Below are 44261 nucleotides of genomic sequence, written 5' to 3'. Positions count from 1 at the left end.
CTTCACATGCCGCTTGAGGGCCACGGTCCGGTAGCTCTCCTCCACCCACTCGCACAGCACCTCGGCGCTCGGCGACCCCTTCTCCCCCAGCGGTAGCCCGTCGTAGCCCGGCCGCACGCGCCGCCCGACCGGCCGTGGACGCGTGAGGACCCGGTGGCCGCCGGGCCACCGGGTCCTCACCGCTCATCGGGTCGGGTCACGCCGACCCCCGGGTCAGCAGGCGCCCTGGTCCTTCCAGACGCCCCAGTCACCGGTGGTGCCGGGCTCCTCGTTCTGCGTCCACCACTGGGCCTTCCAGTTGTGGCCCTTGTGCGAGACGACCGTGCCGCCGGTGTACGTCTGGCCCGCCACGTACGCCGGGTTGGCGCAGGTCCCGCCCGGAGGCGTGGTGGGCGGAGTGGTCGGAGGCGTCGTCGGCGGCGTGGTGGGCGGCGTGGTGGGCGGGGTCGTCGGGGGAGTCGTCGGCGGAGTGGTCGGGCCCCCCGGCTCGACCACCGTGGTGCCGCGCGCCAGGTCCCCGGCGATGCCGTAGGTCTTGCCGCCGAAGGTCACCGTCCAGTTGGACGGGGTGGAGGTCGGCAGGTAGTAGACGAAGTCCAGCTCCACCGAGGCCCCCGGGGCCAGCGTCTGCCAGGCCGGCAGCTTCAGCGAGACCCGGTTGTAGTCCCCCTTCAGCCCGCCCACGTTGCTCCCCGTGTGGTCGCTGCGGATGACCGTGGTGCCCCAGCCGGACTGGTCCTTGGCGTTGTTCGGCGCGGAGGAGGAGTAGTCGAACTGGAACTCCGTGCCGCCGGGCAGGGTGGCCGTGGTGTTGTTGGTGATCTTCAGCTTGGGGCTGATCGGGTAGTTCGAGTCGCCCAGGGGGAACTGGCCGAACTCGGTGTCCACCTTGATGGCCTCGGTCGGCATGGCGATGGTGGCGCGCTTGGCGCCGTACGGGGCGGCCGACTTGAACTTGTCGTACATCGCCGTGGTGAGCGTGCTGCCCATCTCGTACTGGCCCTTGGCGGAGTTGTAGGCGTAGTCGCCCGCCAGCTCCCAGACCATCGTGCCGCCGATGCCCTTGTTGACCACGTAGTCGGCCTTGGCGTTCACCGACTGCTCGTCCTCGGTGGAGAGGAACACCTTCTTCTGGTCGTTCCACAGCCACGGCGCGACCAGCGTCGCGTCGTACTTGCGGACGTAGGTGCCGGTCAGGGTGGTGTTCGCCGGGAAGCCGTACTTCGTGACGTAGTCGCCGACGACCCCCTTCTCCAGGTTCTTGGCGTGCCACATCGGGTTGGAGCCGGCCGGGGCCTCGACCCCGTTGGTGTCCAGGTCGTGCCAGAGGTTGTCGATGCCGACCGCGCCGTCACCGCACTTGGTCAGCCCCGCGCCCGCCGGGCAGTTGGTGGCCGGGGCCTTGCCCCAGAGGCCGTCCGTGCCGCCCTGGACGTTCTTGAACCCGCGGGTGTAGTACGGCAGGCCCATGTTGATCCGGCCGGCCGGCATCGAGCCGCGGAAGTAGTGGTAGGCCCAGTCGGAGTTCAGGTAGCCGATGCCGCCGTACTGGGAGGTCGAGTAGACGCCCGCGGAGGCCAGCTCGGCGTCCTTGCCGTCGTCGAAGAGCGAGGCGTTGGGGCCGACGTACTCGTTCCAGGCGCCGTGCAGGTCGTAGGACATGATGTTGACGTAGTCCAGGTACTTCTGCATCTGGAACGTCTCCATGCCCCGCAGCAGGTAGCCGGAGGAGGGGGCGGCGACGGAGAGCAGGTAGTGCTTGCCGTCTGCGGCGCCCGCGCGGTCGAGCTTCTCGCGCAGCGACTTCATGAGGGCGGCGTAGCCCTTGACCATGCCCGCGCGGCGGGCGTTGGAGAGCTGCCAGTCGAGCGGGTTGCCCGCGTCCTTCATGGTGGTCGGGTACTCGTAGTCGATGTCGACGCCGTTGAACCCGTACTTCCGGATGAAGTCGACGGAGGAGTTCGCGAAGGTGTCGATGCCGGCCTGGTTGACCGAGCCGTCGGCGTTGGTGGCCATGGAGTAGAAGCCGCCGGAGTTCACCCGGTTGCCGTCGTCGCCGAAGTAGCCGCCGGTCTCCGCCCAGCCGCCGACCGAGATCAGCGTCTTGACGTTCGGGTACTGCTTCTTGAACTTGGTCAGCTGGTTGAAGTGGCCCTTGTAGGGGAGCGCGGGGTCCATCTCCGCGCCCGCGACGCCCGGCCAGGTCATCCCGGTGGCGGCGTTGTTCGGGCTGTCCGCGCCGACCGACAGCTTGTTGTCGGAGCCGACGTGGCCGAAGGCGTAGTTGAGGTGGGTGACCTTGTCCCACGGGATGTTGCTGGCCAGGTAGGCCGGGGTGCCGTCCTTGCCGGTGCGCCAGCCGGTGAAGTAGCCGATCACCCGTCGCTGGTGGTCGGCGCCCATCTTCTCGCGGCCCGCGGCGTCGTAGACCGAGCAGTAGGGGACGTCCACGCCCGGAGTCTTGTAGAGCCCGTCGGGCCGACAGCTCTCGTTGTCGGCGGCATGTGAGACGCCTGCGGAGAGGCCGCCGACGAGCAGACCTGCGAGGGCGGCACCGGACGCGAGCAGCATGGTTCTGGTGCGCGTGGGGGACAGCATCGTGCCTCCTGGGGAGGGGAGGTAATCGGACACAACGTGCGTAAAAATGGCGCTGGTTGGCCCGTGACGTGCGCACATCTGCGGGCTGTCTCCCGGGGAAGATGAAGGGAACGTTAAGAGGACTAGACCACCCCGTCAATAGGTCTGGACCAAAGCTGAACCCTCGGGATGGTGCACCGATCGTTGGGCCGGACGGCGGCGCGAGAATGCGCCGAACGTGTGAGCCAGGCCACAACGACGTGCGCGCATGCCGTCGGATCACCCGTGGCACACTGGCCCTAGTACCAGTAGCAGCGCACTCCGGGGTCGGTGTAATTCCGAACCGGCGGTTATAGTCCGCGACCCGTCCGCATCCAGCGGCCGGTTGACCAGGTGAAATTCCTGGACCGACGGTTAAAGTCCGGATGGGAGGCAGTGCGCGGCGGGCCAGTCACCGGTACGCCGCCGTCGGCGGTTCGTCGGCGTAACCCCCAGGGGATACGTCTCGGGCGGACCGGAATCCCGGCCTCGGCGTCCCCGCGTGTACTGCCCGCTTCATCTGTCGTATCCCGACAGGCCCCGGAGTCCGTGCCCGATGAGGCAGGAGGACCCGGTGGCGGCACACGCCCACGCGAACGACGCGCATGACACGCACGCCATGCGGCGGGCCATCGAGCTGGCCGCCCGCGGCCTCGGTTTCACCAGCCCCAACCCCGTCGTCGGCTGCGTCATCGCCGACGCGTCGGGCCGGATCGTCGGCGAGGGCCTGCACGAGCGGGCCGGCGGCCCGCACGCCGAGGTGCACGCCCTGCGCGCCGCCGGGGACGCCGCCCGCGGCGCCACCGCGTACGTCACCCTCGAACCCTGCAACCACACCGGCCGTACGGGCCCCTGCGCCCGCGCGCTCATCGAGGCCGGGATCACCCGCGTCGTATACGCGGTCCCCGACCCGAACCCGCAGGCCAGCGGCGGCGCCGCCACCCTGCGGGGCGCCGGGATCGAGGTCCTGTCCGGGCTGCTGCGGGCCGAGGCCGAGGCCGGGAACCAGGCCTGGCTGACGTCCGTACGCCTGGGCCGCCCGTACGTCCTGTGGAAGTACGCCGCCACCCTGGACGGCCGCGTCGCCGCCGCCGACGGCACCAGCCGCTGGATCAGCGGCCCGGAGTCCCGCGCCGACGTCCACCGGCTGCGCGCCGAGGCCGACGCGGTCGTCGTCGGATCGGGCACCCTGCGCGCCGACGACCCGCACCTCGCGGTCCGCGGCGTCGAGGGCGCCCGCCAGCCCCTGCGCGTCGTCCTCGACACCCACGCCACCATCCGGCCCACCGCCCGGATCCTCGACGATGCCGCCCCCACCCTGGTGGCCGTCGCCGACGACGCCGACACCCGCCACCTCGCGGGCGTCGAGGTGGCCCGGCTGCCCCGCGACACGTCCGGCATCTCCGTGCGGGCGCTCCTCGCCGAGCTGTCCTCGCGCGGGGTGCGCTCCGTCCTCGTCGAAGGGGGTCCGACCCTGGCCGGCGCCTTCGTCGCCGCGGGAGCCGTCGACCGGGTCGTCGGCTACCTCGCCCCGGTCCTCCTCGGCGCGGGCCCCACCGCCCTCGCCGACGCCGGGATCACCACTCTCACCCAGGCCCTGCGCCTGGAGATCACCGAGGTGCTCCGCCTCGGTCCCGATCTGCGCGTCACCGCCGTCCCCACCGCTCACACCGCCCCCAAGGAGCACTGAGTGTTCACCGGAATCGTCGAAGAACTGGGCGAGGTCACCGCCGTCGAGCAGCTCGAGGAAGCCTCCCGCTTCCGGCTGCGCGGCCCCGTCGTCACCGAAGGCGCCAAGCACGGGGACTCGATCGCCGTCAACGGCGTCTGTCTGACGGTCGTGGAGACCGGGGAGGGCGAGTTCACCGCCGACGTCATGCAGGAGACCCTGAACCGTTCCAGCCTGGGCGCCCTGACCAAGGGCTCCCGGGTCAACCTGGAACGCCCGATGGCCCTCGGCGGCCGCCTCGGCGGACACCTGGTCCAGGGCCACGTGGACGGCACCGGCCGGATCGTCTCCCGCACCCCCTCCGAGCACTGGGAGATCGTCAAGGTCTCGCTGCCGCCCCGGCTGGCCCGGTACGTCGTCGAGAAGGGCTCGATCACGGTCGACGGCGTCAGCCTCACCGTGGTCGAGGCCGCGGCCGACTACTTCACCCTCAGCCTCATCCCCACCACGCTCAACCTGACCACGCTCGGCATCAAGGAGCCCGGCGACCCGGTCAACCTGGAGGTCGACGTCCTCGCAAAGTACGTCGAGCGCCTCCTGGCGGCGGGCGTCGACCCGCTGACCGCCACCACCCCCGACACGACGCACGGCACGGACGAGAAGGAGACGGACCGGTGAGCGCGCTCTCCTGGCTCAACACCGAGGCCTTCGCGGTCTTCGGCCAGAAGGTCATCTGGTCCGACATGATCGGCAACCTGATCGGCCTGGCGGCCCTCGCCCTCGGCTGGCGCCGCTCCATATGGAGCTGGCCCGCCCAGCTGCTCTCCGGCCTGATCCTGGTCGGCGCCTACGCCACCGCCCACCTCGCGGGCGGCGTCGGCAAGCAGCTCCTGGTCATCGCCGTGGCCGTCTGGGGCTGGCGCGCCTGGCAGAGCGGGAAGCGGCAGGCCCAGGACGGCTCGATCGCCGTCCGCATGGCCACCTGGACCGAGCGCGGGCTGCTCCTGGGCGGCGCGGCCCTCGGCACCGCCGCGGTCGGCGGCCTCTTCACCCTCGTCCCCTCGCTCTCCTGGAGCCCGTGGGCGGACGCCTACATCTTCGTCGGCACGATCGTGGCGATGGTCGCCCAGGCCCGCGGTCTGGTCGAGTTCTGGTTCGCCTGGCTCCTCGTCGACGTCGTCGGCGTTCCGCTCGCATTCCAGAGCGGTCTGGTCTTCTCGGGCCTCGTCTACGTCGTGTACTTCGCCCTCGTCGTCTGGGGCGCCACCGACTGGTACCAGCGCTCGCGCACCACCACCGACAGCCCGGCCCTGGAAGGAGCAACGGCATGACACTCAAGCCCGTGCCCAACGAGAGCGACGGCGAGACCGAGACCTTCCGGCTCGACCCCGTCGAACAGGCCGTCCGCGACATCGCGGCGGGCCGCCCGGTCGTCGTGGTGGACGACGAGAACCGCGAGAACGAGGGCGACCTCGTCATCGCCGCCGAGATGGCCACCCCCGAGATCGTCGCGTTCATGATGAGCGAGTGCCGCGGCCTGATCTGCGCGCCCATGGAGGGTCCCGAGCTGGACCGCCTGGAACTGCCGCAGATGGTCACGCACAACACCGAGTCGATGCAGACCGCCTTCACCGTCTCCGTCGACGCGAGCGCCGCCCACGGCGTCTCCACCGGCATCTCCGCCGCCGACCGCGCCACCACCCTGCGGCTGCTGGCGAGCGGCGCGAGCACCCCGGGCGACTTCGTCCGCCCGGGCCACGTCTTCCCCCTGCGCGCCAAGCCCGGCGGCGTCCTGGTCCGCAACGGCCACACCGAGGCCGCGGTCGACCTCGCCCGCCTCGCGGGGCTGCGCCCGGCGGGCGCGATCGTCGAGATCGCCGGTGAGGACGGGGTCATGCTCCGGCTGCCGGAGCTGATCCCCTTCGCCCGCAAGCACGGCCTGACGATCATCTCCATCGAGGACCTGGTCGCCTACCGCCGCTCCGCCGAGCCCACCGTGCGCCGCGAGGCCGAGGTCAACCTGCCGACCTCGTTCGGTCACTTCACGGCGTACGGCTACCGCTCCACCGTCGACGGGGTCGAGCACATCGCCCTGGTCCACGGGGACATCGGGGACGGCCGCGACGTCCTGGCCCGGATGCACTCCGAGTGCCTGACCGGCGACATCTTCCAGTCCCAGCGCTGCGACTGCGGCCCCCAGCTGCACGCCTCCATGGAGCGGATCAAGGCCGAGGGCCGCGGGGTCGTCGTCTACCTGCGCGGCCACGAGGGCCGCGGCATCGGCCTGCTGGCCAAGCTGCGGGCGTACGAACTCCAGGAGCGCGGCCGCGACACCCTGGACGCCAACCTGGAACTCGGCCTGCCCGCCGACGCCCGCGACTACGGGGCGGGCGCGCAGATCCTCGCCGACCTGGGGGTCCGCAGCACCCGCCTGATGACCAACAACCCGCAGAAGGCCGACGCCCTGGTCAGCCACGGCATCGAGGTCGTCAGCCGGGAGGGCATGCCGACCGAGACCGGCGAACACAACCTGCGGTACCTGCGCACCAAGCGGGACCGGATGGGCCACGACCTGCCCTGGCTGGACGGCGTGTCGACCGTCTCGGCCTGCGGCAACCAGTAACACCTGTACCTGACCTGTGAACCACCCGTAACAAGAACCAACGCACCGAGGAGAGCTGTGAGCGGCAAGGGCGCACCCGAACTGAGCGTGAAGAACTGCGGAGACCTCCGGGTGGCCGTGATCGCGGCCCAGTGGCACGAGAAGGTCATGGACGGCCTCGTCGACGGCGCCCTGCGCGCCCTGCACGAGCTGGGCATCGACGAGCCCACCCTGCTGCGCGTCCCGGGCAGCTTCGAGCTGCCGGTCGTGGCGAAGGTGCTCGCCGGACGCGGCTACGATGCCATCGTCGCCCTCGGAGTGGTCATCCGCGGCGGCACCCCGCACTTCGAGTACGTGTGCCAGGGCGTCACCCAGGGCCTGGTGCAGGTATCGCTCGACACCGGAGTCCCCGTCGGCTTCGGCGTACTGACCTGCGACACGGACGAGCAGGCGCTCGACCGCGCCGGACTCGAAGGGTCGAACGAGGACAAGGGGCACGAAGCGGTCACCGCCGCCGTCGCCACCGCCATGACCCTGCGCACCGTCAGCGAACCCTGGCGCTGATCAGCGGCGGCAGACCCCTTATTCTGAGGACCATCATGGCGAACACACCCTCCAAGAGCTTCGAAGAGCTTTTCACCGAGCTCCAGCTCAAGGCCGCCAACGGCGACCCCAGCACCTCCCGTACCGCCGAGCTGGTCGCCAAGGGCGTCCATGCCATCGGCAAGAAGGTCGTCGAGGAGGCCGCCGAAGTCTGGATGGCCGCCGAGTACGAGGGCAAGGAAGCCGCCGCCGAGGAGATCTCCCAGCTGCTCTACCACGTCCAGGTGATGATGGTGGCGCGCGGGATCTCCCTCGACGACGTCTACTCCCACCTCTGAGCCGCCGAGCCGCCGGTCCCTGAGCACACCGCACGCACCCACCCTTTTCGCACCTACGCACCAAAGGAAGACCCATGCTGCGCATCGCCGTCCCCAACAAGGGTTCCCTCTCCGGACCGGCGTCGGCGATGCTCCATGAGGCCGGCTACCGGATGCGCAAGGAGTCCAAGGAGCTCGTGGTCGTCGACCCCGAGAACGAGGTGGAGTTCTTCTACCTCCGCCCCAAGGACATCGCGATCTACGTGTCGTCCGGCAAGCTCGACATCGGCATCACCGGCCGCGACCTGCTGCTCGACTCCGGCGCCAGCGCCGAGGAGATCCTGCCGCTGAACTTCGGCCGGTCCACCTTCCGCTACGCCACCATCCCCGGCACGGCGAAGGGCCCCGAGGACTTCACCGGGATGACGATCGCCACCTCGTACGAGGGAATCGTCGCCAAGCACCTCGCCGAGCAGGGCATCGACGCCTCCGTCGTGCACCTCGACGGCGCGGTCGAGACCGCCATCCAGCTCGGCGTCGCCCAGATCATCGCGGACGTCGTCGAGACCGGCACCAGCCTGCGCAACGCGGGCCTGGAGGTCATCGGAGAGCCGATCATGACCTCCGAGGCCGTGGTCATCCGGGGCAGTGCCACCAGCGCCGACGACCCGCGGGCCCAGCAGTTCCTGCGCCGCCTCCAGGGCGTCCTGGTGGCCCGCAGCTACGTGATGATGGACTACGACTGCCGCGCCGAGCACCTCGAGCGCGCGGTGGCCCTCACCCCGGGCCTGGAGTCGCCGACGGTCTCCCCGCTGCACAACGAGGGCTGGGTCGCCGTCCGCGCCATGGTCCCGGCCAAGGAGGCCCAGCGGATCATGGACGACCTGTACGAGCTGGGCGCGCGCGCGATCCTCACCACCTCGATCCACGCCTGCCGCCTCTGACGGGCCGGTCAGCCTCCGGCACGTCTCTCCGTACGTCCTTTCGTAGAACCGAGCACCCCATGAGCGAGTCCGCCGCCCCGCCCGCACTGCCCGCCCTGCCGGTCACCTTCCGGCCGACCCGCACCCGGGTGGTCCTGCTGGGCGTCGGGCTCGTCATGTTCCTCACCATCTCGGCGATCGGCCTGCTCCTGGAGGACCTCGGGGGCGGCGAGCGGCTCAGCTTCGTCGTCACCGCCGCCCTGTTCGCCTCCGTCCTCGTGCTGCTCAGCCGCCCCAAGGTGGTCGCGGACGAGAGCGGCGTCACCGTCGTCAACCTCACCACCACCCGGCGGCTGGAATGGGCGCAGATCCTGCGCGTGAACCTCCGGCCGGGCGACCCGTGGGTGTTCCTCGACCTGAACGACGGAACCAGCCTGCCCGCCCTCGGGATCCAGCCCGGAGTGGCCAAGCAGCAGGCGATCGGCGACGCCCGGGCGCTGCGCGCGCTGGCCGAGAACCACGGAAGCGGCCCGCGCGAGAGCTGAGTGCCATTGCGGCCAGGATCTCAATGACTACCCTGGTGGTCGGGCGCACGCACGCGCCCTCCCACCGGCCCCGGGACAACGCGGCCCGTGGGTACCTGCGACTTGAGGAGTGACTCCCTCCAGCAATGGACGGATCGTCCGGTAGTACACGCGCCGCCCTCCCCCCGGAGGCGGCGGCATGACCACCCCGCTACTTCTGCTCGTGGCGGCTTTCGCCCTGATCCTCGCCAACGGTTTCTTCGTGGCGGCCGAATTCGGCCTCGTCACGGTGGAGAGACCCGAGGCCGAACGCGCCGCCGCCGACGGCGACAAACGCGCCCGTACGGTCGTCAAGGCCCTGCGGGAGCTGTCGTTCCAGCTTTCCGGAACCCAGCTCGGCATCACCCTCACCTCCCTCGTGGTCGGCATGCTCGCCGAACCCGCCCTCGCCGGGCTGCTGACCGGGCCGCTCACCGCGACCGGACTGCCCCGCGGGGCCGTGACCGGGATCGCCGTCGTCACCGGCATGCTGCTCGCCTCCGCCGTCCAGATGGTCGTCGGCGAGCTGGTCCCGAAGAACTGGGCGGTCTCCCGGCCGCTCCAGGTGGCCCGCATCGTGGCCGGTCCCCAGGACGTCTTCTCCCGCGCCTTCCGGCCGGTCATCGCCGGCCTCAACGCCGTCGCCAACCGGCTCGTGCGGGCGCTGGGCGTGGAACCCACCGACGAGATGGCCTCCGCCCGCACCCCGGGCGAACTGGTCTCCCTGGTCCGCCATTCGGCCCAGGCGGGCGCCCTGGAACAGGACACCGCCGACCTGTTCGTACGGACCCTCTCGCTCGGCGACCTGACCGCCCAGCACGTCATGACCCCCCGGGTGAAGGTCAGTGCCCTCCAGCACACCGCCACCGCGGCCGACGTGCTCAACCTGACCCGCGCCACCGGCCTGTCCCGCTTCCCGGTCTACCGCGAGCGCATCGACGAGGTCACCGGCGTGGTCCACCTCAAGGACGCCCTCGCCGTGCCCGAGTCCGAGCGCGCCCGCACCACCGTGGGCCGGATCTGTGTCGCCCCGCTGCTGGTGCCCGGCTCCCTGCCGGTGCAGCCGCTGCTGGAGCGGCTGCGCAGCGAACAGCCGATGGCCGTCGTCGTCGACGAGTACGGCGGCACCGCCGGAGTCGTCACCCTGGAGGACATCGTGGAGGAACTCGTCGGCGAGGTCCGCGACGAGCACGACCTCGCCGAGGACGACGGTCCGGAGCTGGCCGCCGTACCCGCCGAGGACGGCCGTCCCTCCTGGGAGGCCGACGGCAGCTGCCGCGTCCACACCCTGCGGCGGATAGGCCTCGAGGTGCCCGAAGGGCCCTACGAGACCGTCGCCGGACTGGTCGCCGACCTGCTCGGCCGGATCCCCGCCCCCGGGGACCGGGCCGAACTGCCCGGCTGGAAGCTCTCCGTCCGCCAGGTCGGCCGCTACCGCGCCGAACGGGTCCGTCTCGTCCGTACGTCCGACAGCGCCACCGGGGCGGACTCCGCCGCCGGATCCTCCGGCCAAGGCGGCAGCGGCGGCAGCAGCGGCGGCGGCGGTTCCGACGCCGACGGCCGCCGTGAGATGGCGGTCCTGCGGTGAACGCGCTCCAACTGCTCTTCGCCCTGCTCCTCGTCCTGGCCAACGGGTTCTTCGTCGGCGCCGAGTTCGCGCTCGTCTCCGTCCGCCGCAGCCAGATCGAACCCCTGGCGGCCTCCTCCAAGCGGGCCCGCCAGGTGCTGCACGGGCTGGAGAACCTGCCCCGGATGATGGCCGCGGCCCAGTTCGGCATCACCGTCTGCTCCCTCACCCTCGGAGCGGTCGCCGAACCCACCGTGGCCCGGCTCCTGGAGCCGCTCTTCGCGGCCGCGCGGGTCCCGCACGGCCTGGTCCACCCCCTCGGGTACGCCTTCGCGCTGGCCGCGGTGGTCTTCCTGCACCTGGTCATCGGCGAGATGGTCCCCAAGAACCTCGCCATGGCCGCCCCGGAGAAGACCGCCCTGTGGTTCAGCCCCGGCCTGGTGGCCTTCGCCCGTCTGTGCGGGCCGGTCACCACGGCGCTGGGCGCCTGCGCGACCCTGGTGCTGCGCCTGTTCAAGGTGGAGCCCAAGGACGAGGTGGAGGCCGTCTACACCAGGGCCCAGCTCGGCCGGCTCGTCGAGGACTCCCGGCAGGCCGGACTCCTGGCACCGGGTGAGCAGGAGCGCCTGGAGGACGCGCTGGAGCTGGGCAGCCGCCCGGTCACCGACGTCCTGCTCGGCCGCGACGGCCTGGTGACGGTCACCCCCGCGGTGACCCCCCGCCAGATCGAGCAGCTGACCGTGCGCACCGGTTACTCGCGCTTCCCGGTCCGCTCGGACAGCGGCACCTTCATGGGCTACGTCCACGTCAAGGACGTGCTCGACCTGGAACACCGGGAAGGGGCCGTCCCCCAGCGGGTCTGGCGGCGGATGACCACGCTGTGCTCGACCCTCCCGCTGGACGACGCGCTGAGCGTCATGCGCCGGGACGCCACCCATCTGGCGCAGGTCGCGGACCCCGCGGGGCGCGTGCTCGGTCTGGTCGCCCTGGAGGACGTACTGGAGAAACTGGTCGGCGAGGTGCGCGATCCCGCGCACCGCACGACCGCCCCGCCGGTCCGGCGCCCCGAACAGGCGCTCGCCCGCTAGCGCGGTGTCCCGGCCCGCCGTCCCCGCTACATGGGGGGCGGCGGGTCCGGGCGGCCCCGGTCCTGCGGACCGCGGCCCGACAGGACCTCGCCGTACGCCTGCATCAGGTCCGCCAGGCGCAGCGTCGACAGGTCCTCCCGGGACGGGGTCAGCGCGTACCCGGCCAGGCGCAGGTCCCGGTAGGCGCAGCTCTTCTCGTACAGGGTGCGCAGGAAGCGGCCGTTGCCCAGCTCGTCGATCCAGCCCTGCTCCACCACGTGCCCGCTGATGCTGCGCAGCTCCTCCAGGGCCTCCTCGTCCCAGCGGTCCCCGTTCGCGTCCGCCAGCACCCCGCCGATCGCCGTCAGTTCCAGGGGGCGGTAGCTGGGGAAGTCCACCCGGGTGGTGAACCGCGAGGACAGCCCCGGATTGGTCGCCAGCAGCCGGTCCATGCCCGCCGGATAGCCCGCGAGGATCACCACCAGGTGGTCCCGGTTGTCCTCGGCCCGCTTGAGCAGCACCTGGAGCGCCTCGTCGCCATAGGCGTCGCCCTTGCTGTACCCGGAGTTGGAGAGGCTGTAGGCCTCGTCCACGAAGAGCACCCCGCCGATCGCCGAATCGATCAGCTCGTTGGCCTTGACGGCGGTCTGCCCGAGGAACTCGCCCACCAGGTCCGCCCGCTGGGCCTCCACCAGGTGATCGCCGCCGAGCAGCCCGAGGGCGTAGAACACCCGGCCCAGGATCCGGGCCACGGTCGTCTTGCCCGTGCCGGAGGGCCCGGAGAAGACGAAGTGCCGTTTCGGCGGCTGCACCGGCAGCCCCTGCCCGGCCCGCAGCCGGGCCATGTGCAGCTGCGCCGAGAGGGCCTTGACCTGGCGCTTGACCGGCTCCAGCCCCACCATCCGCTCCAGTTCGGCGAGCGCCTCGGCGAGCAGCGCCGGATCGGCCGGCCCGGCCGGCAGCTCCGGCGGCGCGGCCTGCGGCGGTACGCCCGCCCGGTGCCGTACGCCGTCCATGCGTCCGGTGGCGCCGGGCCCCGGCCCCGCCGGGCCGTCCGGCACACCGGCGCCCGCAGCGAAGCGGGTCTCCGGCGGCTCGGACGAGAGCAGTGCGTCCGCCTCGGCCTGCCCGTCCGCCGCGATGTCCTGCCCGAGGCCGCCGCCCAGCGCCACGGCGGCGAAGTCCCCGCCCGCCGCGGCGAATCCGTACGCCTCCGCGCCGCCCAGCCCGTCCAGACCGTCGTTCTCGGAGATCGCGGTCAGCCGGGCCGCGGTGTCCATGAAGGCCGGGTCCACCCGGTGCACGGCCCGGTACAGCGGCAGCGCCGCCGCGCTGCGCCCGGTGCCCTCGTGCGCCCGGGCCAGCCAGTACCGCAGCTCCTTGCGCTGCGGCTGCTCGCTGCGGCAGCGCATCAGGGCCGCCGACAGCATCGGCTCCGCCTGCCCGTACATCTCGAGGCGGACCCGCGCCATCCCGCCGAACAGGCCCGCCTCGATGCCGAGCAGCGGATCGTCCACGAGCGGCTCGGTGTGCCGCACCAACTGGTCCCAGTCCTTGACCAGATAGGACCGGCAGGCGTGCAGGAAGCGCACCTGGGGGTCGGTGTCGACCGGCGGCAGCGCGGCCAGCGCCTGGTCCAGCTCGGGCACGTGGCGCCCGTCCAGCCAGTGCGAGGCGTGCGCGAGCAGCAGATCGCGCTTGCTCTCCAGCACGGGCTGGACCCACCAGCCCAGCCAGTACCAGGAGTTGAGCGTGCGCCGGTGCCGGGCGCGCTGCTCCCCGAAGCGGTCCCGATGGGCGTACATGCGCAATAAGGCGTTGGTGGTGTCCACCCGTAGCGCGTGCAGTCCCAGCCAGCCGTCGGCCATCGCGGGATCGAGCAGTACGGCCGCCCGGAACTCCTCCTCGGCCTGCGGGTAGGCGCCCATCGTGCAGGCGTCCACTCCGCGCAGCCAGGCGAGTTCGGCCGGGGCGTAGGCGCTGCCTCGCGCGGCGAAGTCCATCACGTCCCCCACAAGCCTGCCCCCGTGGTGCGCGGCAACCCCCGTGTCGTGTACGCGAGTTGCCCCATGCGCCGATGAAATCAGGGTCGCATCGTACCTGCGGTCCCGGACCTTACGTAGGGTGCGGTGGACACGTGTCGGTGGTGCGCCCTGGGCGCAAGTTTTCACGGAGAGTGAAGGTTTGCGAGGGGATCGGCGCCCGGGGACCCCCGCGGGGGAGCCGTCCCGGGGCAGAACGAAGCCCCCGGTCACGGGGGAACAACCGGGGGCTTCGCGTCTGTGGCGGCCCTGAAAACCGCTCATTCAGAACGTAACGCCGCTGTGGCTACCAGGTCAAGCGGCCCGGGGCGACGCCCGGAGGGGGGATATCGCGGCCCGGCCGGGCTCGGGTCAGGGCCGGGGGAGTTCGTCACTGCCGGTGACGAAACCGGCTCCCTGGGCGGTCGCATCCGCCCCGGAAGACCACTCGTATCCCGTACCGCTCTGCCGCACCAACGTGTGCGCGAAGGGGCGCGAAGGGTCGTCCGCGAAGTGCGCGCGCTCCGCGCGCTCCCATCCGTCCCAGAAGAGTGACAGTTCGCGCCCGTCCCGGTTCCGCCCGCGCCCCCAGGACTGCTCCCGGGGCATTTCCATCCACATCAGGCGCGCCAGGAACGGCCGCAGCGCCCGCCGGCCCGCGCCCACGCCCTCGACCAGCAGTACCAGCGCCGGTTCCAGCACCCGCTCGGGTCCGAACCGGCGCGCCACCCAGTCGTACGGCGCCCAGTGCGCCGCCCGCCCGGCCGCCAGCGGGTCGAGCACCTGGGCGCGCAGCCGCTCCGTCCAGTCGAACAGCTCCTCGTGCGTGGCCACGTCGTCGAGGTGCAGGACGGGCGCCCCGCCCAGGGCCCCGGCCAGCCGCCCGGCGAAGGTGCTCTTGCCGGACCCGGCGTGCCCGTCGATGCCGATCACCCGGACGGGGCCCAGGGACGGGGGCAGGGCGGCGAGTTCACGGGCGAGCGGGGCGAGCGGCGCGTGCGGGGCGAGGGGGCCGGGCGGGATCGGTGGTTCCACTCCGCCAGCCTACGGCGGCGCGCGACACGGACCCGGCACCCTGGCCCCGGCCCCCCGGGAGCTGGGAGGCTGGCCGGGCCACACCGCGCGGCCGGACAGGGCCGCGCCACCGCACGCCCGCCCGCACCACTGGGGGTTCCCGCCCATGACCGCACCCACCCCGCGCCGGGCCGTCCTCGCGGCGGCCCTCGCCGCCGCCACGGCCGCCACCGTCCCCGCCGCCTCCGCCGCCTCCGCCGCGACCGCGGCCACCCCGAAGGGCGCCGGGGGAGCCGGGGCCCCGGGCCGGACGGTGGACAACCGGTTCTGGTACTCGTACGGACACTGGCGGGCCGGGACCCACCGGGGGACCGCCGCGGCCGCCGGCCCGCGCCCGGGGCTGCGGATCGCCGTCCCCGCCGGGCGCACCGAGTACGCCGACCCGCACACGGGGAAGAAGGGCACCTGGGAGTACGCGACCTGGACCTCCCCGGTGCACCGCCCCGCCGTCCCCGCCACCGAGGCCATCGCCTCCTGGAACGCCCTCACTCCCGCCGGGACCTGGATCCAGACCGAGCTGCGCCCGACCTACACCGACGGCGTCACGGGCCCCTGGTACGTGATGGGCCGCTGGGCCTCCGGCGACGGCGACATCCGGCGCACCTCCGTGGACGGCCAGACCGACGGCACCTCCACCGTCTGGACCGACACCCTCGCCCTCGACGGCTCCGCGCGCACGAGGGGCCTGCGGATCGGCGCGTGGCAGCTGCGCCTGACCCTCCACCGCCGTCCCGGCGCCCCGCTCGGGCCGGAGGTCCGGCTGGCGGGGGTGATGGCCTCGGACGTCCCCGACCGCTTCACGGTGCCCGCCTCGGTCCCCGGAACGGCCCGGGAGCTGGCCGTCCCGCGCTACTCGCAGGAGATCCACACCGGTCAGTACCCCGAATACGACAACGGCGGCGAGGCCTGGTGCAGCCCCACCTCCTCGCAGATGATCATCGAGTACTGGGGCCGCAAGCCCAGCGCCTCCGCCCTGGCGTGGGTCAGGAAGGAGTACGCCGACCCGCAGGTCTGCCACGCGGCCCGCGCCACCTACGACTCCGCCTACAAGGGCTGCGGCAACTGGCCCTTCAACGCCGCCTACGCCGCCACCTACCCCGGCCTCGCGGGCGTGGTGACCCGGCTCGGCTCCCTCGCCGATGTGGAGACGCTGATCGCGGCGGGCATCCCGGTCATCACCTCCCAGTCCTTCCGCGAGGGGGAACTCACCGGAGCGGGCTACGGCACGGCGGGCCACCTGATGACCGTCATCGGCTTCACGGCCACCGGCGACGTCATCGCCAACGACCCCAACTCGCCCTCGAATCCGGCGGTGCGCCGCGTCTACCGGCGGCGCGAGTGGGAGAACGTATGGCTGCGCACCAAGCGCTACCACGCCTCCGGCAAGGTCGTCTCCGGCAGCGGCGGCATCTGCTACCTCTACGCGCCGGCCGATCCGAACACGACACAACTGCGAGCCCTGCAAGCGGTCGGCGTGCTGTGAAGGACGCGTTCCGCAGCCCGCCGTAACGGGGGCCCGGTAGCGGTTTCCCATGGGGTCGAATGGGAACATAATCGGTTAAAGGGTACATAAAGGCTCCCCGTAGGAGGCGGCCCGCCATGACCACCCACCCGAACATCGAGATGCACCCCGACCTCGCCGAGATGCGCACCCGCTTCGAGCGGGTCACCGCCACCCCGCGCGCCCAGGCCGTGGAGGCCCTGGCGCTCGTCACCGGCCTGTACATCGCGGCCTCGCCCTGGATCACGGGGTTCAGCGGCCTGTCCGCGCTGGCGATCACGAACTTGATCGCGGGCCTCGCCTACTGCCTGTGCATGGGCGGACTCGGCTCCGCGTACGAACGCACCCACGCGATGGCCTGGACCGCCGTGGCCATCGCGGCCTTCACCATCGTCGCCCCCTGGGTGATCGTGGGCGAGGCCGACACCACCCGGACCGTGGTCAGCAACTGCGTCGCGGGCGGCATCGCCCTGGTGCTGGCCTGCGCCATGTCGGGCATGGCCGGGCGGGAGCGCCCGCGGGCCGGCGTCTGACCCGCCGGTCCGCCGTGGCCCCCCGAGCGGCGGGTCAGGGAAGGAACCGGTCCCGGAACACCGGGTCCCGGCCGCACGGGCGGCCGGGGCCCGGTGGCGTGACGCGCGCCACCCGTGACCCTCGTCTCTACCGCGAAGGCGGGGAACGCTGTCACATTGGACGGTATGACCGCACACACCGCCGCTCTGACCTCCCGTGCCCGCGACCTCGTCCGCACCGGTGGCCCCAAGGACGATTCCGCCTGGCTGGAGCACGTGCTCGGCTGGACCCTGGTGGTCGTCATCGCCATGTTCGTCACCCAGACCGGCTGGTTGTGACCGTCGCCGCGCCGGTCCCGTCCCGCGGGTCCGACTCCACCGCACCGGTCCCGACGGCGATCACGAGGCCTCCAGCCGCAGTCCGTCGGTGACGATCAGGTCCGAGGTGACCAGGGCCTGTTCGGCGCTGACGTCGGTCATGAAGACGAAGGGCGGGATGACGGGCGGCGCGGGCAGCCCGTCGGGGGTGAAGGTGACGCACAGCAGCCCTTCGATGCAGCCGCTGAACTTCGTGAGGTACAAGGTCACGTCGCCGCTCAGGTCGAGCGTCCTGGCGGCGAGCCCGTACTCGTCGCGGCCGTCCCGGGTGCGCAGCCGGTAGTCGAAGAGCTTGGCCGCCCGCATCTTCAGCACCAGCACCTTGAGCGGTCCGTCGGCCGTCGGGACCCGGGTGATCCCGGCGAGCGCGAACCCCTGCGGCGCGAAGAGCGAGGTGGTGACCGTCGGGGGAGTGCGCGGGGCCATCGGCGGAGCCCCGCCCACCGCCGCCCGGGCCGGGGGCGCGCTGCTCGCCAGCGCCGCGAGGAGCACCACCGGCAGCGCGGCGGCCAGGGTGCGCGGACCGCCGCCCCGCGGGCTCGTACGGTACGGACCCTCCTCGCCGCCCTCCGGACCGGGCAGCGGGGTCCACCCGAAGGCGAGCGCGCTGCCCGCGATCCCGAGCAGCATGCCGAGCAGGAACCCGCCCAGGTTGGTGGCGACGAAGGACAGCACCGACAGCAGCAGCGCGTGGATGCTGACGTACGTACGGGCCTGGGGCAGGAACCACAGGAACAGGCCCGCGGCGATCAGCGCGAGCCCGATCCCGATCGCCGCGATCCCGCCGAGGCCCAGGCTGACCAGGATGGTGAGCGGGGAGAGCGGGACCAGCAGCAGCTCGGCCCCGCCCAGCACCAGCAGCAGCCCGCCCCAGAAGGGCCGGGTGCGGCGCCAGGCCCGCAGCCGGGCCCGGCGCGCGGGCCACGGCAGCCGCCGCTCCAGCCGTCCCGCGGCCGGCCGGGGGCGCCCTAGAAGCACTGCTTGCCGTCCAGGGCCACGTCGAGCTTGAGCCCCTTGAGCCGGAAGTCGCCGCCCGTCGCGGACCAGGCGTGCGAGCGCACGCCCGCCACCTCGATGTCCCCGGCCTGCAGACCGAACTTCCCGGCTTCGCCCTTGACCCCGGCCACCTGGTCCAGGGTCGAGGCGTCGCGGCCGATCTGGGCGGTGCCGAAGCGGGCGTCGCCGCTCAGGTCCTCGCCGTCGATGATCAGGTTGGTCGCGGTGACGTTCCCGGCGGACCCGCCCGCGGTGAGTTTGAAGACCACCTTGCCGAGCGGGGTGTCGACCACGGCGGACTGGCAGATGTCGCTCAGCGTCGCCTCGCCGATGCCGAGGAGCGCGACCGGGTGCCCCTTGCCGTCGACGGAGCGGTCCGTCTGCACGTAGGAGGAGAGGCCCTTGCTGCTGAGGTTGGAGGAGGAGACCTGGAAGCTGGTGCCGGAGACGGCGAAGGACGCGGCGAGCGCACCCTGGGCCATCACCATCGCCATCGCGCCGACCGCGACGAACGCGGGCAGCGCGGCGAGGGCCGTCCTCTTCCAGTCGACCCGGCCCTCGGCCGGATTTCGGTCTGCGGAGCTCATGGCGGCTGTGCTCATGGCGGCTGTGCTCATGGCGGTGGGGCCTCCCGTACGTCGTCAGGTGCGCAGGGGAAGTGCGAGGAGCGGGCCACGCAGGCCTGCCATACTGCGGGCATCCTGTGGCGGTTCGAGGCTAGGGCTGAATTTGAATAATAGTCAACAGCGCGGCAAGACCGAGCGATCGCAGGTTCGGCGGGCCGAACTCATCGCGACCGGGCGCAAGTTGTTCGCCGACACCTCGTACGACGCACTGTCGATGGATGACATCGCCAAGCAGGCCGGGGTCGCCAAGGGGCTCATCTACTACTACTTCACGAGCAAGCGCGGCTACTACCTCGCCATCGTCGAGGACTCCGTGGGCGAGCTGGCCGCCCGGGCCGGCGGGGACACCGGCCTGCCCGCCGCCGAGCGGGTCCGCCGCACCATCGACGGCTACCTCCACTACGCCGAGCACCACCACGCCGCCTACCGGACCATCGTCACCGGCGGCGTCGGCTCCGACGCCGAGGTCCTCGCCCTGCGCGACGCGGTCCGCACGGAGCTGGTCGCCACCATCGCGGAAGGCGCCTACGGCCACCGCGCCCTGCCCCCGCTCGCCCGCCTCGCCCTCGTCGGCTGGCTCTCCGGGGTCGAAGGCACCACCCTCGACTGGATCGGCACCGAGGGCGAGCCGGACCGCCCGGACCGCGCCGCGCTCGGAGCCCTGCTGGTGCGCCAGCTGCGCGCGACGCTGACCGTCATCGAGGAGTTCGTCCCGCAGTGCCCGGCTCCCCCGGCCGAGGACCGGGGCGTCCGGAGCGGGCCGGACGACGGACCGGACGACGGAGCGGTCAGGGGCGTGCCCGGGGGAGCGATCCCGCACCCGTGACGGAATGCCCCTGATCGGGCATACTCAAGCCGCCACAGCCGCTGGCCAGGCCCTTCCGTGATCCGGGAGGGCAGCATCGGCTGCAAGAGCACCGAGACCCGGCGGCGCGTTCCACCCTTTTCGCGCGCCGCCGCCGTGCCCGATGAGGAGGAGAGCGCCGCCATGACCGACCGCGCCCCGCAGCCGGTGGACCGTCAGCTGCCCACCGAGGAGTCCCGTGACCTTCTCGCGCTCGTGCGCGAGATCGCGCAGCGGGAGATCCGCCCCCGGGCCGCCGAGGAGGAGGAGTCCGGCCGCTTTCCCCGCGAGGTCTTCACCCTCCTCTCCGAGGCCGGTCTGCTGGGCCTCCCGTACGCCGGGGAGTTCGGCGGCGGCGAGCAGCCGTACGAGGTCTACCTCCAGGTGCTCGAAGAGCTGGCGGCGGCCCGGCTGACCGTCGGCCTCGGCGTCAGCGTGCATTCGCTCGCCTGCCACGGCCTGGCCGGATACGGCACCAAGGAGCAGCAGGGCGAGCACCTGCCCGCGATGCTCGGCGGCGGCCTGCTCGGCGCCTACTGCCTCTCCGAACCGGCCGCCGGTTCGGACGCCGCCTCGCTCGCCACCAAGGCCGTCCGCGACGGCGACGACTGGATACTGACCGGCACCAAGGCGTGGATCACCCACGGCGGGATCGCCGACTTCTACACGGTCCTCGCCCGCACCGGCGCGCCCGGCCCCAAGGGGATCACCGCCTTCCTGGTGCCCGGCGACGCGGCGGGCCTGATGGCGGCCGTTCCCGAGAAGAAGATGGGCATGAAGGGCTCGCCCACCGCCCAGCTGCACTTCGACGGGGTACGGGTACCGGACGCCCGCCGCATCGGCGAGGAGGGCCAGGGCTTCACCATCGCGCTGGCCGCGCTCGACGCGGGCCGCCTCGGCATCGCCGCCTGCGCGATCGGCGTGGCCCAGGCCGCGCTGGACGAGGCGCTGGCGTACGCCCTGGACCGCAAGCAGTTCGGGCACCCGATCGCGGACTTCCAGGGGCTGCGCTTCATGCTGGCCGACATGGCCACCAAGATCGAGGCCGGCCGCTCCCTGTACCTGGCGGCGGCGCGGCTGCGCGACGCGGGCAAGCCGTTCTCCCGGCAGGCTGCCATGGCGAAGCTCTTCTGCACCGACGCGGCCATGGCCGTCACGACCGACGCGGTCCAGGTGCTGGGCGGATACGGCTACACCGCGGACTTCCCGGTCGAGCGCCTGATGCGCGAGGCCAAGGTGCTGCAGATCGTCGAGGGCACCAACCAGATCCAGCGCATGGTCATCGCCCGCCACCTCGCGGGCCCCGAGTCGCGCTGAGCGTGCCGGAGCGCGCCCGCCGGACCGCCGCGGCCCCGATATCCGGGTGCGGTCCGCGCGGGCGCTCTGATAGTCCAGCCGCATGGATGAATTGGACGGCTCGGACACCCCGACCGATGTGACCTGCGCGAGCGACGCGAGCGAAGTGGCTGACGCGAACGAAGTGGCCGATGTGACCGGCATGGCCGATGTGGCCGATGTGAGCGACGCGTCCGCTGCGGCCCAAGCGGTCGACGTGGTGACGGAGCGGCTCGTGCTCCACCCCGTCGGCCCCGCCGAGGCGGAGCGGGTGCTCGCCGGGGAGCGGGGCGACGCGGCCCCGTGGGCGCCGGGATACCCGGCGGAGGGCGACCTGTCCGCCCTGCGGAGGTTCCTGCGGAACCGCGCTTCCACGGGCGACCCCGGCCCCTTCGGCCCGTACGAGATCCGGCTGCGGGACGGCGGGAGCGTCGTCGGCGGGATCGACTTCCACGGAGCCCCGGACGCGGCCGGCGAGGTGACGATCGGATACGGCCTCGTCCCCTCGGCCCGGGGCCGCGGCCTCGCCGCCGAGGCGCTGCGCGCCGTGCTCGCCCTCGCGCGCTCCCTGGGCGTCACCGCCGTGACCGGCGACGCCGACCTGGACAACACCGCCTCCCGGCGGGTGATGGCCGCGGCGGGGATGCGCCTGACCGCCGAGGACGCGCGGCTGGCGTACTACCGGACCGGCTGGGACGCCGCGGCCGGGCCGGCCGCGGCGGGCCCGGGCCCGGACGCCCGCCCGGAGGGGGACGGCCCGGACGCCCGCCCGGAGGGGGACCGCCCGGACGCCCGCCCGGATGCGGACCGCCCGGACGTGGGCAGCCCGGATGCCCGGCGGATCCTGCCGCAGGACTGCGAGATCTCCACGGACCCGGCGCGCCTCGATGCCGCCCGGATCCACCGCTGGCTGTCCGAGGACGCGTACTGGGCGCTCGGCCGCTCGCGCGAGAAGCAGGACCGGGCCCTCGCGAACTCGCTCAACTTCGGTGTCTACGACCGCGCTTCCGGGGCCCAGCTGGCCTACGCGCGAGTGGTGACCGACCGGACCACCTTCGCCTGGCTGTGCGACGTGTACGTCGACCCCGCGGCCCGCGGCAAGGGCCTCGGCACCGCCCTGGCCACGGCCGTCCGTGACCACCTCGCCCCCTACGGGCTGCGCCGCGTCCTGCTGGCCACCGCGGACGCCCACGAGGTCTACGCGAAGGTGGGGTTCGAGCCCCTGGCGCACCCCGGGAAGTGGATGGCCCTCGGTACCCAGTGAGGCCACGCCCCGGCGGCGACCTGGACGGCCTACCCGCCGTAGAGCGGGCCGCCCGGCCAGACCGGGGAGGAGGCGATGCGGGACCACTCCGGGTCGCGGTGGCCCGGGAGGGTGCGGCCGTCGTCCGCCCAGCGGGCCAGCAGCGCCCGGTAGATGGGCGGGTCCGCCGGGCGATGAACCGATTCTTCGTAACCGGGGGGCACCGGTCGTCGCCGCCGTCCCGTGGAAGCCTCAAGGGTGGTCATGCCGGGCCAACGCGGCGCGCGCGGACGGGGTAATCGGCCCCGCCGTGCGGGTATCCGTTCGAGGCGTCCCCTGGTGCGGGCCCCGCGGAGCCCCGTCCGCCGCGTGATCTGTCAGCGAGTGCCACGACTATGGCCCCGGGCGCGGTTTCTGACGTACCGTCATATCCGCCGAGCCGACCCGCGCCCAGGAGGTTTGCCATGCCCGCGGACCGACCCATCGCCCTTGACGAATACCCCATCCACCAGGCCCCGTTGTCGATGAAGTACGTCGCCACGGGGGACCGCAACGCCTACGACCGCTGCATCTTCCACGTCTTCGACCACGCCGGCCGCGCCGTCCTCATCCTGGGCCTCGGCGTCTATCCCAACACCGGGGTCATCGACGCCTACGCCACCCTGCGCATCGGCGACGAACTCCTCGCCGTCCGCGCCTCCGACGCCCTCACCGACGACCGGATGAACCTGTCCGTCGGCCCGCTGCGGATCACCGTCGACGTCCCGCTGAGCACCCTCGGCCTGCACTGCGACGCGGACCCCGACGACCCGGACGGGCTCTCGTACGACATCACCTGGACCGCCGCCTTCCCCGCCGTCTGGGAGCCGCACCACGTCCAGCGGCGCGGCGACCGCCTGATGCTGGAGGGCCGCCGGTTCGTCCAGGCGGGCGGTGTCACCGGCACCATCCGGGCCAAGGGCGAGGAACTGCGCCTCACCGAAGGCGAGTGGACCGGTACCAGGGACCGCAGTTGGGGCGTCCGGCCGATCCCCGGCGAGGACGGCGGCCGCGCGGCCGAGGAGCACCGCACCGAGGGCTTCCACTGGCTCTGGGTCCCCGTCCGCTTCGAGGACCGCTTCCTCATGGTCATCGTCCAGGAGGACGCCGACGGCCACCGCGCCCTGAACGAGGCCGTCCAGGTCTTCCCCGACGCCTCCGGGCGCGGCGACGTACAACTCGGCTGGCCCCAGGCCGACATCCGCTACCGCAGGGGCGGCAGGCACCCCGAGAGCGCCGTCATCCACCTCACCGATCCGGCGCGCAAGCCGCTCGAGCTGGGCGTGGAGATCCTGAACTCCTCCCCGCTCGCCGTCGGCGCCGGATACCCGCCCGCCTCCGACTGGCAGCACGGCAGCTGGCAGGGCCGCGGCTGGACCGACCGCCGGGTATACGACCTGTCCGACCCCGCCGCCCACCCCATGGCGGCCTACGGGGTCACCGACCACTCCGCCCGCTTCACCCTCGACGGGCGGACCGGCTTCGGCATCTTCGAGCACGGCAGCTTCGGGCGCCACGACCCGAGCGGGTTCACGGACTACGGATCCGTCGCCCCGTAGGGCGCACGCCCACGCCCACGCCCATGCGAACGCGGCCCACGACCAGCAGGAACAGCACGAAGGGGTGGCCATGGCCACGGCACCACGTCCCCGCACCTCCACCCGGGAACCGGAGGAGCTCGGCCGCCGCCTCGCGGCCTGGCTCGGCACCGGCCTTCCCGGGGCGAAGGTCACCAACGTCTCCGTCCCCGGCTCCAACGGCATGTCCAGCGAGACCCTGCTCTTCGACATCGACCATCCCGACGCCCCGCTCCGGGCCTGCGCCCTGCGCCTGGCCGCGGACCCGGCGGCCTACACCGTCTTCCCCACCTACGACATGCCCCGCCAGCACCGGGTGATGAGCCTGGTCGCCGAACACACCGACCTGCCCGTCCCGCGCGTGCAGTGGCTGGAAACGGACCCCGCGCCGCTGGGCTCGCCCTTCTTCGTGATGGCCCGGGCCGAGGGGCGGGTGCCGCCCGACGTCATGCCCTACACCTACGAGGGCAACTGGCTGCACGCGGCGAGCGACGCCGAGCGCGCCGAACTCCAGGAGGCGAGCATCTCCCTGCTCGCCCGTCTGCACGACCAGTTCCCCGCGAAGGAGGCCGAGTTCCTGCTGCCGCGGGGCCAGGGCAGCCCGCTGCGACGGCACGTCGACGCCCAGCGCGCCTACTACGAGTGGGTGGTGGGCGGCCTGGCGCGCTCACCGCTGCTGGAGCGGGCCTTCGACCGGCTGGAGGAGCTCTGGCCCGCCGACGAGGGAGCGGCGGTCCTCAACTGGGGCGACGCCCGCATCGGCAACGTCATCTACGACGGTTTCCGGCCGGTCGCGGTGCTGGACTGGGAGATGGCGGCCTACGCCCCGCGCGAGGTCGACCTCGGGTGGACCGTCTACCTCCACCGCTTCTTCCAGGACCTCACCGTCGGCTTCGGACAGCCCGGCCTGCCGGACTTCCTGCGCCGGGACGACCTGGAGCGGCGCTACGCGGAACTCACCGGGCACACCCCGCGCGACATGGAGTTCCACACCCTGTACGCGGCCCTGCGGCACGGGATCGTGATGCTGCGGATCGCGTACCGCCAGGCCCACTTCGGCGAGGTCGAGGTCCCGGCCGAGCCGGACGGCCTGATCCTGCACCACGCCAGCATCGACGCCATGGTGCGGGGAACCTACTGGGACCGGGACTGACCCGACGGCCGGCCGACGGAACGACCGGCCGACGGAACGACCGGCCGACCGGACCGACGGCCGACCCGACGGCCGACCGGACCGACGGGGACCGGCCGGTCCCCGTCGGGAGTGACCTCTCAGGCCGCCTGGACGTGCTGCACGGGACGCGAGCCCGGACCGCCGACGTGCGAGAAGGGCTGCGTCCGCCAGTCGAGGCCCTGGGGGAGCGTCAGGAGCACGACCTGGTCGAGCTCCCGGTCCGCCGCGGCGCTCTCAGCGGCCGCCTGGGCGTCGGCGGCGGGCCGGCCCGTACCCGCGCACACCGTCAGCCCGAACGGGTTCCAGGGGCTCAGGCAGAGCCCGTGCTCCGGCAGGAACTCCTCGTCCGCGACCAAGGCGATCGACTGCCCGCAGTCGGGGCAGACGGCGTGGTGGACGTCGAAGGCCCCGTCGGCCCCGTCGTAGTCCGGGTCATCGGCGTCCCGGTCGAAGTCGCCGTAGTCGCCGTCGACGAGTTCCAGCCGGTCGAAGCGTTCGTGTGGCGCCGGTGCGGTGCGACCGGCGCGCTTGGTGTTCTGCATGGATGTACTCCCCCTTGGGTGGACCGGGCGGGCATTCGGCCACGGCCACAGCAAGCACTTCCCGTCGCGCGGCACGAGTAACCACAACCGCCCCGCGTACGCCTGCATACCTTTGTGGCCTTCGTCACATGCCTGCCGCAGGTGCCACTTGTCCGTGGACACCACTGGGCCTGGAGCGCCCTTGGGCCATAGGTTGGGCGGCTATGAGCGCAATGGAGGAGCTGGACCGCCAGATCGTGGATCTGCTGGTGCGGGACGGGCGGATGAGCTACACCGACCTGGGCAAGGCCACGGGACTGTCCACGTCCGCGGTACACCAGCGGGTACGCCGCCTGGAGCAGCGCGGAGTGATCCGCGGCTACGCGGCCGTCGTCGACCCCGAAGCCGTCGGGCTGCCCCTGACCGCCTTCATCTCGGCGAAACCGTTCGACCCGAGCGCTCCCGACGACATCGCGGACCGGCTGGCCGGAGTCCCCGAGATCGAGGCGTGCCACAGCGTGGCGGGCGACGAGAACTACATCCTCAAGGTCCGGGTGGCGACCCCGCTGGAGCTGGAGGACCTGCTGGGCCGCGTCCGCGCCCTGGCCCACGTCTCGACGCGCACCACGGTGGTCCTGTCGACCCCGTACGAGGCCCGGCCGCCCCGCGTCTGAACGGCCCGCCGGGGCCCGCCCCGGCGGGCCCCGGTGCCGACCGCGCCCGCGGACCCGCGAGACTGGTCCCATGACCGACCGCGCCGCCGCCGCCGCTTCCGCCGACTCCCTGCCCACCGTCCTGCTCCGCCGGGGCGAAGTGCACAGCCCCGCCGACCCCTTCGCCACCGCGATGGTCGTCGAGCGCGGCCACATCGCCTGGGTCGGTTCCGAAGGCGCCGCCGACGCCTTCGCGCAGGGCGTCGACGAGGTCGTCGACCTGGACGGCGCGCTCGTCACTCCCGCCTTCACCGACGCCCACGTCCACACCACCGCCACCGGCCTCGCCCTCACCGGCCTGGACCTGACCGGCGCCCGCTCGCTGCCGGACGCGCTGGAGCTCGTACGGGCGTACGCGCGGCGGCGGCCCGAGGACCGGGTGCTGCTCGGGCACGGCTGGGACGCGGCCCGCTGGCCCGAGCGGCGCGCCCCGCGCCGGGCCGAGCTGGACGAGGCGGCCGGCGGCCGTCCGCTTTACCTCAGCCGCGTCGACGTGCACTCGGCCGTCGTCACCACCGCCCTGCTCGACCTGGTCCCCGGCGTGCGGGGCGACGGGGACGAGCCGCTGACCCGCGCGGACCACCACGCCGTCCGCGCCGCCGCGCTCGCCGCCGTCACCCCCGCCCAGCGCGCCGAGGCCCAGCGGGCCGCCCTCGACCACGCGGCCTCGCTCGGCATCGGGTCCGTACACGAATGCGGCGGCCCGGACATCTCCTCGGCCGAGGACTTCCACGACCTGCTGAACCTCGCCCGCGAGCGGCCCGGCCCGCGCGTCTTCGGCTACTGGGCCGACCGCGACCTGGAGCTGGCCCGGGAGCTCGGCGCGATCGGCGCCGCGGGCGACCTCTTCGTCGACGGGGCCCTGGGCTCGCACACCGCCTGCCTGCACACCCCGTACGCCGACGCCGCCCACACGGGCACCGGCTACCTCGACGCCACCGAGGTCGCCGCGCATGTGGCCGCCTGCACCGAGGCGGGCCTGCAAGCCGGTTTCCACGCCATCGGGGACGCCGCGCTCACCGCCGTCGTCGACGGGGTCCGCGCGGCCGCCGAGAAGGTCGGCCTGGCCCGCGTGCGCGCCGCCCGGCACCGGGTCGAGCACGCCGAGATGATGACCCCGGCCACCATCGCCGCCTTCGCGGACCTCGGCCTCACCGCCTCCGTCCAGCCCGCCTTCGACGCCGCGTGGGGCGGCGAGGAGGGGATGTACGCCGACCGGCTGGGCGCCGGGCGGGCCCGCACCTTGAACCCCTTCGCCGCGATGCTCAAGGCGGGCGTCCCGCTCGCCTTCGGCTCGGACGCCCCCGTCACCCCGCTCGACCCGTGGGGCACGGTCCGGGCGGCCGCCTTCCACCGGACCCCGGAGCACCGGATCTCCGTCCGGGCCGCCTTCACCGCCCACACCCGGGGCGGCTGGCGGGCCCTGGGCCGCGACGACGCGGGCGTGCTGGTGCCGGGCGCCCCGGCCGACTACGCGCTGTGGCAGACCGACGAGCTGGTGGTCCAGGCCCCCGACGACCGGGTGTCCCGCTGGTCCACCGACCCGCGCTCCGGCACGCCCGGCCTGCCGCTGCTGACGCCCGGCGCCGATCTGCCGGTGTGCCTGGCCACCGTGGTCGGCGGCCGGGAGGTATTCGTACGGCCACAGGGGTGATCCGTCCGGCCTCGGTTCGGTACGGGCGCCCCGACCCGGATAGGTTCGGCCGGGTCCACCACAGGACGACCGTGCCGGACGGACCCGTCCGCTCAGCGCGCCCGCGCCTCGGGGGCGAGGGAAGGTTTCGCCGGACGGAGTTCCCCCCTGCTCGAAGGAGCGTGGGGGAGGGTGGCCCGATCGGGGCCGGGGGTCCAGTAGACAACGGTCACGGCGGCCCGCAGCCAGCGGGCGCCCGGCCGGCCCGAAGGACCCCGGGCCCCGATTCTCCGCAGCACCCCTCCCGTCGCACCCTTCCCGCTGCTCTAAAATCAGCTTTCCGTGACGGAACGGGGAAGAGGCGAAGGGGAATCAGTGAGTGACGGCGGAGAGCGGCGCCACGGGCCGCTCGGCACGGTCCTGGTGATCATTCCGACCTACAACGAGGCGGAGAACATCGGTCCGATCGTCGCCCGCGTGCGCGCGGCGGTTCCCCGGGCACACGTCCTGGTGGCGGACGACAACAGCCCCGACGGCACCGGAAAGCTCGCCGACGAGCTGGCCGCCGCCGACGACCAGGTGCACGTCCTGCACCGCAAGGGCAAGGAAGGCCTCGGCGCCGCCTATCTGGCGGGCTTCGCCTGGGGCCTGGAGCGCGACTACGGCGTCCTGGTCGAGATGGACGCCGACGGCTCCCACCAGCCCGAGGAACTGCCCCGGCTGCTCACCGCCCTCAAGGGCGCCGATCTGGTGCTCGGCTCGCGCTGGGTGCCCGGCGGCCGCGTGGTCAACTGGCCGCGCCACCGGGTGCTGCTCTCGCGCGGCGGCTCGACGTACTCGCGGCTGATGCTGGACGTGCCGATCCGCGACGTCACCGGCGGCTACCGCGCCTTCCGCCGGGAGACGCTCGAGGGGCTGGGCCTGGAGCGGGTCGCCTCGGCCGGGTACTGCTTCCAGGTCGATCTCGCCCGGCGCGCGGTCGGCGCCGGCTTCCACGTGGTCGAGGTGCCCATCACCTTCGTCGAGCGGGAGTTCGGCGACAGCAAGATGAGCCGCGACATCGTCGTGGAGGCGCTGTGGCGGGTCACCCAGTGGGGCGTCTCCGCCCGCGCCGCGAAGCTGGCCCTGAAGGCGCCCCAGCGGTCCTGAGCCCGCGGACGCGCGCTGCCCCGGCCGATCGTGGGCCGGGGCAGCGCGCGTACGTCGTGCAGGTGTCGCGCACGCCGTCGTGCAGGTGTCGCGCACGTCGTTCAGGGAGCCAGCGGCGGCCGGTAGCCGGTGTCCGGGCCGGTCCCGGGGCGCCGCGCCGCGTCCTCGCGGATCACCTCGCCCTGGACCACCATGCCGTCGTGCTGGTGGATCCGGGCCTGCTGGAAGGCGTCGCCGAAGGGGCCCGCGGGGGCCGCGGCCATCTTGCGCTCCAGCGTCCCGGTCGCGCGGCGGCCGACCCAGGCCCGCACGGGCGGCAGGAGCAGCAGCAGGCCCGCCACGTCGGAGAGCAGCCCCGGCAGGATCAGCAGCAGGCCGCCGAGCATCATCAGGCCGTTGCCCGAACCGGTCTGCTGCGGGGCCGGGGCCCGACCCGCCTGGGCCTGCTGGAAGGTCTGGGTCAGGTTCTGGAAGGCCCGCCGTCCGGCCCGCTTGATGACCACGACGCCCAGCAGCAGACCGCCCGCGATCGCGAGGGCGACGGCGAGGCCGCCGCCGGCCCGGGCGAGCAGGCTGAGCAGCCAGATCTCCAGGATGAGCCAGGCGGCTACCGCCAGGGGAACGAAAGTACGGGCGGGCGAGCGCCGCCGGGGGGCCGTCGAGGTGGGAACGCCGGTCGTCATACCGACCAGTGTGCCTGGCTCCGCATAAAAGCCACCTCAATCGGAGGTACCGGACATCCCCTGCGGGCCGCCCCTCCGGGCGCGGGCCCGGGCACGGGCGCGGGCGCGACAAAGCCGAGGGCCCCCGCCACACGGAATGTGGCGGGGGCCCTCGGCTTGTCGTGTCCGATTGTCAGGCGGACTTGCGGCTGTCCCGCGGATGCACGGCAATGTTCATGGCGCCGGAACGAAGGACCGCCAGCCTCTCGGCCAGCACTTCCTCCAGCTCCTCGCGGGTGCGTCGCTCCATGAGCATGTCCCAGTGCGTTCGCGCAGGCTTGCCCTTCTTCTCTTCGGGCCCGTCGCCGTCCACCAGAAGTGCCATGGCGCCGCACGCCTTGCACTCCCACTCCGGCGGAATGTCGGCCTCAACCGAGAACGGCATCTCAAATCGATGTCCGTTCTGGCATGCGTACTCCACCGCCTGGCGCGGGGCCAGATCGATGCCGCGGTCCGTCTCGTAGCTGGTAACCACGAGGCGCGTACCGCGGAGAGCTCGCTCACTCATGAATCGTGCCTCCCGGGCTTGTCGCCCACAGGACAGGTGTCGCTGTCGTCGTCATCCGGTCAACGTCCGGTCGGCGGTATTGATTCCCGCTCCGGGTCATGCGTCGCCCGTCGTACCGCCCCTTGTTGTACCCACCAATGCCCGTTTTGTCACATCTGGCAGCAGATGTCACCCAGCGTCTCCCTTTATTGAGTACGCAGTAACGGTCCGCCTGGCAGGCCAAAGGCGTACACTACCGGCCCTTCGCTTCAACGTCTAAATTTGTTCGGAACTCGTTCGCCAGATCGGCCCGCGGGCCCCTCCGGCCGCCGCCCGACCGCGCTCAGATCCTTTCCGGAACAGGATTCCCCGCCGCCTCCACCGCGCGGCGCACCGGCACCCGCGCGAGCAGCACGAATCCCAGTGCGAAGAAGACGACCAGCGAGATGATCGCATCGCGATAACTGCCCGTGACCTGGTACGTCATACCGAAGACCAGCGGGCCCACCCAGCTCAGGCCACGGTCGCTCATCTCGTACGCGGAGAAGTACTCGGCCTCCTTGCCCGCCGGGACGAGGTGCGAGAACAGCGAGCGCGAGAGCGCCTGGCTGCCGCCCAGCACCAGTCCGATCATCGACGCGAGTGCGAAGAACCACACCGGCGTACGGGCCGGCAGGAAGTACCCGGCGGCCAGGGTGAGCCCCCAGGCGGCCAGCGAACCGAGGATCGTCCGCTTGGCGCCGTACGAACGGGCCAGACGGCCCATCCCCAGCGCGCCCGCCACGGCGAGCACCTGGACCAGCAGCACCGCCACGATCAGCGTCGACTGCTCCAGCTCCAGCTCCTCCGAACCGTAGATCGAGGCCTGGGAGATCACCGTCTGCACGCCGTCGTTGTAGATCAGGTACGCCAGCAGGAACGAGAGGGTCAGCGGATAGCGCCGCATGTCCTTCAGCGTCGCGATCAGCTGCCGCCAGCCGCTGACGGCCGGACCCGTGTGCGCCTCCCGGACCACCGTCCGGTCGCGCAGCCGGCGCAGCGGAATGATCGCGAAGGCTCCCCACCACAGACCGGCCGAGGCCAGGCAGATGCGCACCGCCATGCTCTCGGAGAGGCCGAAGGAATCGTGGCCCTGGAACAGGACCAGGTCGAGCACCAGGACGAAGGCGCCCGAGGTGTAGCCGAAGGCCCAGCCCCGCGAGGAGACGGTGTCCCGCTCGTCCGGCCCGGCGATCTGCGGCAGGTAGGCGTTGTACAGCACCATCGAGACCGCCAGCGCGGCGTTCGCCACGATCAGCAGCAGCCCGCCCAGCAGGTACCGGTCGCCGTCCAGGAAGAACATCCCGGCCGTGGCCGCGGCCCCCGTGTACGCCGCCGCCGCGAGCAGCGGCTTCTTTCGGCCGCCCCGGTCGGCGACCGCGCCCACCAGCGGCATGATCAGGACGGCCACGATCACCGAGGCCGACACCGCGTACGCGAAGAACGACCCGGCGCGCACCGGTATGCCCAGCGGGTGGACGTAGCCGTGGGCGTCCGCGGCGGCCTCGGCCACCGCCGTCAGGTACGGCCCGAGGAACACCGTGAGCACGCTCGTCGAATACACCGAGCACGCGAAGTCGTAGAAGTACCAGCCGTGCTGTTCCCGCTTGCGCGCGGCCGCCTCCGCTCTCGCGGCGCCGTCCCCGTCGCTCCCGCTCGCGCCGTCCCCCGCACCGGGTTCCGTTTCCGCTGTGGTCCGCGCACTCATCAGTGCCCCCTCGCTGGTCCCCGTACCGCACGGCCCGCCGCGCCCCGCGCGGCGGCGTGCGGGCCTGTCAGGCCCAGGCCCCGCGGCGCTCCAGCACCGTGCGCAAGATGTCGATCCGGTCGGTCATGATGCCATCGACACCCAGGTCCAGGAGCGCCTCCATACGTTCCGGTTCGTTCACGGTCCAGACGTGTACCTGGAGTCCCCGCGCGTGCGCGGTGCGTACGAAGCGCCGGTCGACCACGCGGATGCCCGACTGGACCTCCGGAACCTGCGCCGCCACCGCGCCCACGCGCAGCGCCGCCGGGATCGCGTACGAGCGCAGCCGCAGCCCCAGCACGCCCCGCACCCCGTACGAGGTGGCCAGCCGCGGCCCCGCGATCCGCTGCGCCCGGGCCACCCGCCCCTCCGAGAACGAGCCCACGCACACCCGGTCCCACGCCCCCGTCCGCGCGACCAGGTCGATCAGCGGGAACAGCGCCGGCTCGGCCTTGACGTCGATGTTCCAACGGGCGTCGGGGAACTCCTCCAGCAGCTCCTCGAACAGCGGCAACGGCTCGCTCCCGGCCACCCGCGCCGCGCGCACCGCGCTCCACGGCAGCTCGCCGATCCGGCCCCGGGCGTCGGTGACCCGGTCCAGCGTCGCGTCGTGGAAGGCGACGAGCCGCCCGTCGGCGGTCGCGTGGACATCGGTCTCGAAGTACCGGTAACCCGCGGCGGCGGCCCGCCGGAAGGCGGCGGCGGTGTTCTCCAGCCCGTCCGCGGCCCCGCCGCGGTGCGCGAAGGGAAGCGGAGCCGGGTGGTCCAGGTAGGGGTGCCGAAGGCGTACGTGCGTCACGGCGGCAGTATGCACCGGCCGGGGCGGCTCCGCCTCGGCCGGTCCGCCTCCGGCCCGGTCGCGGCACGCCCCGGGGCCGGACGGCTCCGGAGGGTGGGTGCCCCCTGGCCGGGGTGGCTCCCGGCGTGACACCCTGGGCCGCAGAACCAAGCCAATCCCGGCCGCGGAACCCCCGCTCCGGGGCCAATCCTTCGAAGGTGGACCGGACAGCATGGCTCAGTGGACCTCCGCGGTGGGTGCCGCGCAGCTCGCCCGGCTCATCACCTCCCAGCAGCCGCAGCCCGCGGCGCCCGGCGCGCGCAAGCCGCCCGCCTACCGCTCGCTCGCCGACGGGATCCGGCTGCTGGTCCTGGAGGGCCGGGTGCCGGTCGCGGCCCGGCTGCCCGCCGAGCGCGAGCTGGCCGTCGCCCTCTCGCTCAGCCGCACCACGGTCGCCGCCGCCTACGAGGCCCTGCGCTCCGAGGGGTTCCTGGAGTCCCGGCGCGGCGCCGGGAGCTGGACCTCCGTCCCGGCCGGGAACCCGCTGCCCGCCCGCGGCCTGGAACCGCTGCCGCCGGAGGCCCTCGGCTCCATGATCGACCTCGGCTGCGCGGCCCTCCCGGCCCCCGAGCCCTGGCTGACCAAGGCCGTCCAGGGAGCCCTCGAGGAGCTGCCGCCGTACGCGCACACCCACGGGGACTACCCGGCGGGCCTGCCCGCGCTGCGCCGGATGCTCGCCGACCGCTACACCGAGCGCGGCATCCCGACCATGCCCGAGCAGATCATGGTCACCACCGGGGCGATGGGCGCGATCGACGCCATCTGCAGCCTGTTCGCGGGCCGCGGCGAGCGGATCGCGGTGGAGTCCCCCTCCTACGCCAACATCCTCCAGCTCATGCGCGCCGCCGGGGTCCGGCTGGTCCCCGTCGCCATGGCGGGCGGCCCCGGCGGCTGGGACATGGGGACCTGGCGCCAGGTGCTGCGCGACGCCGCGCCGCGCCTCGCGTACGTCGTCGCCGACTTCCACAACCCGACCGGGGCGCTGGCCTCCGAGGAGCAGCGCCGCGAGATGGTCGAGGCGGCCCGCTCGGCCGGCACCGTCCTGGTCGTGGACGAGACCATGGCCGAGCTGCGGCTGGATCCCGAGCTGGAGATGCCCCGGCCGGTCTGTTCCTTCGACCCCTCGGGCAGCACCGTCGTCACGGTCGGCTCCGCCAGCAAGGCGTTCTGGGCGGGCATGCGGATCGGCTGGGTGCGGGCCGCCCCCGACGTCATCCGCAGTCTGGTCGCCGCCCGCGCGTACGCCGACCTCGGCACCCCGGTGCTGGAACAGCTCGCGGTGAACTGGCTGATGCGCACCGGAGGCTGGGAGGAGGCGGTGGAGATCCGCCGCACCCAGGCCCGGGAGAACCGGGACGCGCTGGTCGCGGCCGTGCGCCGGGAGCTGCCGGACTGGGAGTTCGTGGTGCCGGGCGGCGGGCTGACGCTGTGGGCCCGGGCGGGCGGGCTGTCCGGGTCCCGGCTGGCCGAGGTGGGGGAGCGGGTCGGCGTCCGCGTCCCGTCGGGCCCCCGGTTCGGGGTGGACGGGGCCTTCGAGGGCTACGTACGGCTGCCCTTCACGGTCGGCGGCCCGCTGGCCGACGAAGCCGCGTCCCGGCTGGCGGCCGCGGCCCGTCTGGTCGGCACCGGCGCGGGCGGCAGCGGAGCGGAACCCCCGCGCACGTTCGTCGCGTAAGCCCCCGAAGTCCTACGGCGCGTCGGCCGCGACCTCGGGGATCTCGGAGGCGTCGATCGAGGAGCCCTGGGCCGGGGCCCGGTCCGGGTGCCGGCGCGGCGGCTTCGACAGGGTGGTGCCGTGCGCCCGTTCGGGGAGCAGCTCGCGCACGGCCTGGCGGTGCACCGGGTGCGCCGCGTCGTCGTACGGGTCCGGGGTGGCGGGCACCTGGAGCCGGTGCACGGGACCGGAGCCGAGCCGGGCGTAGCCGCGGCCGGGCGGGACCTGCGCGGTCGGGGTGGTGTGCGGGGGCAGCCCCAGCACCTCGGCGATCTGCGGGATCGCGGCGGGCCCGAGCACCACCCGGGCCCGGGTGTGCTGCCACACGGCGTCGCCCAGCAGCTCCAGGTGGTCGAACTGCTCGGCCACCACCACCGTCACGTTCGCCGCCCGCCCGTGCCGCAGCGGCACCTGGAGCAGCGCCAGCGGATCGCGGTGCCCCTCGGCCGCCGCGAGGTGGCCGAGCACGCTGGGCCGGTCCAGCAGGATCCACAGCGGGCGCCGCGTGTCTTCGGGCGCCGGCCGTCCCGCCTCGCGGGCCCGGTGCCCGGCGATCAGCCGCCGTTCGGTTTCCTGGGCGGCCCAGTCGAGGGTCGCGTGCGCCCCGGCCGGCCCGCTCTCCACGGCGAGTACGCCCGTACGCCCCGAGAGGCAGGAGTACTCGCCGCTGCCGCCGCCCTCGACCACCAGGACGTCGCCGCCGTGCCGCAGGGCCTGCAGGGCGATCGAGCGCAGCAGCGTCGAGGTGCCGCTGCCGGGCTGGCCGACGGCGAGCAGGTGGGGTTCGGCGGAGCGCGGGCCGGTCCGCCAGATCACCGGCGGCGCGTCCCGGGTCTCCTCGCCGTCCGTCACCGGCAGGGTCCGCTGGACCGAGGCGGCGTCGGTGAAGCCGAGGACGGTCTCGCCGGGCGTGGTCACGAAGGGCTGGGCGGCGATGCTCGTGGGCAGCGCCGCCAGCACGTTCAGGTCGAGCTGATTGCCCTCCTCGTCCCAGTCGAAGAGGTACTCCCGCCCGCGCCCCGACTTGGCGTGCAGCAGGGACTCGATCCGGGCCCGCGAGGAGGGCTCGCCGTCGGTGAAGTACGCGGGGTAGCGGATCCGCAGCCGGGTGATCCGGCCCGCCCCGTCGAACGCGTAGTCGCTGAAGGCCTTGTCCCACTCCCCGCCGTGGGCGAAGAGCGGGGTGGGGTCCTCCGGGATGGAGAAGTACGGGACGAGCGCCTCGTAGAGGGAGGCGAGCCGCTCGGTCTCCGCCTCGCCGGGTCCGGTCTGCGCCGGCGTGCGGTCACGCCCGTGCCACGCGGCCGCCGCCATGAGGGTGATCAGGGCGGTCAGCGGTCCGTACGGCACGAGCGCGACCACCAGCACGCAGGCCGCCCCCAGGAACAGCGCGGGACCACGCTTGTCCTTGGGGGTGGCGGCCCACCTGCGCCGCCCGGCCGAGGCCAGGACGCGCAGGCCGCGCCCGATGGTCAGCAGCGGATGGAGGACGTCCGTGGCGTTGTCGGCGGCCGTGCGAGCGAGGTCGCGACCCCTGCTCAGCGAGGCGTTGCCGCTGATGAGGATGCGGGGAAGTGGGCGCCGGGCCACGGGCGTCTCCTGGAGTTTTCGCGTGCTGCTGGTGTGGGTCGGGGCGGGGGCGGGGGCGGGGGCGGTCAGAGCTTGATGCCGCCGAGGAGGCTCGCGAGGCTGGCCGTACTGGCCGTGATGCTCGGAGCGATGGCCGATCCGGCGAGGAAGAAGCCGAACAGCGCGCAGACGAACGCGTGGGACAGCTTCATCCCGTCCTTCTTGAAGAAGAGGAAGCAGATGATGCCGAGCAGGACGACACCTGAGATGGACAGGACCATGAAGCTCTCCAAGCTCTCCTGGTGCGGGTGGGGACAGTCACCATCAGTTGTTCCAGGCTCACAGGAAGTATCAATGCGATAAAAGGTGCAGATGGGTGATTCCTGTAATTTTTCACCGATCTGGACCAGTCGAGCCGGCTCCGCCCCTGCTCCGGACCCGCTCCGGTGGTCCTCCGCTGGTGCTCCGGTGGCGCTCCCGCCCCGGGGGTGATCTTTGCCTCGGTCCCGCCCCGTCATGTCCCGGTGTGGGCAGTACTCTGTCGATTCACCCGTACGGACGTGGCGCCGTGCGTTCCCCTGCCCGCCCGGCCTGGGGAAACTTCACGCCAGGCAGCGAATGAGAGGCGGTACGACCCGATGAGCGAGCGCGCCGAGAACGGCCACCCGGACGTCCCCGAGGGTCCCGACGAGGACGTCATCGAGCTGGCCACCAAGATCTTCGACCTGGCCCGCCAGGGCGACACCGCGACGCTCACCGCGTACCTCGACGCGGGCGTCCCGGCGAACCTCACCAACGACCGGGGCGACACCCTGGTCATGCTCGCCGCCTACCACGGCCACGCCGAGGCCGTCACGGCCCTGCTGGCCCGCGGCGCCGAGGGCGACCGCGCCAACGACCGCGGCCAGACCCCGCTCGCCGGAGCCGTCTTCAAGGGTGAGGAATCCGTCATCCGCGCCCTCCTCGCCGGGGGAGCCGACCCGAACGCGGGCACGCCGTCGGCCGTGGACACCGCGCGCATGTTCGGAAAGGCCGACTTGCTCGAACTCTTCGGAGCCAAGTAGTCCGTTTCCACGGGGGCGTACATCCCGGGTTGGTCACGGCGGCCTTAAATGTGGTCGCGGTGCACAAACCGGCTGGGTCATCATGGCGACGGATTCGATTCGCGAATCAGGCGGACGGGCAGGAACGGGCAGGACAAGACAGGTCCCCGCCCGGTCCGGCCGTCGGGCGCGACGCACCGAGAGAGTGAGAAGGCAATGGTCTACATCGAGCGGAACAAGACGGCGAACGTCCTCACATGCTGTTACGCGGCCCTGTGAATCCCGATTCCCGGTCGCGTCCCCAGCTTGATTTGAGGCCACTCCCATGTTCGAACCAGTCATAGCGCCGAGCGGGACCCTGCTCGGTCTCCTCCAGCGCGGCCGCGGTGACGGCACGCTGCACGCGCTCGCCGCGCCCCGGGCGGAGGCCCTCGCGGCCCTCAACCAGTGCGTACTGCGCGATCCGCGCCAGGACTGGCAGGTCGAGAACCGCTCCCTGTACTACGCCCGGCTGTACCTGGACCTCAGCGGTCCGCTCGGCGAGATCGAGGCGCACCTCTTCAGCGCCGAAGACCTCCTCGACGACGGCGAGGGCCGCACCGGGCTCGCCCTGTCCGTCCTCGGCCACCTGGCCTCGTACGGCCGCGACGACGCGCTGATGCTGCTGCGCCGCTACGCCGCCGCCGGCTCGAACTGGGCCTGGGCCCTCGACGAGCTCGCGCTGCGCGACGACGACGCCGGGCTGCGCGCCCTGGCCAGGCCCGTCCTGGCCCGGTTCCCCGACACCGCCGAGGGCGGGGCGCTGCTGGCGGCCGCCGTCCGCGACGCGTACGAACCGCGCCCGTGGTGCCTGTGGGAAGAGGGCCCCGAGTTCGGCGAGCGGCTGCGCGCCGCCCGTCAGCAGGGCTCCTTCGACCGCTGGCAGCGGCAGCTGACCCCCGCCGGGCCGCGCCCGGGCTGGGGCGTCCAGGCCGTCTTCGACTGGGCCGAGGACGGGCTGCGCCGCGGTACGCCGCTGCACGTGCCCGCGGCCCGCTGCCTGGCCGCCGTCGCGAGCCCCGAGGACCGCTCGGCGATCCTGGCCGCCGCGGCGGGCGCCTCGGGCGAGGCCGCCCGCGCCACGGCCCTGCACCACCTCGTCCTGGCCGAGCCGGACAACCCGGCCGTCCTCGACCTGATCGAAGCCGCCGGCGACGAACCGGCCGTGGCCGCGTACGAGCGCATGTGCGGCCCCGCCGCCGTCTCCCGGGCCCGCGCCTGGGTGCACCGCCCCGACGCCCTGGGCGCGGCCGCGGCGGCCCTCCTGGCCGCCCGTGGCGACGCCGAGGACGCTCCGCTGGTGCTCGGCGCGCTGCGGGCCACCGTCCGCGCGGACGGGCCCGACACGGTGCGGCTCTTCACCCTGGTGGACGGGGCGGGACGGCTCGCCATCGGCTGCGCCGCGCCCGTACTGCGGCACGTCTACCGCGAGACGGCCTCCTCCCACCTGCGCGGCCGCGCGGCCCGGGCGCTGGCCAGCACCGACCCGTCCTTCGCGGCGGGCTTCGCGGTCGAGTGCCTGTGGGACTGCGAGGAGACCACCCGCGAGGTGGCCGCCCACCACGCCGAGACCGCCGACGCCCGCGTCGCCCCGCGCCTGCGCCGCCTGGCGACGGACCCGGCGGAAGAGGAAGACGTCCAGTCGGCCGTCCGCAACCGGATCGCCCCGGAATCGGCCGTGTAACCGCGGCAGCGGGGGCGAAACCATGTCTCAGGCGGGCCCTCAAACGCCGGGCGGCTGGGTCTGCCCGGCTCGCCCCGGAGCAGCCCCCGAGGGTGCCGCGCACGGCCCGAGCCAACCGGATCGCCGCTGAACGGCGGCCGATCGAGATCGGTCGTGCAGCGGCGGCGGCGCGGGGCGGGACTGTGCCTCCGGCGGGCCCTCAAACGCCGGGCGGGCTGGATTTGCCCGGCCCGCCCCGGAGCGGCCCCCGAGGGTGCCGCGCACGGCGCCGAGCGAACCGGACCGCCGTGCGCAGGTGAACCAGTGTCCCGGCCGCACCGATGCCCGTCCCGGAGACGCGGGGCGCCGACGGGCGGCGCGCTTGACGGGGCCGTACCGCCTCGCTTCTGGTCGGGCCGGCTGCGGCCAAACCCAGCCCGCCCGGCGTTTGAGGGCCGACGGGTAGCGCGGCTGGTGGGGCAGCGTCTCGGATCCGGCCCGGCTGGGCCCATATCCAGCCTGCCCGGCGTTTGAGGGCCCGCCGGAGGCCTCTCGGCGAGTTCGTCGCCGGATGGCCGGGGTCGGTTCCAGCGTGTGCGGGGCTTGGGGGCCGACGGGTGGCCCGGCTGATGGGGCGCCGCCTCGGGTGGGCCCCATTCCAGCCCGCCCGGCGTTTGAGGGCCGACGGGTAGCGCGGCTGGTGGGGCAGCGTCTCGGATCCGGCCCGGCTGGGCCCATATCCAGCCCGCCCGGCGTTTGAGGGCCCGCCGGAGGCCTCTCGGCGAGTTCGTCGCCGGATGGCCGGGGCCGATTCCAGCGTGCGCGGGGCTTGGGGGCCGACCGGTGGCCCGGCTGATGGGGCGCCGCCTCGGTTGGGCCCCATTCCAGCCCGCCCGGCGTTTGAGGGCCGACGGGTAGCGCGGCTGGTGGGGCAGCGTCTCGGATCCGGCCCGGCTGGGCCCACATCCAGCCCGCCCGGCGTTTGAGGGCCCGCCGGAGGCATGGGATGCCGAGCGGCTCGGTCGCCACCCCGGGCCCGGTCAGCCCAGGGGGGTGAAGCGGACCGGGATACCCGGCCGGGCCTGCGCCGCGAGGTGCAGCGCCTCCGCCGGGACCACGCCGAGCACGGGATAGCCGCCCGTCACCGGATGATCGGCCAGGAACACCACCGGCATCCCGTCCGGCGGCACCTGCACCGCCCCGAGCACCATCCCCTCGCTCGGCAGCTCACCGCCCCGCACCCGCACCAGCGGCGGCCCGCCCTCCGTGCGCAGCCCGATCCGGTTGCCCGCCGAAGAGACCCGGTACGACGACCGCCCCAGCGCCGCCACCGACGCGGCGGTGAACCAGTCGGCCCGCGGCCCGAGCAGCACCGGCAGGACCAGCTCCGCCGGTGGCGCCGGCAGCCGCGGCGTGTCCGCCCCCCGGACCGGCCCCTCGGGCACCCCCACCGGCAGGACGGCCCCCGCCCGAAGGACCGCCGGCCCCAGCCCGGACAGCAGATCGGTCGACCGGCTCCCCAGCACCGCCGGGACCGCGAAACCCCCGCGCACCGCCACGTACGCCCGCACCCCGCCCAGCGCGGGCCCGACGTCCAGCACCTCCCCGGCCGCGAGGCGCACGGGCGCGCTCCAGGCCGCCGGGCGCCCCGCCGCCCGTACCGCGCACGGCGCGCCCGTGACCGCGACGGTGACCGGGCCGAGGGCCCGCAGCGCGACCCCGTCCAGAGTGGTCTCCAGGGTCGCGGCCCCGGACGGGTTGCCCAGCAGCCGGTTCGCGAGGGCGTGCGCGGGAGCGTCGAGCGCACCGGAGCGCGGCACCCCGAGGTGCGCGTACCCGGCCCGGCCGAGATCCTGCACGGTGCTCAGCGCCCCGGCCCGCACGACCACCAGGCCCGCCCCGCCGAGGCCCGCCCCGCCCGTCACGCGCCCGCCTCCACGAACCGGACCCGCACGCCCGGTGCGAACAGCGCCGCGGGTTCGCGCGCCGGGTCCCACAGCACCGCGTCGGTGGACCCGATCAGCTGCCAGCCGCCGGGGGAGGAGCGCGGGTACACGCCCGCGTACTCGCCCGCCAGCGCGAGCGACCCCGCCGGGACGGACGTCCGGGGGCTGGCCCGCCGGGGCGGATGGAACCGCTCCGGGAGCCCCGTCAGGTAGCCGAAGCCGGGCGCGAAACCGCAGAAGGCCACCCGGAACTCCGTCCCGCCCACGATCTCCGGCACCCGCGCGGCCGGTACGTCCCACAGCGCGGCCACCTCGGCCAGGTCCGGCCCGTCGTAGCGCACCGGCACCCGTACCAGCGGCCCGTCGGCCGGAGCGAGCGGCGGCACCCGCCAGCCGCCGATCCGGGCGGCGAGCGCGGCGGGCTCCCGTACGCCGTCCAGCAGTACCGTCCGCGCGGCCGGCACGATCTCCCGTACGTCGCCCAGCTCGCCCGCGGCGCGACGGCGCAGCAACTCCGCGTGGAGGGCCGCCACCCCGGCCGCCGAACCGAGCTCGCACAGCAGCGCGTCCCGGCCCACGCGCAGCACCCGTGGGACGGCGACGGCGACGGCGCTCACGCGAAGGCCGCCATCCGCACCCCGGCGCCGCCCAGGGCGTCCCGTACCCGCGCGGCCAGTTCCGCCGCCCCCGGCGTGTCCCCGTGCAGGCACAGCGACCGGGCCGCGACCACCACCCGGGACCCGTCGACGGCCGTCACCGCACCCCCGGCGGCCAGTGCCAGGGCCTGCGCCACCACCGCCTCGGCCGTGCCCAGCACCGCCCCCGGCCGGTCGCGCGGCACCAGGGTCCCGCCGGGCGCGTACGCGCGGTCGGCGAAGGCCTCCGGGACGGCGGTCAGCCCCGCCTCCGCGGCGGCCGCCAGCAGCAGCGAGCCGGGCAGACCGAGCACCGGCAGGTCGGCCCCGGCCCCCGCGGCCAGCCGCACGCCCTCGATCACCGCGCCCGCCTGCGCCGCGTCGTGCACGGTGCGGTTGTACAGCGCGCCGTGCGGCTTCACGTACGACACCCGTGACCCGGCGGCCCGTGCGAAGACGTCCAGCGCTCCGATCTGGTAGGCCACCTCGGCCGCCAGCTCGCCCGGCGGCACCTCCATCGCCCGCCGCCCGAACCCGGCCAGATCGCGGTAGGAGACCTGCGCCCCGATCCGGACGCCCCGCTCGGCGGCCAGCTCACAGACCCGCCGCATGATCGACGGGTCCCCGGCGTGGAAACCGCAGGCCACGTTGGCGCTGGTCACCACCGACAGCAGCGCCTCGTCGTCGGTGAGCGTCCAGCGGCCGAACCCCTCGCCCAGATCGGCGTTGAGGTCGATGACGGGTCCGGTCGCGTCCGGCGCGGGGCCTTCGGAGGTGATCGCGGATGTGATCATGGATGCCATGCGGCGAGCGTAGAACAGCGGCGGGCGCGGAACAGCGGCTCGCGCGAACCAGGCCACGGAACCGCGGCGAACGCGGAACGGGCGCGGGCGCGGGCGCGTCCGCGGGCCGGGCGGACGATCCGGCCGAACCATGCCGTTTGGGATGTTGTCCGTGTCACCGCCTAGTCTTTCCGTCGTGACTTTCCCTGCCCCGGCGAAGACCCGTCCCTCCCCGGCGCCGGGCCCGGCCGCCGACGAAGGCCTGGCCAGGCGCCTGCGCGCGCTCGCCTGCACCGCGCCGCTGCACGACCTCGACGTGCGCAAGGCCAACCTCGCCGGCGAGTACGGCGGCTACGCCATGGCCGAGGTCGCGCTCGCCGCGATCGACCTGGTCACGCTGAACATGGACTTCGACACGGGCGCGGACCACGAGCAGATGGTGGCCCGGCTGCTGCCCCGCGTCGCCGCCCAGGCCCCCGCCCGTCCGGCCGCGGAGCACGAGCGGGTGGCCCGCTGGGTCCTGGAGAACCTGATCAACGTCGGCAGCGTCGACCGCGGCTTCCGCGCGATCTACGGCACCTTCGGGCCCGACGGGGTCTACGTCCGGCGCGACTACGACTTCAAGCTCATCGAGGAAGTCCCCGGCTACGGCGGCGCCGTCTACCTGCGCACCACCGACGAGGCCGTCAACGTCCTCGTCGGCGCGCTCGACACCGATGTCACCAGCGCCCAGATCGCCGCCGAGGTGAAGCTCGAGGTGCTGATCAGCCGGGGCCGGCTCGCCGACGCCCAACTGGCCGCCGAGCAGGCCCGCTACCGCACCGTGCAGTACGCCGAGACCCTGCGCCGGACCCTGGACGCGACCCGGCGCAACGTGCGCGCCGTGGACTGGCTCCAGGCCGTCCCGGACATGATCGCGGAGGCGCTGGACCACGTCGCCGACCGCTACCGGCACGAGAACGCGATCCTCACCAACATCCGCAAGGCCCGCGACGAGACCGAGGAGCCCGAGAACAAGCGGCGCGCCGCCGAGCTCGTCGACATCGTCAAGGACTGCATCCGCCGCCACACGCAGCTGCAGTCCCGGCTGCTCGACGCGGGGCCGCTCTTCCGCGCCGAACAGGACCGCCAGGCCTTCGCCGCCCCCGCGCCGCGCTCCGGCATCGACCTGTACGGGCAGCTCGTCGCGCCCCTGCTGCCGCTGCCGGTGTCCCGGGCGTGCCGGGTCACGGACGCGTTCTTCGCCGCCGGGGCCGGTCTGCGCAACCCCGTCTCGGTGCGGGTCACCGACCTCGTGGAGATCCTGCTGACCCCGCCCGTCGAGCGCGAACACCTCGGCGTGGAGATGCCCGAGCCGGACCTGATCGCCACCCCCGACGACAGCCGGTTCAGCGAGGAACAGCTGGCCACCGCCATGCGGCTGCTGGACCTGCCGCACGACGCCCCGCGCCGCCTGTCCGGCCTGCTCGCCGAGGCCCGGCTGCTCGACCCGGACCTGCCGTACCTGGTCGCGCTGCTCGCCGTACACGCCGCGAGCCCGGCCGTCGGCACGGCGTACCGCCAGGGCGAGGAGCGGCTGCTCTTCGCGGTGGACGACGGCACGGACCTGGACGACCCGGAATTCGGCGGCGCCGATCTCATCGTGGGCACGGCCCTCCTGGACGCCGCCGCCATGACCGCGGACCGTACGGAAGCCGCATGACCCGCCCCCCGCGCCCCGCGGCGACGCGCCCGCGCCCCACCCCCGGGCGCCTCCCCTTCGTGCTGTGCGGGTCCGGTTCCGGGTCGGGACCGCGCGGGTCTCAGTGGTCGGAGTAGTTGAAGTCGCCCACGG

At 73.6% G+C, this 44261-nt stretch carries 41 protein-coding genes, 2 pseudogenes and 1 riboswitch; of the genes and pseudogenes, 26 read left to right on the top strand and 17 right to left on the bottom strand.

The window, feature by feature from the left end:
* Both ABT084_RS29615 and ABT084_RS29610 read right to left on the bottom strand, forming a co-directional pair.
* Positions 1-180, bottom strand: a pseudogene (locus ABT084_RS29615) (hypothetical protein); the annotation flags it as partial.
* A 33-nt stretch (positions 181-213) separates the two neighbouring features.
* Positions 214-2598, bottom strand: coding sequence for a chitinase C-terminal domain-containing protein (locus ABT084_RS29610; RefSeq protein ID WP_351050257.1), 2385 nt, complete (start codon positions 2596-2598; stop codon positions 214-216).
* A gap of 291 nt (positions 2599-2889) precedes the next feature.
* Positions 2890-3020: riboswitch (FMN riboswitch) on the top strand.
* A 152-nt stretch (positions 3021-3172) separates the two neighbouring features.
* Here ABT084_RS29610 and ribD point away from each other — a divergent pair.
* The 10 genes from ribD to ABT084_RS29560 all read left to right on the top strand — a co-directional run bounded on the left by ribD (position 3173) and on the right by ABT084_RS29560 (position 11888).
* Complete coding sequence (gene ribD, locus ABT084_RS29605) at positions 3173-4306, top strand: bifunctional diaminohydroxyphosphoribosylaminopyrimidine deaminase/5-amino-6-(5-phosphoribosylamino)uracil reductase RibD (RefSeq protein ID WP_351050254.1); 1134 nt, start codon at positions 3173-3175, stop codon at positions 4304-4306.
* A complete protein-coding gene (locus tag ABT084_RS29600; protein ID WP_351050252.1) occupies positions 4307-4963 on the top strand; it encodes a riboflavin synthase in 657 nt (218 codons plus the stop codon).
* A complete protein-coding gene (locus tag ABT084_RS29595; RefSeq protein ID WP_351050249.1) occupies positions 4960-5616 on the top strand; it encodes a nicotinamide mononucleotide transporter family protein in 657 nt (218 codons plus the stop codon). The genes ABT084_RS29600 and ABT084_RS29595 overlap by 4 nt, the downstream gene beginning before the upstream one ends.
* Positions 5613-6908 (top strand): bifunctional 3,4-dihydroxy-2-butanone-4-phosphate synthase/GTP cyclohydrolase II, encoded by a 1296-nt coding sequence (locus tag ABT084_RS29590; protein WP_351050248.1) that lies wholly within the window; start codon positions 5613-5615, stop codon positions 6906-6908. The genes ABT084_RS29595 and ABT084_RS29590 overlap by 4 nt, the downstream gene beginning before the upstream one ends.
* Positions 6909-6965: 57 nt before the next feature.
* On the top strand, positions 6966-7451 hold the full coding sequence (gene ribH / locus ABT084_RS29585) for a 6,7-dimethyl-8-ribityllumazine synthase (protein WP_351050245.1): 486 nt from the start codon (positions 6966-6968) through the stop codon (positions 7449-7451).
* Positions 7452-7486: 35 nt separating this feature from the next.
* Positions 7487-7768 (top strand): phosphoribosyl-ATP diphosphatase, encoded by a 282-nt coding sequence (locus tag ABT084_RS29580; protein WP_351050242.1) that lies wholly within the window; start codon positions 7487-7489, stop codon positions 7766-7768.
* Positions 7769-7842: 74 nt separating this feature from the next.
* Entirely contained in the window at positions 7843-8691 is an 849-nt protein-coding gene (gene hisG / locus ABT084_RS29575; protein ID WP_351050239.1) for an ATP phosphoribosyltransferase, read from the top strand.
* Between the two features lie 59 nt (positions 8692-8750).
* Entirely contained in the window at positions 8751-9215 is a 465-nt protein-coding gene (locus ABT084_RS29570; protein WP_351050236.1) for a PH domain-containing protein, read from the top strand.
* A 178-nt stretch (positions 9216-9393) separates the two neighbouring features.
* Positions 9394-10821: a hemolysin family protein gene (locus tag ABT084_RS29565; protein ID WP_351050234.1), complete on the top strand. Its 1428-nt coding sequence runs from the start codon at positions 9394-9396 to the stop codon at positions 10819-10821.
* Positions 10818-11888 carry a hemolysin family protein gene (locus ABT084_RS29560; protein WP_351050232.1) on the top strand — a complete coding sequence of 357 codons (1071 nt, stop codon included), beginning with the start codon at positions 10818-10820 and terminating at the stop codon, positions 11886-11888. The genes ABT084_RS29565 and ABT084_RS29560 overlap by 4 nt, the downstream gene beginning before the upstream one ends.
* A gap of 26 nt (positions 11889-11914) precedes the next feature.
* Here ABT084_RS29560 and ABT084_RS29555 read toward each other — a convergent pair whose 3' ends face one another.
* Both ABT084_RS29555 and ABT084_RS29550 read right to left on the bottom strand, forming a co-directional pair.
* Complete coding sequence (locus ABT084_RS29555) at positions 11915-13870, bottom strand: AAA family ATPase (protein ID WP_351050229.1); 1956 nt, start codon at positions 13868-13870, stop codon at positions 11915-11917.
* Positions 13871-14260: 390 nt separating this feature from the next.
* Positions 14261-14923, bottom strand: a complete 663-nt coding sequence (locus tag ABT084_RS29550) for a uridine kinase family protein (RefSeq protein WP_502969225.1) — start codon at positions 14921-14923, stop codon at positions 14261-14263.
* Between the two features lie 145 nt (positions 14924-15068).
* Between ABT084_RS29550 and ABT084_RS29545 the strand changes: the two genes are divergently transcribed.
* The 3 genes from ABT084_RS29545 to ABT084_RS29535 all read left to right on the top strand — a co-directional run bounded on the left by ABT084_RS29545 (position 15069) and on the right by ABT084_RS29535 (position 17314).
* Entirely contained in the window at positions 15069-16445 is a 1377-nt protein-coding gene (locus tag ABT084_RS29545; protein WP_351050226.1) for a C39 family peptidase, read from the top strand.
* Positions 16446-16561: 116 nt separating this feature from the next.
* Positions 16562-16996, top strand: a complete 435-nt coding sequence (locus ABT084_RS29540; RefSeq protein ID WP_351050224.1) for an SPW repeat protein — start codon at positions 16562-16564, stop codon at positions 16994-16996.
* 165 nt (positions 16997-17161) lie between these two features.
* On the top strand, positions 17162-17314 hold the full coding sequence (locus ABT084_RS29535) for an SCO1431 family membrane protein (protein WP_351050221.1): 153 nt from the start codon (positions 17162-17164) through the stop codon (positions 17312-17314).
* A 60-nt stretch (positions 17315-17374) separates the two neighbouring features.
* On the opposite strand, the gene ABT084_RS29530 is transcribed toward ABT084_RS29535, so the two are convergent.
* Positions 17375-18331 carry a DUF6114 domain-containing protein gene (locus ABT084_RS29530; protein WP_351050218.1) on the bottom strand — a complete coding sequence of 319 codons (957 nt, stop codon included), beginning with the start codon at positions 18329-18331 and terminating at the stop codon, positions 17375-17377.
* Positions 18322-18936: a DUF6230 family protein gene (locus tag ABT084_RS29525; RefSeq protein WP_351050215.1), complete on the bottom strand. Its 615-nt coding sequence runs from the start codon at positions 18934-18936 to the stop codon at positions 18322-18324. Before ABT084_RS29525 ends, ABT084_RS29530 begins: the two co-directional genes overlap by 10 nt.
* A gap of 142 nt (positions 18937-19078) precedes the next feature.
* Between ABT084_RS29525 and ABT084_RS29520 the strand changes: the two genes are divergently transcribed.
* The 4 genes and pseudogenes from ABT084_RS29520 to ABT084_RS29505 all read left to right on the top strand — a co-directional run bounded on the left by ABT084_RS29520 (position 19079) and on the right by ABT084_RS29505 (position 22418).
* Positions 19079-19801: a TetR/AcrR family transcriptional regulator gene (locus ABT084_RS29520; protein WP_351050212.1), complete on the top strand. Its 723-nt coding sequence runs from the start codon at positions 19079-19081 to the stop codon at positions 19799-19801.
* 162 nt (positions 19802-19963) lie between these two features.
* Positions 19964-21136, top strand: coding sequence for an acyl-CoA dehydrogenase family protein (locus ABT084_RS29515; protein WP_351050209.1), 1173 nt, complete (start codon positions 19964-19966; stop codon positions 21134-21136).
* 82 nt (positions 21137-21218) lie between these two features.
* Positions 21219-21791, top strand: a pseudogene (locus ABT084_RS29510) (GNAT family N-acetyltransferase); the annotation flags it as partial.
* 204 nt (positions 21792-21995) lie between these two features.
* Entirely contained in the window at positions 21996-22418 is a 423-nt protein-coding gene (locus ABT084_RS29505; protein ID WP_502969226.1) for a GNAT family N-acetyltransferase, read from the top strand.
* A gap of 29 nt (positions 22419-22447) precedes the next feature.
* Here ABT084_RS29505 and ABT084_RS29500 read toward each other — a convergent pair whose 3' ends face one another.
* The gene (locus tag ABT084_RS29500) at positions 22448-22621 is read right to left on the bottom strand and encodes a hypothetical protein (RefSeq protein ID WP_351050206.1); all 174 of its coding nucleotides are present in this window, start codon (positions 22619-22621) and stop codon (positions 22448-22450) included.
* Between the two features lie 240 nt (positions 22622-22861).
* Between ABT084_RS29500 and ABT084_RS29495 the strand changes: the two genes are divergently transcribed.
* Both ABT084_RS29495 and ABT084_RS29490 read left to right on the top strand, forming a co-directional pair.
* Positions 22862-23995 carry an Rv3169 family protein gene (locus ABT084_RS29495; protein WP_351050204.1) on the top strand — a complete coding sequence of 378 codons (1134 nt, stop codon included), beginning with the start codon at positions 22862-22864 and terminating at the stop codon, positions 23993-23995.
* Positions 23996-24065: 70 nt separating this feature from the next.
* A complete protein-coding gene (locus ABT084_RS29490; protein ID WP_351050201.1) occupies positions 24066-25166 on the top strand; it encodes a phosphotransferase family protein in 1101 nt (366 codons plus the stop codon).
* A gap of 119 nt (positions 25167-25285) precedes the next feature.
* Here ABT084_RS29490 and ABT084_RS29485 read toward each other — a convergent pair whose 3' ends face one another.
* Positions 25286-25729 (bottom strand): hypothetical protein, encoded by a 444-nt coding sequence (locus ABT084_RS29485; RefSeq protein WP_351050199.1) that lies wholly within the window; start codon positions 25727-25729, stop codon positions 25286-25288.
* 212 nt (positions 25730-25941) lie between these two features.
* Between ABT084_RS29485 and ABT084_RS29480 the strand changes: the two genes are divergently transcribed.
* From ABT084_RS29480 to ABT084_RS29470, 3 genes are all read left to right on the top strand, one after another.
* Positions 25942-26382 (top strand): Lrp/AsnC family transcriptional regulator, encoded by a 441-nt coding sequence (locus ABT084_RS29480; RefSeq protein ID WP_330334927.1) that lies wholly within the window; start codon positions 25942-25944, stop codon positions 26380-26382.
* 70 nt (positions 26383-26452) lie between these two features.
* On the top strand, positions 26453-28075 hold the full coding sequence (locus ABT084_RS29475) for an amidohydrolase (RefSeq protein WP_351050195.1): 1623 nt from the start codon (positions 26453-26455) through the stop codon (positions 28073-28075).
* A 354-nt stretch (positions 28076-28429) separates the two neighbouring features.
* Positions 28430-29203: a polyprenol monophosphomannose synthase gene (locus tag ABT084_RS29470; RefSeq protein WP_351050192.1), complete on the top strand. Its 774-nt coding sequence runs from the start codon at positions 28430-28432 to the stop codon at positions 29201-29203.
* Between the two features lie 101 nt (positions 29204-29304).
* Here the strand turns inward: ABT084_RS29470 and fxsA are convergent, their stop codons facing one another.
* The 4 genes from fxsA to ABT084_RS29450 form a co-directional block, all read right to left on the bottom strand.
* Positions 29305-29886, bottom strand: a complete 582-nt coding sequence (gene fxsA, locus ABT084_RS29465; protein WP_351050189.1) for an FxsA family membrane protein — start codon at positions 29884-29886, stop codon at positions 29305-29307.
* Between the two features lie 172 nt (positions 29887-30058).
* Complete coding sequence (locus ABT084_RS29460) at positions 30059-30433, bottom strand: RNA polymerase-binding protein RbpA (protein WP_031146696.1); 375 nt, start codon at positions 30431-30433, stop codon at positions 30059-30061.
* Between the two features lie 322 nt (positions 30434-30755).
* A complete protein-coding gene (locus ABT084_RS29455; RefSeq protein WP_351050186.1) occupies positions 30756-32159 on the bottom strand; it encodes an MFS transporter in 1404 nt (467 codons plus the stop codon).
* 67 nt (positions 32160-32226) lie between these two features.
* Positions 32227-32997: a glycerophosphodiester phosphodiesterase family protein gene (locus ABT084_RS29450; RefSeq protein WP_351050184.1), complete on the bottom strand. Its 771-nt coding sequence runs from the start codon at positions 32995-32997 to the stop codon at positions 32227-32229.
* 211 nt (positions 32998-33208) lie between these two features.
* On the opposite strand from ABT084_RS29450, the gene ABT084_RS29445 reads away from it, so the two are divergent.
* Positions 33209-34711 (top strand): SCO1417 family PLP biosynthesis transcription factor, encoded by a 1503-nt coding sequence (locus tag ABT084_RS29445; protein ID WP_351050181.1) that lies wholly within the window; start codon positions 33209-33211, stop codon positions 34709-34711.
* Between the two features lie 12 nt (positions 34712-34723).
* Here ABT084_RS29445 and ABT084_RS29440 read toward each other — a convergent pair whose 3' ends face one another.
* Together ABT084_RS29440 and ABT084_RS29435 are read right to left on the bottom strand one after the other, a co-directional pair.
* Positions 34724-36340 carry a putative type IV secretion/conjugal transfer ATPase gene (locus ABT084_RS29440; RefSeq protein ID WP_351050179.1) on the bottom strand — a complete coding sequence of 539 codons (1617 nt, stop codon included), beginning with the start codon at positions 36338-36340 and terminating at the stop codon, positions 34724-34726.
* Between the two features lie 65 nt (positions 36341-36405).
* The gene (locus ABT084_RS29435) at positions 36406-36600 is read right to left on the bottom strand and encodes a hypothetical protein (protein WP_008743136.1); all 195 of its coding nucleotides are present in this window, start codon (positions 36598-36600) and stop codon (positions 36406-36408) included.
* A 357-nt stretch (positions 36601-36957) separates the two neighbouring features.
* Between ABT084_RS29435 and ABT084_RS29430 the strand changes: the two genes are divergently transcribed.
* Entirely contained in the window at positions 36958-37383 is a 426-nt protein-coding gene (locus ABT084_RS29430; protein ID WP_351050176.1) for an ankyrin repeat domain-containing protein, read from the top strand.
* A 304-nt stretch (positions 37384-37687) separates the two neighbouring features.
* Complete coding sequence (locus ABT084_RS29425; protein WP_351050174.1) at positions 37688-39085, top strand: HEAT repeat domain-containing protein; 1398 nt, start codon at positions 37688-37690, stop codon at positions 39083-39085.
* A 1019-nt stretch (positions 39086-40104) separates the two neighbouring features.
* On the opposite strand, the gene ABT084_RS29420 is transcribed toward ABT084_RS29425, so the two are convergent.
* The 3 genes from ABT084_RS29420 to ABT084_RS29410 are packed head-to-tail and all read right to left on the bottom strand — an operon-like array spanning position 40105 to position 42439.
* Positions 40105-40989, bottom strand: a complete 885-nt coding sequence (locus tag ABT084_RS29420) for a 5-oxoprolinase subunit C family protein (RefSeq protein WP_351050172.1) — start codon at positions 40987-40989, stop codon at positions 40105-40107.
* Positions 40986-41627: a 5-oxoprolinase subunit B family protein gene (locus ABT084_RS29415; protein ID WP_351050169.1), complete on the bottom strand. Its 642-nt coding sequence runs from the start codon at positions 41625-41627 to the stop codon at positions 40986-40988. Before ABT084_RS29415 ends, ABT084_RS29420 begins: the two co-directional genes overlap by 4 nt.
* The gene (locus tag ABT084_RS29410) at positions 41624-42439 is read right to left on the bottom strand and encodes a LamB/YcsF family protein (RefSeq protein ID WP_351050260.1); all 816 of its coding nucleotides are present in this window, start codon (positions 42437-42439) and stop codon (positions 41624-41626) included. The genes ABT084_RS29415 and ABT084_RS29410 overlap by 4 nt, the downstream gene beginning before the upstream one ends.
* Before the next feature lie 139 nt (positions 42440-42578).
* Between ABT084_RS29410 and ABT084_RS29405 the strand changes: the two genes are divergently transcribed.
* Positions 42579-44129, top strand: a complete 1551-nt coding sequence (locus ABT084_RS29405; protein WP_351050166.1) for a hypothetical protein — start codon at positions 42579-42581, stop codon at positions 44127-44129.
* The last annotated feature ends 132 nt before the right edge of the window (positions 44130-44261 follow it).

Origin of the sequence: Streptomyces sp. NPDC002138 (genome assembly GCF_040296485.1) — a bacterium.
Taxonomy (GTDB): Bacteria; Actinomycetota; Actinomycetes; order Streptomycetales; family Streptomycetaceae; genus Streptomyces.
This window is presented reverse-complemented; position numbering and strand designations above follow the sequence as displayed.

Excerpts from the sequence above, each read along its gene's own strand:
- ABT084_RS29610 (WP_351050257.1), bottom strand. The coding sequence starts at position 2,598 with ATGCTGTCCCCCACGCGCACCAGAACCATGCTGCTCGCGTCCGGTGCC.
- ribD (WP_351050254.1), top strand. The coding sequence starts at position 3,173 with ATGAGGCAGGAGGACCCGGTGGCGGCACACGCCCACGCGAACGACGCG.
- ABT084_RS29590 (WP_351050248.1), top strand. The coding sequence starts at position 5,613 with ATGACACTCAAGCCCGTGCCCAACGAGAGCGACGGCGAGACCGAGACC.
- ABT084_RS29580 (WP_351050242.1), top strand. The coding sequence starts at position 7,487 with ATGGCGAACACACCCTCCAAGAGCTTCGAAGAGCTTTTCACCGAGCTC.
- hisG (WP_351050239.1), top strand. The coding sequence starts at position 7,843 with ATGCTGCGCATCGCCGTCCCCAACAAGGGTTCCCTCTCCGGACCGGCG.
- ABT084_RS29570 (WP_351050236.1), top strand. The coding sequence starts at position 8,751 with ATGAGCGAGTCCGCCGCCCCGCCCGCACTGCCCGCCCTGCCGGTCACC.
- ABT084_RS29565 (WP_351050234.1), top strand. The coding sequence starts at position 9,394 with ATGACCACCCCGCTACTTCTGCTCGTGGCGGCTTTCGCCCTGATCCTC.
- ABT084_RS29555 (WP_351050229.1), bottom strand. The coding sequence starts at position 13,870 with ATGGACTTCGCCGCGCGAGGCAGCGCCTACGCCCCGGCCGAACTCGCC.
- ABT084_RS29545 (WP_351050226.1), top strand. The coding sequence starts at position 15,069 with ATGACCGCACCCACCCCGCGCCGGGCCGTCCTCGCGGCGGCCCTCGCC.
- ABT084_RS29540 (WP_351050224.1), top strand. The coding sequence starts at position 16,562 with ATGACCACCCACCCGAACATCGAGATGCACCCCGACCTCGCCGAGATG.
- ABT084_RS29535 (WP_351050221.1), top strand. The coding sequence starts at position 17,162 with ATGACCGCACACACCGCCGCTCTGACCTCCCGTGCCCGCGACCTCGTC.
- ABT084_RS29525 (WP_351050215.1), bottom strand. The coding sequence starts at position 18,936 with ATGAGCTCCGCAGACCGAAATCCGGCCGAGGGCCGGGTCGACTGGAAG.
- ABT084_RS29515 (WP_351050209.1), top strand. The coding sequence starts at position 19,964 with ATGACCGACCGCGCCCCGCAGCCGGTGGACCGTCAGCTGCCCACCGAG.
- ABT084_RS29495 (WP_351050204.1), top strand. The coding sequence starts at position 22,862 with ATGCCCGCGGACCGACCCATCGCCCTTGACGAATACCCCATCCACCAG.
- ABT084_RS29490 (WP_351050201.1), top strand. The coding sequence starts at position 24,066 with ATGGCCACGGCACCACGTCCCCGCACCTCCACCCGGGAACCGGAGGAG.
- ABT084_RS29485 (WP_351050199.1), bottom strand. The coding sequence starts at position 25,729 with ATGCAGAACACCAAGCGCGCCGGTCGCACCGCACCGGCGCCACACGAA.
- ABT084_RS29480 (WP_330334927.1), top strand. The coding sequence starts at position 25,942 with ATGGAGGAGCTGGACCGCCAGATCGTGGATCTGCTGGTGCGGGACGGG.
- ABT084_RS29475 (WP_351050195.1), top strand. The coding sequence starts at position 26,453 with ATGACCGACCGCGCCGCCGCCGCCGCTTCCGCCGACTCCCTGCCCACC.
- fxsA (WP_351050189.1), bottom strand. The coding sequence starts at position 29,886 with ATGACGACCGGCGTTCCCACCTCGACGGCCCCCCGGCGGCGCTCGCCC.
- ABT084_RS29460 (WP_031146696.1), bottom strand. The coding sequence starts at position 30,433 with ATGAGTGAGCGAGCTCTCCGCGGTACGCGCCTCGTGGTTACCAGCTAC.
- ABT084_RS29455 (WP_351050186.1), bottom strand. The coding sequence starts at position 32,159 with ATGAGTGCGCGGACCACAGCGGAAACGGAACCCGGTGCGGGGGACGGC.
- ABT084_RS29445 (WP_351050181.1), top strand. The coding sequence starts at position 33,209 with ATGGCTCAGTGGACCTCCGCGGTGGGTGCCGCGCAGCTCGCCCGGCTC.
- ABT084_RS29435 (WP_008743136.1), bottom strand. The coding sequence starts at position 36,600 with ATGGTCCTGTCCATCTCAGGTGTCGTCCTGCTCGGCATCATCTGCTTC.
- ABT084_RS29430 (WP_351050176.1), top strand. The coding sequence starts at position 36,958 with ATGAGCGAGCGCGCCGAGAACGGCCACCCGGACGTCCCCGAGGGTCCC.
- ABT084_RS29425 (WP_351050174.1), top strand. The coding sequence starts at position 37,688 with ATGTTCGAACCAGTCATAGCGCCGAGCGGGACCCTGCTCGGTCTCCTC.
- ABT084_RS29410 (WP_351050260.1), bottom strand. The coding sequence starts at position 42,439 with ATGATCACATCCGCGATCACCTCCGAAGGCCCCGCGCCGGACGCGACC.
- ABT084_RS29405 (WP_351050166.1), top strand. The coding sequence starts at position 42,579 with ATGCCGTTTGGGATGTTGTCCGTGTCACCGCCTAGTCTTTCCGTCGTG.